This window comes from Syntrophorhabdaceae bacterium (assembly GCA_028698615.1).
Taxonomy (GTDB): Bacteria; Desulfobacterota; Syntrophorhabdia; order Syntrophorhabdales; family Syntrophorhabdaceae; genus Delta-02.
The window spans coordinates 171,162-226,896 of the sequence record JAQVWF010000001.1 but is presented as its reverse complement, the minus strand read 5'-3'; the positions used below and the strand labels follow the sequence as shown (position 1 = coordinate 226,896).

At 54.7% G+C, this 55,735-nt stretch carries 59 protein-coding genes (1 of these 59 running past the window's edge); 29 read left to right on the top strand and 30 right to left on the bottom strand.

The features are described from left to right. The 5 genes from PHC90_01155 to PHC90_01135 form a co-directional block, all read left to right on the top strand. The coding region (locus PHC90_01155) for a 2-hydroxyacyl-CoA dehydratase family protein (GenBank protein MDD3844946.1) at nt 1-675 on the top strand (675 nt) is incomplete at its 5' end. Between the two features lie 18 nt (nt 676-693). Then, nucleotides 694-1,800 carry an ABC transporter substrate-binding protein gene (locus PHC90_01150; protein ID MDD3844945.1) on the top strand — a complete coding sequence of 369 codons (1,107 nt, stop codon included), beginning with the start codon at nt 694-696 and terminating at the stop codon, nt 1,798-1,800. Nucleotide 1,801: 1 nt separating this feature from the next. After that, complete coding sequence (locus tag PHC90_01145) at nt 1,802-2,644, top strand: ABC transporter permease (GenBank protein ID MDD3844944.1); 843 nt, start codon at nt 1,802-1,804, stop codon at nt 2,642-2,644. Next, entirely contained in the window at nt 2,623-3,447 is an 825-nt protein-coding gene (locus tag PHC90_01140; GenBank protein MDD3844943.1) for an ABC transporter ATP-binding protein, read from the top strand. The genes PHC90_01145 and PHC90_01140 overlap by 22 nt, the downstream gene beginning before the upstream one ends. A gap of 94 nt (nt 3,448-3,541) precedes the next feature. After that, nucleotides 3,542-3,793 carry a hypothetical protein gene (locus tag PHC90_01135; GenBank protein ID MDD3844942.1) on the top strand — a complete coding sequence of 84 codons (252 nt, stop codon included), beginning with the start codon at nt 3,542-3,544 and terminating at the stop codon, nt 3,791-3,793. A gap of 112 nt (nt 3,794-3,905) precedes the next feature. Here PHC90_01135 and PHC90_01130 read toward each other — a convergent pair whose 3' ends face one another. Then, nucleotides 3,906-4,148 carry a hypothetical protein gene (locus PHC90_01130; GenBank protein MDD3844941.1) on the bottom strand — a complete coding sequence of 81 codons (243 nt, stop codon included), beginning with the start codon at nt 4,146-4,148 and terminating at the stop codon, nt 3,906-3,908. A 347-nt stretch (nt 4,149-4,495) separates the two neighbouring features. Between PHC90_01130 and PHC90_01125 the strand changes: the two genes are divergently transcribed. The 7 genes from PHC90_01125 to PHC90_01095 all read left to right on the top strand — a co-directional run bounded on the left by PHC90_01125 (nt 4,496) and on the right by PHC90_01095 (nt 12,407). After that, nucleotides 4,496-5,905, top strand: coding sequence for an amidophosphoribosyltransferase (locus PHC90_01125; protein MDD3844940.1), 1,410 nt, complete (start codon nt 4,496-4,498; stop codon nt 5,903-5,905). A gap of 21 nt (nt 5,906-5,926) precedes the next feature. Next, on the top strand, nt 5,927-7,942 hold the full coding sequence (locus PHC90_01120) for a radical SAM protein (GenBank protein ID MDD3844939.1): 2,016 nt from the start codon (nt 5,927-5,929) through the stop codon (nt 7,940-7,942). Between the two features lie 39 nt (nt 7,943-7,981). Next, nucleotides 7,982-8,950, top strand: a complete 969-nt coding sequence (locus tag PHC90_01115) for a glucokinase (GenBank protein MDD3844938.1) — start codon at nt 7,982-7,984, stop codon at nt 8,948-8,950. A gap of 254 nt (nt 8,951-9,204) precedes the next feature. Beyond that, nucleotides 9,205-10,173 (top strand): ATP-binding protein, encoded by a 969-nt coding sequence (locus tag PHC90_01110; protein ID MDD3844937.1) that lies wholly within the window; start codon nt 9,205-9,207, stop codon nt 10,171-10,173. Nucleotides 10,174-10,236: 63 nt separating this feature from the next. Then, the gene (locus tag PHC90_01105; protein MDD3844936.1) at nt 10,237-11,082 is read left to right on the top strand and encodes a GNAT family N-acetyltransferase; all 846 of its coding nucleotides are present in this window, start codon (nt 10,237-10,239) and stop codon (nt 11,080-11,082) included. Between the two features lie 72 nt (nt 11,083-11,154). Further along, nucleotides 11,155-11,664: a hypothetical protein gene (locus PHC90_01100; protein ID MDD3844935.1), complete on the top strand. Its 510-nt coding sequence runs from the start codon at nt 11,155-11,157 to the stop codon at nt 11,662-11,664. 116 nt (nt 11,665-11,780) lie between these two features. Beyond that, nucleotides 11,781-12,407, top strand: coding sequence for an HAD family phosphatase (locus PHC90_01095; protein ID MDD3844934.1), 627 nt, complete (start codon nt 11,781-11,783; stop codon nt 12,405-12,407). Between the two features lie 62 nt (nt 12,408-12,469). On the opposite strand, the gene PHC90_01090 is transcribed toward PHC90_01095, so the two are convergent. The 3 genes from PHC90_01090 to PHC90_01080 all read right to left on the bottom strand — a co-directional run bounded on the left by PHC90_01090 (nt 12,470) and on the right by PHC90_01080 (nt 14,913). Further along, a complete protein-coding gene (locus PHC90_01090) occupies nt 12,470-13,468 on the bottom strand; it encodes a GGGtGRT protein (protein ID MDD3844933.1) in 999 nt (332 codons plus the stop codon). A gap of 14 nt (nt 13,469-13,482) precedes the next feature. After that, a complete protein-coding gene (locus PHC90_01085; protein ID MDD3844932.1) occupies nt 13,483-14,175 on the bottom strand; it encodes a hypothetical protein in 693 nt (230 codons plus the stop codon). A gap of 237 nt (nt 14,176-14,412) precedes the next feature. Continuing rightward, nucleotides 14,413-14,913 carry a putative metallopeptidase gene (locus PHC90_01080; GenBank protein MDD3844931.1) on the bottom strand — a complete coding sequence of 167 codons (501 nt, stop codon included), beginning with the start codon at nt 14,911-14,913 and terminating at the stop codon, nt 14,413-14,415. Between the two features lie 167 nt (nt 14,914-15,080). Here PHC90_01080 and PHC90_01075 point away from each other — a divergent pair, with 167 nt between their 5' ends. Beyond that, nucleotides 15,081-16,055, top strand: coding sequence for a proline iminopeptidase-family hydrolase (locus tag PHC90_01075; GenBank protein ID MDD3844930.1), 975 nt, complete (start codon nt 15,081-15,083; stop codon nt 16,053-16,055). A gap of 370 nt (nt 16,056-16,425) precedes the next feature. Here PHC90_01075 and PHC90_01070 read toward each other — a convergent pair whose 3' ends face one another. The 3 genes from PHC90_01070 to PHC90_01060 form a co-directional block, all read right to left on the bottom strand. Then, the gene (locus tag PHC90_01070) at nt 16,426-16,647 is read right to left on the bottom strand and encodes a hypothetical protein (protein ID MDD3844929.1); all 222 of its coding nucleotides are present in this window, start codon (nt 16,645-16,647) and stop codon (nt 16,426-16,428) included. Between the two features lie 178 nt (nt 16,648-16,825). Further along, complete coding sequence (locus tag PHC90_01065) at nt 16,826-17,179, bottom strand: hypothetical protein (protein MDD3844928.1); 354 nt, start codon at nt 17,177-17,179, stop codon at nt 16,826-16,828. Beyond that, nucleotides 17,160-17,840: a hypothetical protein gene (locus tag PHC90_01060; protein MDD3844927.1), complete on the bottom strand. Its 681-nt coding sequence runs from the start codon at nt 17,838-17,840 to the stop codon at nt 17,160-17,162. Before PHC90_01060 ends, PHC90_01065 begins: the two co-directional genes overlap by 20 nt. Before the next feature lie 234 nt (nt 17,841-18,074). Between PHC90_01060 and PHC90_01055 the strand changes: the two genes are divergently transcribed. Next, nucleotides 18,075-18,254: a DUF6485 family protein gene (locus PHC90_01055; GenBank protein MDD3844926.1), complete on the top strand. Its 180-nt coding sequence runs from the start codon at nt 18,075-18,077 to the stop codon at nt 18,252-18,254. Nucleotides 18,255-18,373: 119 nt separating this feature from the next. On the opposite strand, the gene PHC90_01050 is transcribed toward PHC90_01055, so the two are convergent. Further along, nucleotides 18,374-18,865 carry a hypothetical protein gene (locus PHC90_01050; GenBank protein ID MDD3844925.1) on the bottom strand — a complete coding sequence of 164 codons (492 nt, stop codon included), beginning with the start codon at nt 18,863-18,865 and terminating at the stop codon, nt 18,374-18,376. Nucleotides 18,866-19,093: 228 nt separating this feature from the next. Between PHC90_01050 and PHC90_01045 the strand changes: the two genes are divergently transcribed. Next, nucleotides 19,094-20,974, top strand: coding sequence for a hypothetical protein (locus PHC90_01045; protein MDD3844924.1), 1,881 nt, complete (start codon nt 19,094-19,096; stop codon nt 20,972-20,974). An 8-nt stretch (nt 20,975-20,982) separates the two neighbouring features. On the opposite strand, the gene recO is transcribed toward PHC90_01045, so the two are convergent. From recO to PHC90_01015, 6 genes are all read right to left on the bottom strand, one after another. Continuing rightward, complete coding sequence (recO, locus tag PHC90_01040; GenBank protein ID MDD3844923.1) at nt 20,983-21,720, bottom strand: DNA repair protein RecO; 738 nt, start codon at nt 21,718-21,720, stop codon at nt 20,983-20,985. Nucleotides 21,721-21,738: 18 nt separating this feature from the next. Then, nucleotides 21,739-22,266: a molybdopterin-guanine dinucleotide biosynthesis protein B gene (gene mobB / locus PHC90_01035; GenBank protein ID MDD3844922.1), complete on the bottom strand. Its 528-nt coding sequence runs from the start codon at nt 22,264-22,266 to the stop codon at nt 21,739-21,741. Continuing rightward, nucleotides 22,263-22,808, bottom strand: coding sequence for an NUDIX hydrolase (locus PHC90_01030; GenBank protein ID MDD3844921.1), 546 nt, complete (start codon nt 22,806-22,808; stop codon nt 22,263-22,265). The genes mobB and PHC90_01030 overlap by 4 nt, the downstream gene beginning before the upstream one ends. Nucleotides 22,809-22,905: 97 nt before the next feature. Continuing rightward, nucleotides 22,906-25,248 (bottom strand): VIT domain-containing protein, encoded by a 2,343-nt coding sequence (locus PHC90_01025; GenBank protein ID MDD3844920.1) that lies wholly within the window; start codon nt 25,246-25,248, stop codon nt 22,906-22,908. Between the two features lie 154 nt (nt 25,249-25,402). Further along, nucleotides 25,403-25,942 carry a tetratricopeptide repeat protein gene (locus PHC90_01020; GenBank protein MDD3844919.1) on the bottom strand — a complete coding sequence of 180 codons (540 nt, stop codon included), beginning with the start codon at nt 25,940-25,942 and terminating at the stop codon, nt 25,403-25,405. A gap of 172 nt (nt 25,943-26,114) precedes the next feature. Beyond that, complete coding sequence (locus PHC90_01015; protein MDD3844918.1) at nt 26,115-26,996, bottom strand: HDOD domain-containing protein; 882 nt, start codon at nt 26,994-26,996, stop codon at nt 26,115-26,117. Between the two features lie 181 nt (nt 26,997-27,177). Between PHC90_01015 and PHC90_01010 the strand changes: the two genes are divergently transcribed. The 4 genes from PHC90_01010 to PHC90_00995 all read left to right on the top strand — a co-directional run bounded on the left by PHC90_01010 (nt 27,178) and on the right by PHC90_00995 (nt 30,495). Then, on the top strand, nt 27,178-27,873 hold the full coding sequence (locus PHC90_01010) for a sigma-70 family RNA polymerase sigma factor (protein ID MDD3844917.1): 696 nt from the start codon (nt 27,178-27,180) through the stop codon (nt 27,871-27,873). Further along, on the top strand, nt 27,870-28,889 hold the full coding sequence (locus tag PHC90_01005; protein MDD3844916.1) for a zf-HC2 domain-containing protein: 1,020 nt from the start codon (nt 27,870-27,872) through the stop codon (nt 28,887-28,889). Before PHC90_01010 ends, PHC90_01005 begins: the two co-directional genes overlap by 4 nt. Before the next feature lie 284 nt (nt 28,890-29,173). Beyond that, nucleotides 29,174-29,869 (top strand): sigma factor, encoded by a 696-nt coding sequence (locus PHC90_01000; GenBank protein MDD3844915.1) that lies wholly within the window; start codon nt 29,174-29,176, stop codon nt 29,867-29,869. Next, on the top strand, nt 29,869-30,495 hold the full coding sequence (locus PHC90_00995; GenBank protein ID MDD3844914.1) for a hypothetical protein: 627 nt from the start codon (nt 29,869-29,871) through the stop codon (nt 30,493-30,495). Before PHC90_01000 ends, PHC90_00995 begins: the two co-directional genes overlap by 1 nt. A gap of 18 nt (nt 30,496-30,513) precedes the next feature. On the opposite strand, the gene PHC90_00990 is transcribed toward PHC90_00995, so the two are convergent. The 5 genes from PHC90_00990 to PHC90_00970 all read right to left on the bottom strand — a co-directional run bounded on the left by PHC90_00990 (nt 30,514) and on the right by PHC90_00970 (nt 36,061). After that, nucleotides 30,514-30,933 carry a hypothetical protein gene (locus PHC90_00990; GenBank protein ID MDD3844913.1) on the bottom strand — a complete coding sequence of 140 codons (420 nt, stop codon included), beginning with the start codon at nt 30,931-30,933 and terminating at the stop codon, nt 30,514-30,516. A 108-nt stretch (nt 30,934-31,041) separates the two neighbouring features. Further along, nucleotides 31,042-31,794: a TVP38/TMEM64 family protein gene (locus PHC90_00985; protein ID MDD3844912.1), complete on the bottom strand. Its 753-nt coding sequence runs from the start codon at nt 31,792-31,794 to the stop codon at nt 31,042-31,044. After that, complete coding sequence (locus tag PHC90_00980; protein MDD3844911.1) at nt 31,791-33,806, bottom strand: ATPase, T2SS/T4P/T4SS family; 2,016 nt, start codon at nt 33,804-33,806, stop codon at nt 31,791-31,793. The genes PHC90_00985 and PHC90_00980 overlap by 4 nt, the downstream gene beginning before the upstream one ends. A gap of 182 nt (nt 33,807-33,988) precedes the next feature. Beyond that, entirely contained in the window at nt 33,989-35,206 is a 1,218-nt protein-coding gene (locus PHC90_00975; protein ID MDD3844910.1) for a VWA domain-containing protein, read from the bottom strand. A 3-nt stretch (nt 35,207-35,209) separates the two neighbouring features. Beyond that, entirely contained in the window at nt 35,210-36,061 is an 852-nt protein-coding gene (locus PHC90_00970) for a MoxR family ATPase (GenBank protein MDD3844909.1), read from the bottom strand. A gap of 331 nt (nt 36,062-36,392) precedes the next feature. Between PHC90_00970 and PHC90_00965 the strand changes: the two genes are divergently transcribed. Continuing rightward, nucleotides 36,393-37,583, top strand: coding sequence for a pyridoxal phosphate-dependent aminotransferase (locus PHC90_00965; GenBank protein MDD3844908.1), 1,191 nt, complete (start codon nt 36,393-36,395; stop codon nt 37,581-37,583). 5 nt (nt 37,584-37,588) lie between these two features. Next, nucleotides 37,589-38,764: a pyridoxal phosphate-dependent aminotransferase gene (locus PHC90_00960; protein MDD3844907.1), complete on the top strand. Its 1,176-nt coding sequence runs from the start codon at nt 37,589-37,591 to the stop codon at nt 38,762-38,764. 89 nt (nt 38,765-38,853) lie between these two features. On the opposite strand, the gene bioD is transcribed toward PHC90_00960, so the two are convergent. From bioD to PHC90_00905, 11 genes are all read right to left on the bottom strand, one after another. After that, nucleotides 38,854-39,561, bottom strand: a complete 708-nt coding sequence (bioD, locus tag PHC90_00955; GenBank protein ID MDD3844906.1) for a dethiobiotin synthase — start codon at nt 39,559-39,561, stop codon at nt 38,854-38,856. Then, a complete protein-coding gene (locus tag PHC90_00950) occupies nt 39,561-39,770 on the bottom strand; it encodes a DUF350 domain-containing protein (protein MDD3844905.1) in 210 nt (69 codons plus the stop codon). Before PHC90_00950 ends, bioD begins: the two co-directional genes overlap by 1 nt. 12 nt (nt 39,771-39,782) lie before the next feature. Further along, a complete protein-coding gene (locus PHC90_00945; protein ID MDD3844904.1) occupies nt 39,783-40,424 on the bottom strand; it encodes a redox-sensing transcriptional repressor Rex in 642 nt (213 codons plus the stop codon). Nucleotides 40,425-40,704: 280 nt separating this feature from the next. Then, nucleotides 40,705-41,490 carry a 4-hydroxy-tetrahydrodipicolinate reductase gene (dapB, locus tag PHC90_00940; GenBank protein MDD3844903.1) on the bottom strand — a complete coding sequence of 262 codons (786 nt, stop codon included), beginning with the start codon at nt 41,488-41,490 and terminating at the stop codon, nt 40,705-40,707. Between the two features lie 25 nt (nt 41,491-41,515). Next, nucleotides 41,516-42,415 (bottom strand): 4-hydroxy-tetrahydrodipicolinate synthase, encoded by a 900-nt coding sequence (gene dapA / locus PHC90_00935; protein ID MDD3844902.1) that lies wholly within the window; start codon nt 42,413-42,415, stop codon nt 41,516-41,518. An 11-nt stretch (nt 42,416-42,426) separates the two neighbouring features. Next, complete coding sequence (gene dapF, locus PHC90_00930; protein ID MDD3844901.1) at nt 42,427-43,230, bottom strand: diaminopimelate epimerase; 804 nt, start codon at nt 43,228-43,230, stop codon at nt 42,427-42,429. A 14-nt stretch (nt 43,231-43,244) separates the two neighbouring features. Beyond that, complete coding sequence (lysA, locus tag PHC90_00925; protein ID MDD3844900.1) at nt 43,245-44,504, bottom strand: diaminopimelate decarboxylase; 1,260 nt, start codon at nt 44,502-44,504, stop codon at nt 43,245-43,247. 3 nt (nt 44,505-44,507) lie between these two features. Further along, on the bottom strand, nt 44,508-45,530 hold the full coding sequence (locus PHC90_00920) for a hypothetical protein (GenBank protein MDD3844899.1): 1,023 nt from the start codon (nt 45,528-45,530) through the stop codon (nt 44,508-44,510). Then, nucleotides 45,502-46,875, bottom strand: a complete 1,374-nt coding sequence (gene argH, locus PHC90_00915; protein ID MDD3844898.1) for an argininosuccinate lyase — start codon at nt 46,873-46,875, stop codon at nt 45,502-45,504. The genes PHC90_00920 and argH overlap by 29 nt, the downstream gene beginning before the upstream one ends. Next, a complete protein-coding gene (locus PHC90_00910) occupies nt 46,872-47,546 on the bottom strand; it encodes a YggS family pyridoxal phosphate-dependent enzyme (GenBank protein ID MDD3844897.1) in 675 nt (224 codons plus the stop codon). The genes argH and PHC90_00910 overlap by 4 nt, the downstream gene beginning before the upstream one ends. Further along, nucleotides 47,543-48,133: a Maf family protein gene (locus tag PHC90_00905; protein MDD3844896.1), complete on the bottom strand. Its 591-nt coding sequence runs from the start codon at nt 48,131-48,133 to the stop codon at nt 47,543-47,545. Before PHC90_00905 ends, PHC90_00910 begins: the two co-directional genes overlap by 4 nt. A 142-nt stretch (nt 48,134-48,275) precedes the next feature. Between PHC90_00905 and PHC90_00900 the strand changes: the two genes are divergently transcribed. The 8 genes from PHC90_00900 to PHC90_00865 form a co-directional block, all read left to right on the top strand. Then, nucleotides 48,276-48,593, top strand: coding sequence for a divalent-cation tolerance protein CutA (locus tag PHC90_00900; protein MDD3844895.1), 318 nt, complete (start codon nt 48,276-48,278; stop codon nt 48,591-48,593). Nucleotides 48,594-48,745: 152 nt separating this feature from the next. After that, entirely contained in the window at nt 48,746-49,879 is a 1,134-nt protein-coding gene (locus PHC90_00895; protein MDD3844894.1) for a 2-hydroxyacyl-CoA dehydratase family protein, read from the top strand. After that, nucleotides 49,876-51,114: a 2-hydroxyacyl-CoA dehydratase family protein gene (locus tag PHC90_00890; GenBank protein MDD3844893.1), complete on the top strand. Its 1,239-nt coding sequence runs from the start codon at nt 49,876-49,878 to the stop codon at nt 51,112-51,114. Before PHC90_00895 ends, PHC90_00890 begins: the two co-directional genes overlap by 4 nt. Before the next feature lie 142 nt (nt 51,115-51,256). Next, on the top strand, nt 51,257-51,799 hold the full coding sequence (locus tag PHC90_00885) for a cupin domain-containing protein (GenBank protein ID MDD3844892.1): 543 nt from the start codon (nt 51,257-51,259) through the stop codon (nt 51,797-51,799). 25 nt (nt 51,800-51,824) lie between these two features. Continuing rightward, a complete protein-coding gene (locus PHC90_00880) occupies nt 51,825-53,315 on the top strand; it encodes an aldehyde dehydrogenase family protein (GenBank protein MDD3844891.1) in 1,491 nt (496 codons plus the stop codon). Nucleotides 53,316-53,423: 108 nt separating this feature from the next. After that, nucleotides 53,424-54,506: a TRAP transporter substrate-binding protein gene (locus tag PHC90_00875; protein MDD3844890.1), complete on the top strand. Its 1,083-nt coding sequence runs from the start codon at nt 53,424-53,426 to the stop codon at nt 54,504-54,506. Nucleotides 54,507-54,526: 20 nt separating this feature from the next. Next, entirely contained in the window at nt 54,527-55,018 is a 492-nt protein-coding gene (locus PHC90_00870) for a TRAP transporter small permease (GenBank protein ID MDD3844889.1), read from the top strand. Continuing rightward, nucleotides 55,018-55,735 carry the 5' portion of a TRAP transporter large permease gene (locus tag PHC90_00865; protein MDD3844888.1) on the top strand. Its footprint extends 593 nt past the window's final position, so only the first 718 of its 1,311 coding nucleotides appear in the window; it begins with the start codon at nt 55,018-55,020; its stop codon lies beyond the right edge, outside the window. The genes PHC90_00870 and PHC90_00865 overlap by 1 nt, the downstream gene beginning before the upstream one ends.

Below are 55,735 nucleotides of genomic sequence, written 5' to 3'. Positions count from 1 at the left end.
GCCATCAGGGACATCAACCTCAGGAACGCAATGATGCGGGAGGTCTTCGAGTTTGCCGCGCTTCGGCCTTCCGTTGTGAGCTGGCGGGAGATGTACGACCTCACCTTCCTGGCCCAGGGATCATCGGGGAAAGAGATGGAGCCCGTCCTCGCCGAGGCTTTGAAGAAGCTCGAGGAACGCCGTGACAGTGGATATGCTTACAGACCAGCCGGCACGCCCCGCGTAATGGTGACGGGCTGTCCTGTCGGAGGGGATGCCGAGAAGGTCTTCAGGATCATCGAAGAGGCTGGCGGCGTGATCGTCGTACTCGATGCCTGTTCGGGGTTCAAGCCTTACATGACGGACACCGTGCAGGGGACAGGCGACCCGGTGCGGGCGCTGGCCCAGCGGTATCTGGCCATACCTTGCTCCTGCATGACCCCGAATACGCGGCGCCTTACCGAGATAACCCGCCTGATCGACACATTCAAGCCCGACGCCGTCATTGACGTCGTGCTGCAGGCGTGCCACTCCTTTAACATCGAATCCCACAAGGTGGGGGAATACGTCCAGAAGAACCACGGTCTGCCGTTCCTCAAGATCGTGACCGATTTTTCGCTCAGCGATGAGGAACAGGTACGCACCCGCATCGAAGCTCTTTTGGAATCCTGTTTTGTACAGAACATATCACACTAAGAGGAGGTACGGACATCCATGTTTAAGAATCTGAAGCCGATGTTTTTCGTTGTTATCTTTGTGGCCTTTTTCCTTGTTTCCGGCGCCTTTGCGGCCGACGTCCCCAATCTGAAGATGGGCTATATCTTCACGACCCACCACACCTCGTTCATCGTGGCGGCACAGAAGGGAGAAGCCTTCAAGGACATGGGCGTCTACCTGCGGCCGGTTGTCGCCAAAGACAAGTATGAACTGGTGGTTAACGGTAAACCCATAGCCGTTTTCCAACTCATCGTCGCAAAAAGCGGATCGGAGACGGCGGCGCTCTTCGCGCGCAATCAGCTCGATCTGGCCATGGCCTCGGTGACCGCCATCATGTCGGGGATCGACAAAGGCACTCCCATCAAGATCTTAAGTCCCCTCCAGACCGAGGGGATGGGGCTCGTGGTCCCCAAGGATTCTCCCCTCACCGATTGGAGCTCTTTCATGAACCACGTAAGGAAGGCTGACAAACCCGTCAAGGTCGGGTACCACTCACCGACGAGCGCGCCGAAGATCGTCCTGGAAGGCGCGTTGAAGAAGGCCGGGATCACGGTGACCGAAGACCCCAACGACCAGTCGGCAAAGGTCCTCCTTGCCGACCTTAAGGGCACGACAAATATGATCCCCGCCCTGGCGAGCAAGCAGGTTGACGCGATCGTGGGGCCATCGCCCTTCCCCGAGGTCGCCGTAAGCCGCGGCGTGGGAAAGATCCTCGTTAACCTGCGGGACCTGCCGCCGACGGGTTACTGGCATGACTTCCCCTGCTGTGTCACGGCGGCGAGCGATCAGACCATTGCCAAACATCCTGAAGTGGTGCAAAAGTTCGTGGAACTCATTGCAAGGAGCAACGCCTGGTGCAACAAAAACAGGCTGGAGGCCGCAACCCTTACCGCGCAGTGGATTGGTCTTCCCGCCGATGCCGCAAGGGCGTCGACGCTCGTCTTTCTGCCAAAATTCAACAGGAGCTGGATGAGGGGTGCCGACAAGCTGATGGCCGTCCTCAACGAGATGGGAAATTTCAAGGGCTCGCTGAAGGGCAAGAAGATCGATGAGGTAAAACCGGTCCTTTTCGACATGCGCTTCATCGACAAAGTAAAGATGTAGAATGCGCTTGAAGGATACACTCGTCAGGGCGGGCGCTTACCTGCTTGTGCCCTGTCTTTTTCTTATCCTCTGGGACGTCATGGCCCGGCAATTGAACAACGAGGTCATCCTGCCCGGTGTCGGGCAGGTGACCGAGTTGTTCGTGAAGCCGACGGAGAGCCTCATCGCAATGGGGTCCCTCGCCATCAACGTGGCCATCAGTCTCGTCAGGGTGCTCGCCGGCTACCTGCTTGCCGCCTGCATAGCCGTACCGTTGGGTATCTTTATGGGATACTATGGAACGGTATTCAGGCTTCTGAATGGCTTTCTGGCGCTTTTCAGGCCAATCCCGCCCCTGGCCTGGGTGCCGCTGGTGCTTGCCTGGTTTGGAGTGACAAGCCTCGCGACGCTCTTTGATGTACAAAATGGGCTGGCCTATCTCTATCTCAACAATCTGAAGTTCTCGATGGTCTTTATCATCTTCATAGGGGCCTTCTACCCGATACTGACCAGCACCATTCACGGCGTCATGGGCGTTCGGAGCACCCTTCTGGATTCGGCGCGGGTGCTGGGGGCCAGCGAGCGGGACATATTCCGGAAGATCCTGTTGCCTGCCGCGTCCCCCTCCATAGTCAACGGCATGCGGATCGGGCTTGGGGTGGCCTGGATGTGCCTCGTGTCGGCCGAAATGCTGCCGGGGAGTCTTTCCGGTGTCGGCTACCTCATCACCCACGCCTATACGCTCGCAAGAACGGACATCGTCATTGCCGGCATGATCAGTATCGGCGCCATCGGCGCTTTTCTGGACCTCTTCTTTCGGTTTATCGAGGACCGCAAGTTCGCATGGACAAGGTTGACACGATGAAGGCCAGCCCCATTCTCCGTATCCATGCGCTGCAGAAGGAGTTCCGGAGCAACAACGGCGCAGCCGTGGAGGCAGTGGCCCAGGTCAGTTTCGACGTCCCCGAGAACGATTTCGTGTGCATAGTGGGACCGTCGGGGTGTGGAAAATCCACCCTCCTGCGCATGATAGCAGGCCTCGAGACAACCACCTCCGGCAGAATAGACTACAGGGGTGAGGCAATCTCGCGGCCGCGAAAGGAAATCGGTATGGTATTTCAGGAATACTCCCTCCTGCCGTGGAGGCACGTGCTTGACAACGTCGCTCTGGGCCCCGAGTTCCTCGGCGCGCCGCGGTTACTGCGCGAGGCAAAAGCGATGGAGTACCTGCGCCTTGTGGGCATGGAAGATTTCTGGCGGGCCTTCCCCCATGAGCTCTCGGGCGGCATGAGACAACGCGTTGCCATCGTCAGAGCTCTTGCCAACAACCCCGACGTCCTCCTCATGGACGAACCCTTCGGCGCCCTCGATGCACACACCAGGATCCTCCTGCAAAAGGAGCTTCTCCGGATCTGGGAAAACCACCGCAAGACGATCCTCTTCGTGACCCACGGTGTGGACGAGGCCATATATCTCGCCGACCGCATCATGGTCATGTCCGCGAGACCGGGCCGGATACTTGAGGTCATCGATGTGGAAATGGAGCGCCCCAGAGCGCGGGCGCATCCCTCCTACGGACCCCTGGCGGAAAGGATCCTGGCGATCCTCGAACAGGAGTCTGCCCTTTCTTTCTGTGACTCAGGCACACTTCAGCATAACGACGGATGACGATAACACATATTTGATTGCCGAACGATTCTGGATTAAACTACCTTCCAGAGCGCCCGATGGTCGGGCAAAATACAGGAAAGCGGGTGCGATCATGGCAAACCACTCCCATCTGTTCGTAGAGACCTTTGACGGATTTCTCGGTTACGGCATGGACAGGCAAACCGATGAGGATACGGTGCGGGTGTTCCTGCAGAAATTCTCCGATGACGATCTCATGGAAACAGTCCTGAAACGGATGTCTGATGACGATCTGGCAGAGGTATTTGAGGTCATAGGAAAGATGCTTAAAAAACACCTCACCGAACCCGAATACCATCGATTATTCCTCAAGGATGAAGATTGACCAAAGGGTTGAAAGTTCCCGGGGAACCCTTCATGGCAAGGAAATGTTTACATCGATCTTGCTTGGCTGTGGACAAAGAGCCTCTCGTCACAGACGTGGTTCCGGGCGGGGGCTAGTTAAGGATATTGAAGCTTGCCGGGATCTTGCGTTTGCATATGGGGCACACGGGTTCGATAAGCGTAAAGGTCTTGCCGAAGACATCAACGCTCTTGAAGAACACGCCCGGGGCCTCGCGAAGGTTTTTTTCGCTGAAGATCTTGCCGCATTCACATGCAGGATATTCCTGGCGGATAGTCGTTCCCCTGAATGCCTGATCGGCGTATCTGGTGACCATTTTTTCCTCTTCCGTTGTCATGGCTCTAATATAATCTCCTCGTTCGTATTTGGCAACCCCATTCCTGATGTTCCTGCGTTTCCGGCTTCGTCTTTCTCAACATCGTCCTGCAACTGTATTCGGTATCTGCGGGGAGAAACTTAATCCGGTAAGATCGCACAGACATGGCCGGAACCGGCAGGCACAAGACGCAGGGCGTCAGGAGCGGATGCCTCATGTTTCCGCAGGGGTGCAAGGCTCCTGCCGGGTGGCCGCAGGGGGCTGTTCATTCCTGTGGAATTTTCCGGGGAATGTATATATCATATCCTTGCCAGCAAAAAAGCTTTCACGACATCAGAGCGCAACTGGACAATCAAGGAGGGCGCAGTATGAGCGGAGTTTTCGGCATAACATCGAAGAAGAACTGCGCGAGCAACCTGCTCTATGGTACCGATTATCATTCGCATATGGGCACGGAATATGGAGGAATGGCCGTACTGGGAGACCAGTTCCACCGCAGCATACACGACATCCGCAAGTCGCAGTTCAAATCAAAGTTTTTTGAAGAATACAAGGAAATGGAAGGTAACTCGGGTATCGGCGTCATTAGCGACCGCGACGCTCAGCCGCTCATCATAGGCTCCAAATTCGGCACCTTTGCCATCGTTTCCACGGGCATTGTGGAGAATACCAACGAACTCGCCAAGGAGCTTCTTGACGCCGGTGAGACATTCAGCGAAATGTCCGGCGGCGGCATTAACTCCGTCGAACTTATTGCCAAGTTGATCACCCAGGGGGATACGCTGATTGACGGTATTCGGGGCGTCTACGACCGTATCGAAGGATCCGCGTCTATTCTGCTTCTCAGGGAGGACGGCATCTATGCGGCCAGGGACCGTCTGGGACGGACTCCACTCGTCGTCGGCGAGAAGGACGGAGACTGGGCCGTGGCTACCGAGGACTGCTCCTTTCTGAATCTCGGGTTCCATGTCACCAAATACCTCGAACCGGGCGAGATCGTCAGCATCGGGCCTTCAGGCCTTCAGGTGCGGCAACCCGGCGGGAACCACAACCAGATATGTGCCTTTCTCTGGATATACACGGGATATCCCGCCTCCAGTTACGAAGGGATAAATGTGGAGGTGGTCCGCGAACGGTCGGGGAGGTTTCTCGCCAAGAATGATAAGGTGGAGGCCGATCTCGTCGCTGGTGTTCCCGATTCGGGGGTCGGCCATGCCATCGGCTACTCCATGGAGTCGGGCCTCCCCTATCGCAGGCCTCTTGTCAAATACACGCCCGGATACGGCAGGAGCTATACCCCACCCTCTCAGGAGATACGGGATCTCGTGGCCACCATGAAGCTCATACCCGTTCGGGACGTCATCGCCGGCAACCGCATCGTCCTGTGCGAGGATTCCATCGTGCGGGGCACACAACTCAAAAATTTCACCGTCGTAAAACTCTGGGACTCGGGCGCAAAGGAGATACATGTCCGCCCGGCCTGTCCGCCTCTCATGTTCCACTGCAAGTTCGCCCTTTCCACGAGGTCCATCGACGAACTCGTCGCCCGCCGGGCCATCAATGATATCGAGGGAGCACCTACGGAGGATATTGCGGAATATCTCGATGACACCTCGGAAAAGTACCGCAAAATGGTCGAGTGGATCGCCAGGGAGATCAACGTTACCACCCTAAAGTTTCAAAAGATCGGTGATATGATAGAGGCCATCGGCCTGCCCCGGGAGAAGCTATGCCTTCACTGCTGGACCGGGGAAGGCGGCCCCTGCTGTACGCAGTGACGTGACGAATGACGAGGTGATATGAGGGGAGACGAATTCTTTCGTCAGCTTGCCGCACGGGAGCCTTTTGCCGGTTTGCATCCATCCGTGGGAGCCTTTTTCAGGGAATACCTCTCCCGTGAGAAGGCTGTCAGTTTCGACGGCCGTTTCGTCGTCAACGCCCATTTTCCTCCCTTTCCCGGCGGCGCATTCGATAATCTCGCGGAGCATTTCGGCGCCCTCGGAGAACGGGGCAACCGCAGGCTCTATTCCGTCACATTGGGAGTCACCAACCGCTGCCGGTACCGGTGCTGGCATTGCTACAATGCCGGGCGGAAACAGCGCGACCTCAGCCTTCGCAACGTGGAAAAGATCGCGCGTCAGCTTTCCGGGCTCGGCAGCGTTATGGTCACCCTCTCCGGAGGTGAACCGCTCCTGCGGAGGGACCTCGAAGACATAGTGGGCTTTTTCGACAGCAGGTCCTGCCTCATGCTCAACACCACCGGCTCGGGCCTGACGGAAGATCGTGCCAGAAGGCTGAAAGAAAAGGGCCTCTTTGCCATTGGCGTCAGCCTCGATTCAATGAACTCAGAAGAACATGATAGGAAACGCGGGAGACGGGGGGCATTCCGGACCGCCCTGAGAGCCTTGCACACGGCGTCCGAGAGCGGCCTTTACCCTTACGTCGTCACGGTGGCCAGCCGGGAGATCCTGAAGCCGGACAACTTCATGAGATTCATCGAGTTCGCCGGCAGATCACGTGCCCGCGAGGTCCACCTTCTTGAGCCGTGCCCCACGGGGAGGCTCTCGGGCAGAGGCGACGTGGTTCTCGACCCTGCCGGGCGAAAGCTCATTCTCGACTATCAGCACGAGGTGGCGGCGAGAGAAGACCTGCCCATACTCTCCACTTTTCTCTATCTCGAATCTCAAAATGCCTTCGGCTGCGGAGCGGGGCTCACCTATCTTTATATCGATGGCAGCGGCGAGGTCTGCCCCTGCAATCTCATCCCCCTAAGCTTCGGCAATGCGGTAAGGGAGCCCCTGACGGCTATCCTCGAACGGATGGGGAGACATTTCGCGAAACCCCGGGCATCCTGCGTGGGCCATATCCTGGCAGGACACATCCCCGAGGGACCCATACCGGCTCCGCCAGAGATATCCGAAAAGGTTTGTGGGGAGCACCTTCCTCGCAGACACAGGCTTCCTCGCTTTTTTACCGTTAAAAGAGGCGCAACGGCAAGTGTCGGCAGCGCCGAACTGCGCCACGCCTACGACAGGATCTGCTGCGATTACGATCGGCACTGGCTCAGCGAGGCAGGCAAACCCGTTCGGAAGCTCGTGGAAAAACTGACGCCCGGGGGGGCCATGAGGATATTCGAGGCAGGATGCGGCAGCGGTTATGCTACAGCGCTTCTGGCGGAGGGTTTTGGCCCCTCCTGCGGGATAACGGCCGCTGACATATCGCGGGAGATGATAGGTGTTGCCCGGAAGCGCATCCGCGCTGCAGGCCACGGCAACGTCCGGTTCTTTCAGGGAGACGCCCTGAGGGCATTGCGGCGGCGTGGCCCCTTCGACCTTGTCTTTACAAGCTGGGTCCTGGGATATATCCCCCTTCAGCCTTTCTTTGAGACCACTGCGGCATCCCTTGATGAAGGCGGCCGTCTCGCCTTTATCGTTCACCGGCAGAATTCGCCCGCCCGGGAGCTGGGAATATTTCGTGAACTTGTTGCCGAGGACCCTTCGGTGCTCAAGAAACGTATCCATTTCGACTTTCCCGAGGGCAGGTCCCAGGTGGAGCGGCTTCTTGAAAGAACGGGCCTCCTTCCCGAAGAGATCTCCGAGAGCCGGATCGTGTTCCGGTGCGCCTCGCCGGAGGGCGTCCTGGAGCATCTCATCGGGTCCGGCGCAGGAACAGCCTTCTACGATGCCCTCGACCCTGTCAGGAGACAGGATATGGAGGCCAGATTCAAAAAAGTCCTGTCCGGCGGCGGCTCGGGGCAGGGGGTCTACGATGTCGTGCATGAATTCGTTCTGTGCGTTGCACGAAAGGCCGCTTGAGGCCGCAAGACGCACAGCGCGGAGATGGGAGGTGGAACCATGAAGAATATTATGGCCGTGGACATAGGGGGAACGAACAGCCGTTTCGCGCACTTTGCCATCGATGACAAAGAAACCCTGTCATACATCGGCGGGCTGAGACTGAAGACAGCCAGCGCGTCGTCCCTTGACGATCTCATCGAGAAGGCACACAGAGAAGGTCCGATACCGGCGGGCGCACGGTGGGATGCCGTGGTCCTCGCCGTGCCCGGGGCAGTTAAGGAAGAGACCTATGCGAAGCTGGCGAACGTCCCCTGGGCAGTGGATGTATCCGGCCTTCGGGAACGCACCGTCGGCACGAAGATACTCCTCATCAATGATTTCGTTGCGCAGGCCTTTGCCTGCCCCCTGGGGGACCGGCTCACGAAGGAGATCGTGCAGGCCGGCGAGGCGCAGCCAGGCGCCAGCATAGGTGTGATAGGCGCAGGTACGGGTCTCGGGCACTGTGCTCTCGCATCGACGCAAGGGGACACTCTCCTGCCCTTGCCTTCAGAGGCCGGGCACGCCGCTTTCCCCTTCTATGGAAACGCCGAAACGGCCTACCGGGATTTTCTCCTCGACAGGACACAGGCCGAGTATCCCTATGGTGATATCGTCGTGAGCGGACCGGGCCTCACCCATCTTCATGCCTTCCTGACGGGTCGCGAGCTCCCGCCGGAAAAGATCGTCACCGAGATTACCCCGGAGGCGGAGACGACCGTCCTTTTCGCCCGCTTCTACGCCCGTGCCTGCCGCAACTATGCGCTCACCGTCCTCACCCTGGGTGGTCTCTTTATCGCAGGCGGCGTCGCAATGAAAAACCCCTTCCTCGTCGTGAACAACCATTTCAGGGAGGAATTCACTCATTCGGTCCACTATGGCGCGATGCTCGAAAAGATCCCCGTATCCCTCATGCTGAGCGAGGACAGCGGCCTGTGGGGGGCCGCCAATTTTGGTGCCATCAACCTGGGAAGGGAGAAACGATCGTGAGAAAAGCAGGCAGAGCCCAATGACGGATGACGGAAAGGTAAGGTCCAACAGCCTCGTCTGCGTTGTATCGGCGATTGCCGCGACGGGAGGGCTGCCCGCTGGAATCAATTGAAGCGGGTATGAGAGCCCTGCGGCCCTCGCGGAAGTGGGGAAATATAGAAGATAAGGCAGGTAATGGGAAATGGGAAAGATGGACGGTTTCCCTGTTACCCATAATCGATCACCCGTTTCAATAAAACCTAAAAGGAGGCGGTATGGCAGGTTCCAGGGAGATCAAGGCAAAGGGGATGAACGTGAAGAAGTTTGTCGACGAGAAGGTGGAGGAAATACGCGCCGCCGTCGGCAAGGGGGTGGCGATCAACGCCCTGTCGGGCGGGGTCGATTCCTCGGTGGTCACCATGCTGGGCCACAAGGCGTTGGGTGACAGGCTGAAGACCTATTTCATCGACACGGGCCTCATGCGCAAGGACGAACCCGAGCGCATAGCGTCAATCTTCAAGGGTCTTGGCGTCAACATCGAGATCCTCGATGCCAAAGCGAAGTTCTTCAAGGCGCTCAAGGGAATAACCGACCCGGAGCAGAAACGCGAGGCCATCACCCAAACATTTTACAAGGATGTTTTTGGCAGGCTCGTCACGAAAAGCAAGGCAAAGTACCTTCTCCAGGGGACGATCCTCACCGATATCGACGAGACGGTGGCAGGCATCAAGAGGCAGCATAACGTTTTCGAACAGCTCGGCATAGATCCGAAGAAGGCCTTCGGCTATCATATCCTCGAACCTCTTGTTCAACTCCGCAAGGACGGCGTCCGCAAGGTTGGAGCAGTGCTCGGCCTGCCCGCTTTCATGTACAAACGCATACCCTTCCCGGGTCCCGCTCTGGCCGCCCGCGTCGTCGGCGAGATAACACCCGAAAAGGTGGAGATCGTGAGACTCGCGACGGTCGTCGTTGAGGAAGAGCTCGCAAAAGTGAAGGCCTTTCAGTACCTGGCCATCCTTCACGAGGACAGGATGACGGGGATGCGCGACGGCAAGAGGGACTTCGGCCGCCAGATAGAGGTGCGCTGCTGGGATTCCGTGGATGCCCGCAAGGCGACTCCGACAAACCTGCCCTTCTCGAAGCTGACAAGGATAGCCTCCAGGATATGCCGGGAAGTGCCCGGCGTAGTAAGCGTAACTTACAATATCGCCGCAAAGCCGCCTTCAACGATCGAAGCGATCTAGGGGCGGGGCCGCAAGGCTTCAGAGCCCGGCGACGAAAAACCATTATCGACGGGAAAGACACGAATGGTTGAGAGTGGATTCATTATAAGACGGATGGAGAGGAAGGATGTTGAGCTTGCCGTGAAGTGGGCAGCCGAGGAAGGCTGGAACCCCGGCTTGAATGATGCGGTTTGCTTCCACCACGCGGATCCCCATGGTTTTTTCACGGGAGAACTGAACGGTGAACCGATAGGCTGCATTTCAGCGGTATCCTATGGGGACTCCTTCGGGTTCATAGGTTTCTATATCATCAGAAAAGAACAGCGCGGAAAATGGTATGGCGTCGAGCTTGGGAGACATGCGATGAGCCATCTCGGCACCCGCAACATTGGTATCGACGGAGTGGTAAAGAAGATAGGGAATTATGAAAAGTTCGGTTTTACACTTGCCCACAGGAACACCCGATATGAAGGCAAAGGCGGGGGGTCAAGCTCTGCTGGCATCGTTGAGCTGACAACCCTCGCCTTTGAAGCACTCGTTTCCTATGACGCCTCCATTTTTCCGGCGCGGCGGGCACGCTTTCTCGAACAATGGATCACGCAGCCCGGCGGCACATCCCTCGGTTTCCTCAAGGACACAGAACTGAAAGGCTACGGTGTGATCCGCCCCTGCAAGACAGGATTTAAAATGGGCCCCCTTTTTGCTGATTCCTTCGACATCGCCCGGAGATTGTTTGATGCCCTGGCAGGAACGGTATCGCCGCGAACACCTGTTTTTCTGGATGTTCCCGCAACAAATCCTGCCGGCCTTGCGCTCGTACAGTATGGGAACCTGGCGCCCGTATTTGAAACAGGCAGAATGTACAACAGGGAAATACCTGCCGTCCCGATGGAGAAGGTATTCGGGATCACAAGCTTTGAGCTTGGCTGATCGACTCTTTTTTTATTGCACAACCTTTACAATTCAGATAAAAAGAGGAAACAAACAATGAGGAGGAAGAATATGTCGTGCAGAAATGGTGTTCTTTTTTTGGCTGCGATCCTGATGATAGTTGTCGTTCTGCCCGGGTGCGGAAAAAGTCCTGAAGAAAAGGCAATGGAAAAACTTATCGAACAGGGTACCGGCGGCAAGGTCACGGTCGATTCTGCCCGGGGAAAGATACAGATAACGGATAAGGAAGGGAAGGCGACGATAACGGCGGGTGCGGCGACAGAGGTTCCCGCAGGCTTTCCGACGGACATCCCCATCTATCCAAATACAAAGGTGATCAATACAATGACGGCGGGCGATATATTACACGTTACCCTCATCAGTGAGGAAGGCGTTGGAAAGATTGCCAGCTCCTACAAGCAAAAGATGAAGGCGCAAGGGTGGAAAGAGACGACCTCCCTCGCCGTGGAAAATACGGTAACCATGGCCTACGCGAAGGGCAATAGGAACGCAACCGTCGTTGTAAGCGAGGCCGAAAAGGGAAAGACGGGAATTCAGCTTCAGGTATCGGCAAAGAAATAAGGAAGGCAGCGTGCCGCGGCTGCCGGGAAGGGGATGCGGTCGAATGGAAGGTTTCCGCAGGGATTAAGGGATACCGGTAAAGGAGATCGTCTATCAACCGGAGAGGATGGGAAACTATGACCTCTGGCACATGTGACCTGGATGTAGTGCTTTTTGATTTCGGGGGTGTTCTGGCCGACGAAGGATTTGCAAAGGGGCTTGGCGCCATCGCGGCAAGGAACGGACTCAACGAAATGGATTTCATCGGCCTGGCCCGCGAACTCATACACACCACAGGATACATCACGGGCCAGGCCGATGAACACACTTACTGGCAGGCAATACGGGACAGAACGGGGATAACGGGCAGCGACTATGAATTCCGAAACGAGATCCTCTCCCGGTTCACCCCGAGGCCCTGGATGCTCGACATCGCAAAAAGACTCAAAGCATCGGGAATCCCCGCCGTCATCCTCAGCGACCAGACCAACTGGCTTGACGAACTCAACGAAATCCACGCTTTCTTCAAACACTTCGACATCGTCTTCAACAGCTACCATCTCGGTAAATGCAAGATGGATCCCACGCACTTCACCGACACCATCTCCCGTCTTCAGGCAGCGCCGGAGCGCATGCTCTTCATCGACGACAGCGAAGACCACTGCGAAAGGGCCCGCCTGTCAGGCATGAAAGCCATCCGCTTCGCAAGCCGCGAACAATTCCTGAAGGACCTGTCACATTATTGTCACGGCATCGCCCCTTAACCCCAGAACCTTCCAAAGCTAAGGGGCTCTCCCCCATCACCCGTTACCCATGGCCTGTCCCATTACTTCCCCGCCTGTTCTACCGCCACCGCCACCGCGACGGTTGCGCCTACCATGGGGTTGTTGCCCATGCCGAGAAAACCCATCATCTCCACATGCGCCGGCACCGACGATGAACCTGCGAACTGCGCGTCGGAGTGCATCCGGCCCATCGTGTCCGTCATGCCGTATGAAGCCGGGCCCGCGGCCATGTTGTCGGGATGGAGGGTCCTGCCCGTGCCGCCTCCCGAAGCGACTGAGAAATATTTCCGGTTCGCCCCGTTGCACTCTTTTTTGTATGTGCCTGCGACGGGGTGCTGGAAGCGCGTCGGATTCGTTGAATTCCCGGTGATGGAAACATCCACTTTTTCATGGTGCATAATGGCGACACCCTCACGGACGTCATCGGCGCCGTAGCATCTCACCGCCGCCTTGTCACCTTTTGAATAGGGCCGGCTTTCCACGATCTCGAGCTTTCCCGAATGGTAATCGAATTTCGTTCTCACGTAGGTGAACCCGTTTATCCGGGAGATGATCTGTGCCGCGTCCTTCCCGAGCCCGTTCAGGACAACCTGCAGGGGCTGGTGCCTCACCTTGTTTGCCGACTTGGCAATGCCGATAGCGCCTTCGGCGGCGGCAAACGACTCGTGTCCCGCGAGAAATGCGAAACATCTGGTGTCTTCCCTCAAAAGCATGGCAGCCAGGTTCCCGTGTCCCAGGCCAACTTTTCTGTCATCTGCAACGGAGCCGGGAATGCAGAATGCCTGCAGCCCTTCACCGATGGCCTCGGCGGCATCCGCCGCTTTCGTGCAGCCCCTCTTAATGGCTATGGATGCGCCGACGATGTAAGCCCAGCCAACATTCTCAAAGCATATCGGCTGGGTTTCCTTTGCGATCTTGTATGGATCCACGCCCTTGCTGTCACAGATCTTCTTCGCTTCCTCGATAGATGTGATGCCGTATTTATTCAGCGTGGCGTTGATCAGCCCGATCCTTCTGTCGTAGTTCTCGAAAAGTGCCATATCGTCATCCCTCCTTATTCATGTCTCGGGTCGATCAACTTCACGGCTTCGTCAACCCTTCCGTATTTTCCGGAAGCCTTCTGAAGGGCCTCGTTGGCATCCATGCCCTTGGCTATCATCTCCATCATTCTTCCCAGGCTCACGAATTCGTAGCCGATTATTTCGCTGTTCTCATCGAGGGCGATCTTCCTCACGTAGCCCTCGGCCATTTCCAGGTACCTGGGCCCCTTGGCCACTGTGCCGTACATCGTGGCCACCTGGCTCCGCAGTCCCTTCCCGAGGTCCTCAAGCCCGGCGCCTATCGCCAGTCCGCCTTCGGAAAAGGCGGACTGGCTTCTCCCGTAGACTATCTGGAGGAAAAGTTCCCTCATTGCCGTATTGATAGCATCGCACACAAGGTCCGTATTCAACGCCTCAAGTATCGTTTTCCCGGGCAAGATCTCGGCACACATGGCGGCAGAGTGGGTCATGCCCGAGCAACCAATCGCCTCCACCAATGCCTCTTCGATGATCCCGTCCTTGACATTGAGGGTCAACTTGCAGGCCCCCTGCTGCGGCGCGCACCACCCTATCCCGTGCGTAAAAGCGCATATATCCTTAACTTCCTTTACCTGTGTCCACTTGCCTTCCTGCGGTATCGCCGCGGGGCCATGGTTCGCTCCCTTGGTCACGGAGCACATCTTCTCCACTTCCTGCGAGTACATCATAAGAGTATATCCTCCTGTGTTGGTTTATTGCGGTTCAATCAGTGCGATTCGTGAGGCACGGCTATATTATACAACCTTAGCGGTACCGATGTCATGGGATGATTACAACTCGAAGTTACGAAGGATAACATTGTGCAAAAATGCGGCCTGACCCTGGCTGGTCCCGGGGTCAGGCCGCTAGCTTTCTCTTTCAGTCCCCTCAACGACGGGGCGGTGTGAGACGGTTTTTTAAATCCCTTATTCTCTCGTCTTTTTCCTTTTCTTCTCCGTGCGGGCCTCTTTTTCCTGTTCGTAGATGTCCTCTGTGAGAGTGGCCACGCGCTCGCGCCAGCGGGGGTCGTTCTTGTTGAGTTCAACCTCCTCGTAGAAGTCGGAGATGCTGTGATTGAGAAGTTTGTACGGGTTGTCGTCGACCTCTATGTCGAAGAAGGTGTGCCTCAGTTCATGGCGCAGTATCTTTACTCTGTCGAGATCGGTGATGTTGTCCCAGCATTTCTTGTCGAGGGTGATGATATAATCATATCCTTCGATGATATCGACACCGTTCCTGGTGAGATGGCGAACAAGGTCGTTCGTCTTGATGATCCGTGCGAGGACAACCATGCCGCCGGATTTTCTTTTTTTCAGGTCAAAGAGGACCTTTATCTTTGCATTCACCAATTCGGGAAAGTCCTGTGATCTCACCTCTTTGAGCAGATCCATGACATGATCGTTCACCTCGTCGTAGCGTAATCCCATAGTGCCTCCTGAAGAAAATACGAATTTTAAGCGGACGGGCAAGATTACCATGAGGGGTGGTCAAAAAGCAAGGAACCGGTGCCGACGGTTTGCGTTCTTGACACGAAACTGACAGAACCGGTATAAGAAGCATAACGGGCACGAGTGGCCGACAAAAGGAGGAGACGATGGGTCGCTTGAGGACACGGGGCAGACCATATATGAGAAAGGCCTTTGCGGTATGGCTCATCCTTCTCGCCGTCTTGTGCCTTGCCGCATGCCCTGCCGCCGATGTCCTCACCGAGCGTGAAGGGTTCGTCGAGGTCACCGGCGGCAGGGTATGGTACCGCATCGTCGGCTCCGGCAACGAAACCCCCGTCATTCTTCTTCACGGGGGGCCGGGCAGCGCCAGTGATTATCTCAAGCCCCTCGAGAAACTTGCCGTGGACCGGCCCGTCATCTTCTATGACCAGCTAGGCTCCGGCAGGTCGGACCGCCCCGCCGACAGGACGCTGTGGCGCATCGAAAGGTTCGTCGAGGAACTCTCCCGCGTCAGGGCGGCCCTGAAACTGAAAGATATTCACCTCTACGGACACTCCTGGGGGACCATGATCGCCGTAGATTACATGCTGACGAAACCTGCCGGGGTAAAGAGCCTTATCCTCGCGAGCCCTTGCCTCAGTGTAAAGCGATGGGTGGAAGATGCGGATGCCCTCATCCTCCAGATGCCTTTACAGATACGACGGGTGATCAGGCACCACGAACGGGAAGGCACAACCGGTTCAAAGGAATATGAACAGGCCGTGGGGGAATATCTCAAGCGCCACCTGTGCCGCCTTGACCCATGGCCGCCCGGGCTTTTGCAGGCATTCAACATGTCAAACCAGGAGATCTACGGGATCATGTGGGGACCAAGCGAATTCCACCCGACGGGAAACCTTAAGACTTACGAGCGCGTCTCCCGGCTTCGTGAGATCAGGGTGCCCACCTTTTTTACGGCTGGCCGGTACGATGAAGCAACGCCGGGGGCAACGGAATGGTATCGTTCCCATGTACCCGACTCTTCCCTGCAGATATTCGAGAAAAGTGCACACCTCCCCATGTTCGAGGAACCCGAGACCTACCTGGAGAGCATCAGGGGGTTTCTGAAGAAAGAGAAGTAATGGGTAATGGGTCATACCTGTCCAAAATAGATTTATGGCACCGGACAGGCAGACCCGAGATGTTCCTTCCGAAAGTCCACGGAGAGCGGAATGACCAATAACCAATGCACCAATGACTGAAAGAAAAGAATACCAACCAGAGGAGAAGCGGCACCTGTATTTATTTTTTTGGTTATTGGAATTTGGTCAATTGGTCATTCTCCTTGCTTCCTGAATACCGGGCAGTATGAGATCCAGCTCCAACTGCGGAAGAGGCCAACCTCGTTTTGGAACAGGGGTTTTGACTGTCCCGGACCGTTGGTGCGGCTGATCAGGCGTTGGAGAAAGGGATTATTTTGGACAGCAGTGAGGTCTTTCCCATCACCTGCCTTTATTTCACATACCAGTTCCTGCCCGTTTTCTTCACATAGATCCGGGCGACGGTGCCGCAGTCGTCACAGACATCGGCGAAGAACTGCTCGGTGCCCATGATCACAAATTTGGTTTTGTAAGCAAGCCCTATTCTGCCCGCATCCGCTGTCTGGTCAACCGTTACACCGCGTACGATATTGCTCCCCCCGCAATGGGGGCATTTCCCGGTCTTCTCGTCCATCGCGCCTCCGTCCGTTCCATAGAGCCGCCCTCAGGCGGGCTGCCGCGGCACACCTCATGACCGTCGCGGCGCAATAGCGTAAAGTGTTCGCCGGAACATGTCAAGTTCCGGAATGTCCTGTCCTGAACGGTCCTTTCTGGTGACAAGACGTGGGTAACCCGCCGCGCCCCACTTGCTGTTACCTGTCACGGTCATGTTCTTCATCTCTCGTACCCGTGGACCCGAGGTCGTGGTGTTTCACGTCTCCGGCAACGGCCTCTTCGAGGACAAGAATCTCATTTCTTTTTTTCTTCTCCAGCTGCCCGACAAGGCTTTCAATCTTGTCGACGAGCTCACCCGCGGTGATCTTTCCCGCAACGTAGTCCTCCTTGTGGCGGGTGATGGAGGAGACGAGGTCGACGGCGACTATCTTCTGCGCGAAGAAAAAGTCATAGACGGCAACGGTGACAGCACAACAGGCGATAGACGTGATGATGATGATAACAAACCCCTTCGCGCCCAAACCGGTCCTGTCAGTAACGTGCACCGGCATAAACGTCCTCCTTTCCTGCCGGTTCCTCCTCGGCGCTCTTTATCACGATCCTGACGTTGAGAAGCTTGGCGGCGGTGGCAACATTGGCGCCTCCTTTCCCGACGAAGAAACCGCAATACCTGGGATCCACCCTCACTACGGCTTCCCGAAGACCCTGCGAATAGAGCACCTGAACCACCTTATCCGCCGGTGCCGGGACGAGGGAATTGACTATGTATTCTTTCATGTTCGTGCTATAGCGGACAATGGTGATGGTGTCGGTGGTGTATGACTTCACCTTATCGAGATAAGGAAGCGAAGCTGATAATGGATCGTAATTTCTGAGGCCCTCGATGGAGACCTTGGCAAAGGCGCCGTTTACCACGCTGGCCGCCCTTCGTACCCGAACCCTTCCATCGCGTATGATGGGCGAAAGGGCCTCTTCCGTGATGCGGCGGAAATACTGCGGCGATCTCTGGCTCAGGAAGACCCTGCCGTTTCCCATCAAGAACACCGCGGCCACCGTTTCTTCCCCATGTCTGTATTCCCTGCTGGCATACCTCTTGGGCAGATAGGCCAACAGATCAGTTCCCATGACGAGGACGAGGTAGGCATCCCTGCCGGGCAGGTCCTTGACGATGACACATTGTATGAGACGACCTATCTTGATTGTTGTCATCATGTTTCCCCCTGACATGTTTTCACTGCACAGGAGTATTACTTCTGGAAGAGAAAAAAAGGGCCAAGAATAATGACGGGTGGCGGGCTGCAGCGAACGGGAAGGGAAGGCTCCTGCGACCTATTGCCCGTTACCCGTCTCTTTTTCGGTATCTATCCCCGAATCCTTGAAACTCTGGAACCTTCTTTATATACTGTTGGTCAAATACACACTGAGGTGAGTAAGATGGAATGCACCATGGAGAAAAACAGGGCCGCCTGCACGTGCACCTATGATTCCTGTTCGCGTAAAGGAAAATGCTGCGAATGCGTGGCGTATCACAGAAGCAAGAAACAGCTTCCCGGCTGCTTCTTTTCAAAGGAGGGCGAGGCCTCCTACGATCGTTCCTACCAAAGGTTTGTCATGGAGAACGCATAAGAACGGTTTCAGGGAAAAGACAAAAGAACAACAAATCATAGTGATGGCAAAACGATCGCTGACCAGTGCAGATGGTGCCCGGGGCTTTTGCTTGAAACGTGAAACTTGAGACGGTTTTTCTACTCTTCCAGTTCCTCGAGTGTTTCCTGGGCTTTTATGCGGACCTCTTTGACCTTGTGAGCCATGGCGGCGATGGAGATCTTCCGCTTGGCATCCTCCTGCTGGCGCGGCGGCAATGAAGCATAGAGCTCCAGGAGCTTATCCAGGGTTGCACCGCAGACATCGCTGTCCTTGAGATCGAGGAAAAGGATGAGCGTCGGCGTGTCGTCGGGCAGACCGTATTTTGCCATGTATTTCTCGGCCTGCTTCGCAAAAGCCTCCGATCCGTAAGCGTTATGAAGCCTCGCAAAAAGCTTGTCGTGCTCGGGGGTCCCCTTGTCTCCCTTGAAGAGCCTGTCCAGGGCGTCCTTCACCCTTCCCTGCTGCCAGCGGTCCTTGGGCGCCTCCCTCTTTTTCCCTTCTCCTTTTTCCTGCCTGCCGTAAAAAGTGCTTCTATCCCTGCGGCGATCAAGCTCGCGCCAATCAGGTCTTTCGTCGTCGTAATCTCCCATGACTACCCCGTTTTCTATTTTGTCTTAATTATAATAGATAGCAGCCAAAATTTCACACTTTTCTCGTCCATGGACCGGGAGCTTCAAGCCCCGGAACATTGAAGCTTCGAAACACTTTGTCCGAAGGTCCTCGAAAGGACGCTTAAAGGGCTCAAAAGACGCTCCTTCCCTTGACTAAGCAGCTCCAAACCTTTATTATTTACTCTCAATCCTATGCAGACAACCATTGTGCGTAACTCGCTCATATCCCGTCGAGGGCTGCAACAGTTCCTCAGTCTTCCCGGGGAAGACCTTGTTTATGTCTCTCTCCTCGAGATACTCTCAAAATTTCAGGACATCAAGCAGTTCGCCAGCGAGATCCACACCGAGATCCACCTCATAAAACCCATCCTTAAGATACTTGGCTACGCCTATGAATCGAAGCCGAAGTACTTCGATGATTCCATAAAGGGGCCCGATGTCGCCCTTTTCGCGACGGAGGCGCAACGGGACAGGACATCTCCTCTGTGGGGCACGCCGGAATACTATGAGAACACGCTGGCCGTCCTTCTTCTCAAGCGCTTCGGGCGAAACCTCGAGGAGGGCGTCAGCGGTTTCTACCTGGAGTTCGAAAATCGCATTCCCCTCTACCAGCTTTTCTATTTCCTGAAGAATACAAAGACGCCCTGGGGCATCCTCACCAACGGCAAGCAATGGATGCTCATGAAGAAACCCGTCGCCTATGAAACGAGGATATTTTCCATCGACCTGGAGGAGGCCATCGACGCGAACGACAGGGACGCTCTTAATCTTTTCTGCAAGGTCTTTTCGCTCGGCGGGCTTTCAACGATGCTCCCCGACCTCCATGAAGGTGAGCGTCAGGCCCTCATCAGCCGGCTTCAGGAGAAGAAGGTATCCATACACAACGCCACGGCGGGCTTCAAGAAAAAAACGGAGGTATTCCCCAGGATCGTAGGAGGGCTTTCGGACCTTTTCGAAGAGGATGTTTTCACCACTACGAGAACCTACCTCACAGAAAATAACGTGTACGTGGCAAACAGAAGCGCCTCCCCCGACAGCGTCGACGAATTCAACCTTGCGGACATAGCATCTTATCTTCTCAACAAGAAAGGTGCGGCTCCTCCCGTCGATCTCGAAAGGATACTCTTGCGGACAAAACCGGGGCAGGTGACGAAAGAGGAGCTTCTCACGTTGAAGATACTCGATATGACGCCCGGCTTCGGGAACATCACGTCGCAACTCGTGGACGCCATAGCTTATTTCTCGTTCGTCCTTCCTTATCGTGACAGGAACACCTTCGTGGCGCAATGGGAGGATGAAAAAACCCTCAAGCTATACATCCTTCAAAAGATCCTCTACGGTATTGAGAAATCGCATGTGGCCTACGACATCCTGCAGTGTGCAATGAAGGGCCGCTATGGAACCGAGGCCGTCAACTACAGGTTCGGCAACCCATTGATCGGGATGTCTCTGGCCGACATTGCACCTCATGTGGACATCAAGAACCAGGCGGGGCTTTTTTCGAAAAACCCCCTCGACATCCTCGCGGATGTCAGGCAGATGTACCGCCACTATTTTTCTCTTTCGGAGAAGATAAAGGAAGACATGGTGGTAAAGGAAGAGATAGCCTTAAAACTCAACCTCTACTGCGAACGGATACGCGACGTGATGGACCTCATAACGTCCACCTACTTCAGCAGGGCCGTCGATGAAAGAAGGATCCACGAAGCACTGGCCATGCTCGATTCAGAAAATGCCTCATGGAACTCACTGACATCGCAGGACTGGTTTGCCGAAGCAAGGCGCATCGCGAGGCGCAATGGTTTCTTTCACCTCGAGATCGAGTTCCCCTTCCTCGTCGACGGCGCTTTTGACTATATCTTCGTCCAGCCCTCCCTCACCCACATATGGGAAGACCCCTTCCCGCTCCCCGAGGTGACAAAGGCACACATCAAGCGGGGAATGACGTTCCTGAAGCCTGAAGGCACAATGGTCTTGCTCCTCGAGCATCCCGACGAAGACCTCCTCGCCCAACTGGCCCACTCCAAACGATACGAAACACAGGCCGCAGAGAACATGATACTGCTCACGAAGAAGAAAATGACCTGAAACTGTCTTTAGAACATCAGACTCTTCAGGAGCCGGTAGGACCTGAAGTCTACGTCTATGTGGTATGTTATGAAGCCTTCCATTATTTCTTGAGCTTCGTGTTCGAGGGCAGGTGTCGCAAAACCGTTTTGCATGGCCTTCGCTGCAAGAAAGCCCGGTATGAGGCCCTGCGCGCATCGTCTGTGGGGAAGGGATCGTGCGCACGTGCCGCAGAGGATACCGCCCCGTTCACGTGAAAAATAGAGTTTTTCGCCCTCCGCCATGTCGGCGCCGCAATAGACACAGGTATCGAAATTAGGGTGGTAGCCCAGGATATCGAGCATGAGAAGCTGATAGTGGAGGATGTCGGTATAGACGGGGTCCCTGGCCCTCACAAGGTCAATGAACTTCTTCAACGCGGCGAAAAGTGCGCCATGGGGCTCTCTTTCCCTGGTGAGCCTGTCCACGAATTCAGCAAAGAAGGATGCGCCGCAGATCCTTCTTATATTTATCTCGATGCCGTTGTTGGACACAAGGAGATCGGCGTTGTCTATACGCACCATACCGCGGCCGTGCTTGTCGAAGTACTCGACGCGGATATGATTGAAGGGTTCGAGGGTATTCATGAATCGCTTCTGGCTCTTGCCCGCCCCCTTTGCGATGGCGGACACCTTTCCGGCCTGAAGGGTTAAGAGGTGGATGATCCTGTCCGATTCACCGTAGGCACGCTTAGAAAGGACTATTGCCTCATCCTTATGAAGAGACATCGAAACCCCGGGAAAAGGTCATGGAATGCCCCTGCTCAGGATGTGCGAAGTTATGAATTGGGCTATGGCGGGGATGTCGTTGCGGGAAAAGCGCGGCAGGGGAACGTCGATGTCCTCGTCGGTGACGATGGCTATGAATCCATCGTCACCGGAAAGACAAAGCGGCGGCTCACCCCGGTCCGCGGTGAAGACCTCGATCTTCGGTGACCTTTCATGCTTGAATCCTTCCACCACCACCATGTCCATATCCATGGCATAGAGCGCGATGATATCATCAAGGGATGGTTCATCCTCAAAGTCCTTCACGACCCCCAGCCCCGTTCGGGACACGAGAATGGAAGTGGCCGCGCCGGCGTGTTTGAACCGGTATGAATCCTTCCCGGGGACATCGAACTCAAGTTCGTGGTGGGTATGTTTGATGACGGCAACGCGCAGGCCCTGTCCCCTGAATAGAGGAAGGAGCCTTTCTATGAGGGTCGTCTTGCCGCTTCCTGACCTGCCTGCAATGCCGATGACAGGACTTTTTTTCGACCCTGCCTTCGTCATTGCGAGCACAGCTTCTTCATGAAATAGAAGTGAAAGGCAACGATCACAAGGGAATGATTTATGCCTCCGCCCGCTATGATGGGCGGGATCTCGTCCGAAGACATAAGCACCACTTCGATGTCCTCGTCGGGGTCAAGCGCCTTTTCCGATATCTCCCGGGCATTCTCTATCAGGTAGGTATAGCAGCGGTTGTTGAATATGGCAGGGTTGGGGTTTACAAAGCCAAGAAGCTGGACACTGTCGCCTGCGTATCCCGTCTCCTCGAGCAATTCCCGCTGCGCCGCCTCGCCGGCGTCTTCCTCATCCACGAGCCCGCCGGGTATCTCGAGTGTCACCTCTTTGGAACCGTGCCTGTACTGCTTGATCATCACGATCTTGCCCTCGGGAGTCACGGGTATGACATTGACCCAGTCGCGGGTGTCGATCGTGTAGAACGTGCCGACCTTTTTCGTCCTCGGAGACACGGCAAGTTCCGATTGTATCCGGAACACGCGATAATCCCTGTCCACCTTCGATTCGAGAAGTTCCCATTCCTTGATCATAATGGATAAGAAAATACCATGCGGCGGGAGGTAAATGCAACAGGGAGCATTAACAAGGCCGGGCCTGACGACCCGGCCTTGCATCTAACACACAGTCTCAGGGTTTGACCACAAGATTGATGTTAATCACTGCTTCCTTGCCGTCCTGGGTCCGTGCAAATTTGAGCCGCTTCATGACTGCCATTATGCATTTTTCCAGGGAACCGCTCTTCGGGGTCTTGAACTTTACGTCCTTCACGGTCCCGTCGGAATTTACGGTCAACGTTACAACATAACTGACGGGGCCCATGATGCCGGCGCAACATGCCGCGATATCACGCTCGCTCTTCCTTATGGTTTCCAGCGCTGCCTGTTTCCCGATACCGCCCGATACCGAAACCTCACCAATTGAGACCGTCGGGCTGGCGGGCGCTTTCCTCTTCTCACCGTCTTTCGCCGGGACGTCTGCCTTGAGACCCGTTTCCATACGCCCCGGACGAGAATACTGGGATGGATACGCCGGCGGCGCCATTGCCATAGTTTTCATCTGGCCGCCCCCGACCGCATAACCCGAGACACCCTCGGGCAAAGGCAGCGGCTGGTTCACTGTCGCCGGTTTCTCGCCCGTGTTCCTCACCTGGTTGTCGACAGCAACGAAAGAGGTGTAGGCCGTCAGGAGGTTATAGCTAAGGCCGAGTTCGGTCACTTCCCCGACACGTTTGTCATTGGAGCGAAGCTTGTTGTAGTCCGACAGGAGCGTTATGCGATGACGTGCCCAGAGATACCGCAATGCAACATTCTCCTTCATCGGTCTCGCTGCCGCGACATCGGTGGACTGTGTGAACTTCCCGCTTCCCGAGGTACCGGTCACTGTTATGGTGCCTTTCGCACTCCCTTTCCATTTACCGAAGATTACGACCGGGCGATCGGCAAGAACGTCGGGGACCGAGGGAGGCTCCACGTCATAGGCGGAAAATCCGTTGAAATTCACCTTGATTTTCGTCAGGACCGGCGACTCTATCATCGCGCGGAAACGGTCTGCCTGGGCCGGCGCGTCTGCGGGCTTCGTGATGACAAGAGGTTCACCCATCCCAACGCGGGCCATGCCTTCGATGATGTGACGGTTTACGGAACTGCCGATACCGAAGGCGAACATGTTCGCATCGTTCAAATGGGTGCGGATAAGATCGAAAACCTCTTCCTCGACCCTGACGTATCCGTCGGTGACGACTATGACACTTCGGGAATAGTTTTCGAGTTTGGGGAGCTTGAGGACGCGGTCCAGCGCCGGCAGAAGTTCCGTGCCTCCCCCGCCGTGCTGACGGTCGATGATGTTGATGGCATTGTCCACATTCTCCTTTGTCGCCGCCACAGACCTTTCGGACATGAGCCTCGAGCCGCCGGAGAACAGGAGCACGTTAAACGTATCGGTGGGACGGAGGTTGCCGATGAGATTCCTGAGCAGTCTTTTCGATATGTCGAGAGGAAAGCCGTGCATGGAACCGGAAACGTCCACGACAAAGATATACTCCCTGCCCGGTATCTCGGCGGTCTTAACCCTTTTGGGAGGCTGCAGCATGTAGAGGAAGAAATTTTCCTTTTCACCCTCGTAGAGGAGAAGGCCCGATTGTATCTTGTCTCCGGCGAGGCGCCAGCGAAGTATATAGTCCTTGTTGCCCCCGCTCCTGTCTGATCTGTCAAGGGTCACTTTTGCATTTGCGGGACCCTTGAAGGCCGTATTCACCTTGTGGGAGGTGGAGGCGAGTTCCTTGATGGGCATACCGGCGGCGATGTTGACTGTCATATCAAAGGTGTACGTGGGCTTTTCACCTTCGCGCAGATAAGGGTTCTGCACCCATTTTTCGGAAGGCAATGACCCGTTGTCCGGCTTGTTCGAGTAACGCGGGCCGACAACGGTGGGATAGGCAAACTCATAGATCCTGTCCGCAGGGACGAGGAGCTCCGTATATTTCAGTTCCACGCGTATCTCATCGCCCGGCATGATGTTCGCAACGTTCATCTGAAAAACGTTCGGTCTTTGCTGTTCCAGAAGAGATGCGCTCTTGCCCTGTTTTTTTGCATCTTCGTAATCCTTGCGGGCCTCATCGCGCTTCTTGATCTTCGCTTCGATGACGCGCTTGCCGATCACCATCTTCATGCCGTACACGGCGGCTCGGGTGGAGGCCGGAAAGACATAGATCGCCTCCAGGGCCTTCTTGCCTTCGTTCTTGTACACCTGTGTCACCGTCACGTCGGCAATGACGCCTGAAATATTAACCACGGCGGATGTGGATTTGAGAGGCAGCTGGTCAAGCTTTGGGTCATCACTCTTGACGAAGAAATAGGGAGAGAGGGTCTTGTCCGCCCCCTCTTCCACCTTCTGCGTGTGGGACAGGCCGGGAAGGAAGAAAAGGGAACATAGTACAATGAAGAAGAGAAGAAAAACCGAAGCACCTTTCATGGACAACCTCCTTGTAATTGCTGTTTTCATTCTTTCCGGTGAGACAAGGGAGGGTGGAAAAAAGTTCCGGGAAAAGTTCAAACGACCGTTGCGGGCAGAGAGTTACAAGTCAGACCTTTTGGCTTCTTCTCCAACGCGGAACGCGCAACAACCCTTACCACGCTATCTTCCTCGCCATGAGCACCCCCTGCGCACGAGGGTTGCCCACGCGGGCGGCGCCCTGGTAATCTTTCACTGCCTGTTCGCCGTTTCCTTTGGCTTCGTAGGCCTGGGCCCGATTGAAGTACGCATCCCCGTTGCGTGGGTCTATCTCTATGGCTTTCGAGTAATCGACTATCGCCCGGTCCTGATCACCTTTGAGCGAATAGGCGATGCCCCGCACGAGATAGAGTTCATCATCCGTGGGATCGAGCTCAATCGCTTTGGCGTAATCGGCGATGGCCTCATCATGCCTGCCCATCTTTTGATATATATACCCCCGTGCCGCATAGGGCACGGGATCTCTCGGGGCATAGCGGATGGCCCTGGTGAAGTCTTTCAGGGCCTCTTCATAGTTTCCCTGAGCCGCGTCAAATTCCCCGAACTTCTCGAGATAGGACACGTTGCAGGCGCAAAGGAACAAAAGTGAGACCAGCACAAACAATGTGCCTGAGCGAATTATGACTCTCTGCATTCTTCCTGTCCGGATCATCATGTCATACCTCTCCTCGTCTGGTCAGTTAAACCCGATTATATCACGCGTTCCGCGGTTTTACACCAGCAAAAGGGATGTCTCGGGTTTCAGGGGAAGAGCCCGGACCGTAAAGGCAATGAACGATTGTTTGTTTTCGACCTGAAACGTGAAACCTGGGACCTGTAACGGTCTCCTAGGCTGTCAGGATCGTTTGCATCTCGAAGATCTCCTCGTCAACCGCCTCGAGATCACAAACGAACTTGAAGAAGTCAACGGTGGAGATGCCCGGCGAGATCTCGGACAGGGCCCGGAAAGCATCCGTTTCCTCAAGAACTATCCCGCCTCTGTCACCGCCGAAACCGAAGTATCTCACCCGTGCCAGTTCGTCGGCAAGGGCACAAACGGCAACGGTGGCGCGCGTCTCTTCAGAGCACCGGGAAATAGCATGGTGATATCGTGCCACGTCCGCGAGGGTGAAGGGGAATCTCCACCTGTCCATGATCATCCCGCCTATGGTATCGTGTGATTCTCCGATGATCCTCTTTTCCACCTCGATCATGGGGACGCATTCCTCGTGCGTAACCTGTATCACGATCCTGTACACTTCGTGGGCAAAACGGTCAAGCACCACCTTGCCGATATCGTGAAGGAGGCCGCCGAAATATATTGTGTTCCCATCACCGACAGCCAGTTCCCGGCATATCTTCTTCGCGATAACGCCCGTGGCGACGGAGTGCTTCCAGAATTCCTGCATGTCGAATGTCCCCGCATCCACCGGGGGTTTCAGCGCCTGATACGCCCCGCAGGAAACGCAGATCATTCCAATCTCCTTCACGCCGAGCATCCTTACGGCGCGGTCAACATTGGCAACTTTGTTGGTCAGGCGATAAAAGGCGGAATTGGCTACCTTGAGGACGTTCATGCTCATCGGCGGGTCCTTCGCAATTATCCTGGCTATGGCGTTCATGTTCGTGTTCTCGTCATCCAGTGCCTTGAGAAGTTCCACGATGACAAGAGGAATGGGTGGAATGAAATTAATGACCGTCTCGAGTTTCTTTGCAAAATCCGTTATCACAGGCGCCAAACCTATTGGGGATTCCCGCAGGATCACCTCTGCCGGTAAGAATATCATCGGCCAAAGCGTGTAATCCCTTAAGAATACTTCGCCCTCTGCCGCAGTGAACTTTTTTTTCCTTTGCAATCAGCTCCATAGTGCTGTAAAACATCAAAAAATCTCCTGATCTCACTCCGGCCGGATGGAAACTATCACACTCACATGGCACAGCATAGCGCACCTGATCATCAGGCATGGAACAAAACCGCCCGGCGGGCTGTCTCAAACCGAAGAAGGGCGGCCCCGGGAAAACAGGGACGAAGATTCTCAATACGTCGCCTTATGCCGGGAAGGCGAACCGGCGGCCTTCGAGGTCCTGGTGAGGAGACATCAGAAGAGGATGTTCAACATCGCATATCGCATGACGGGTAACTATGAGGACGCGGGCGACGTGGTGCAGGAGGCTTTCCTCTCCGCATACAGGACGATCAAGCAATTTCGCGGCGAGGCCAAATTCTCGACATGGCTTTATGGCATCGTCGTTAACCATGCCCGGAACAGAATGCGCCAGACAAACAGCAGATCATACCATGAGCCGGTTCGTTTCGATGATCCGCCTTCGCGCGAAGAAGGAGGTCCCGCCATCGATCCTCCATCGCGCGATATTTCCGCCGTTGACTTGCTTGTGCAAAAAGAGACCCAGCAAAAGGTGCAGAGTTGCATCAATGGCCTCGACAAAGAACATCGGGAGGTCCTTGTCCTCAGGGACATCCAGGGATTCTCCTACGAAGAGATCACGGGTATGCTGGGCATTCCCGACGGCACTGTGAAATCCCGGCTTTCCAGGGCCCGCAACGCCCTTAAGGACAGCCTTAAAAAGGTGTTTGGTGACATATGAGACAATGTCGCGACATCGAGGAGCAACTCACAGCCTACCTTGACGGCGTTCTCGAAGCCGGAGAGAAGGAGAGCGTCGAGGAGCATCTTTCGACCTGCTCTCATTGCCTCACCGCCTTTAAGGACCTGCAAAGGACCCGGGAGATCCTCGCCCGGTTGGATGAGGTCGATCCGCCGTCAGGTCTGGCGGAACAGATAATGTCCCGGATCCACGAAAGGGAAGAGCGAAGGAAGGGCCTCTTCGCAAAGTTGTTCTTTCCGCTCCACATAAAGATTCCCGTGCAGGCGCTGGCGACTATTCTCGTCGTAGTCCTATCCGTATATATCTATAAGACCACTCTGCCGGAAATGGGAAACTTTGAACGTGTCCCAGAGCCGCAGGTTACAGGGACAGGGTCCCCGGCCGCAAAAAAAGATATCTCTCCGAAAATACCGGCGGCCGCACCCGCACCGCAACGTTCGTCGCGCAAAGCACAGGCGGAGAAAAAAGAACCGGCGCCGCCGCCGCAGACGGCGGCCGCACCCGACATAGCCCCGCATGACGAAAAGACCTTTGTCCCTGAAACGCACGCCGATGACAATAATGCTTTGTCGTTTTCAAAAGCCGCCCCTCCACCCAGGGAGGAGCGCCTCAAAACCCGAGGTACGGCCGTGAGGGAAGAAAAAAGCAAGGCTCCCGAAGCACAGCACATACCGCCTCTTCCCACCGGGCCGCGGGATGTTCGAAGCCACATCGCGATGACGGCAGGTAACCACGGTGAGGCCGCGGGTCAAGCGAAGATGATAATGCGTTCCCTCGGAGGCACCGGGATCGTGGAGAGGGCTGAAGGTAATACTGCTATAGTTTCGGGGTGGATCGACACCGCGGTTCTTGGTGATTTGACGGACCGGTTAAAAGAGATTGCCGCCGTGGACGAATCGAAGAGCTCTTTCGTGTCCGGCATGAGGACCGCATTCATCGAGATCCACATATCGGGGACCGACAGCGGTCGTGAGGAGAAACCTGCCGACAGGTAGCGACCCCTCTCCTCCCGGGATGTCATCTCGGGAACCGCTCACTTGCCCTTGCCGCACACACCTGAGCATCTGACATTCACCGAGCAACGAGCACACGCGAACGGCGATGCAAACGGGAGCCCACGTGTAATTCCTGTTGACAAATTTCGTGGCGGACATGTATGTTATTGTCGAGTCGGGGGCGGCTCGTAGGTTTAAACATCAAGACCATAGGGTTTCGAAAAAGGGAGACGTATCGGGAGAGTTGACCCTTGTGCGCCACCATGACATTAAACACATCGAGTATGACAGACAGCCAGTCAATTCTCAGAAATAAGTGTCTTCACCCGGCGATCGATCGCACGCACGCACCGGTCCGGCTTGCCGTGACCGCTCTTTCCATAACGCAAACGGTACGGTCAAGGATTCCGTCAAGCAAAAGCAAATATGACAGGAATGAAAAGGTTGATGAACTATACCGCACGTGGTCGCAGTCGTCCGGAGATGATCCCGAAAGCCGGTATGAGAATGTCATTCTCCTTTTCTACGAACTCTACAGGCCGAAGATCGTGGCGATAGCAAGAAAGTACAGGGCTTTGAGCCCGGTCTTCGATGATGACGATCTTCAGCAAACCGGGCTTCTTGGGATCTTCCAGGCCTTAACGAAGTACGATCATGGCGAGCACATAAATATGAGATTTTCCACCTATCTCGAATGGTCCATACGGAATGTCTTTCAACGCACCATAGGTTACACCGATAAATTCGTCGAGATCTGTGACAAAAATGACGACTTCCTGTATGTTATGAGTTACCGGGAATTCCTGGTAAAAAAGAGGGCCATCATATCCGAGGGGCATAGATACGTCATCAGATCGAGGCAATGCTATCTCTCGGATGTATATCCTCTTTCGGACCATAACCTGCATAATGTGCCCGCTCTTCACCAGGTCGCCGCGGAACACACCGACGACTGCCATGATCAAGGGGACAAGAGATAATGGATAGCGGAAAAGGGGGAGTGTCCCCGGAATCCATTCACAACAATCGTGACGTTCCGCCCGACAACGCGGCGGCCAGGCAACTTGAAGACATAAAAGAAAGGGCCCTGAAGGTCCTTGCGAATTACGAGAAAACAAAGGCCGCGATCAGAAAAGAGGTACGGAAGGAATATGCAACCGAGATCCGTCATCTTGAGAACGAACGTTTGCAGAGGGAACGTGTTGTGAAAGAAAAGATGATCGAGATCGACCGACTGGAGAGCAGGATAGAATCCCTGAACAGCGAGGTCTTTGGGCTTCGATCAAAGAGCAAATTATGGGAACACGAATGCGCGAGGATATCAGATGTGTATCACAGGACGGTGACGTATTATTCGAATCCCGGGCTTGTAGAGGTACAGCTTCAGGTCATCCTGGAATATGCAGATGCTCTTATCAGGTTTGTCGGGGCGCAAAAATGGGGACGCGATACCGTCCTCATGGCAGAGAGATACCGCGACTCCATCCACGCAAAACTACACGAAATCGTCCGGGAGATCGACATGAACCCCAAGGAGGATACGTCTCTCGTCTCGGCACGAAACAACATTAATGCGGCGCCGGTGGATAATGACACGAAAGTTTAACTGATGACTTCTAACTCTTTATTTCTTTACAACCTTCATCGGTTTTGAACAACATACAACATCGCAGACACCGACACAGTTGCAGGCGGTATCCACAGAAACGATCAACCCGCAAACACTGCACGAATACTTTGTCCCCTTCTTGCTGACGGCTTTTGCCGCCGCAGGTTTTGCTTTCGCGGGAGCTGCCTTCTTCACTGCAGGTTTTGCTTTCGCGGGAGCTGCCTTCTTCACTGCAGGTTTTGCCTTCGCGGGAGCCGCCTTCTTCACTGCAGGTTTTGCTTTCGCGGGAGCTGCCTTCTTCACTGCAGGTTTTGCCGCTGCAGGTTTTGCCTTCGCGGGAGCTGCCTTCTTTGCCGGCGCCTTCACCGTCTTCTTGGTTTCCACTTTTGTAGCTGTTGCCGCTTTACTTTTCGTCGTCGAGCATTTTGTCCCCATGATTCCCCCTCGCTTAGTTTTTCGTAACGCAAAACTATTTAATTTTTATTGTATATCAATAAAACATTCTGTCAAGAAAGAATGTGAAAAAAAGGCGTTTATTTCAAATTACTTCCGGCGGAGGAGATGGCGGATCTTGCGGACGGTTTCGATGATCGCTCTCATCAGCGAGCTTCTCACCAGGTAAAGAACAAAGGTCAGGACAATGCTTACGGAAAGAAGAACGAAGAACAGGCGGTATTGCTGCGAGTATACTGCGGTGCCCTGCATGGTAAGCATTAAGGTTCCCGGCAATCTTCCAAATACATTCATTATGATGAAATCGATCAATCTGATGCGGGTCAATCCCAGAAGATAGCACAACGAATCCTTCGGAAAGCCGGGGATGAGAAAGAGAATGAAAGAGACGTTGAGTCCTTTGTGGGTGACAAAAAAATTGAACTTGTCTATGTAATCCTTTTTTACGATCTTCTCCACGAATCGCAATCCGAGCATCCTCGATATCGTGAAGGCAGCAAGAGAGCCGATGGTGAGACCGACGGTGGAAAGGATCGCGCCCCATGTGTTCCCGAAAATAAGCCCGCCGACAAACCCCGTTATCTCTCCGGGCACCGGGGCAAAAACAACCTGGAGAGATTGGATCACGACAAACATAAGCCCGGCGAAAGGTCCGAAGGAGAGGATGAAGAGGCGTAATTGTTTGTAGTCGAGGAAGAAACGGTAATAGGCAAAGATCTCTTTCCACGCACCCTCCTGATAGGAATAGAAAATGAGAAAAATGAGAAGAAGGGTCAGGAGAGCAAGGATGGAACGCAATACGTGGGAGAGGGCCTTTGATTTTACGAGAGACGTTCGGATCAATTCTGAACCGCGACAGTCCGCAGGACTTCGTCGACCGTGGTAAGTCCTTCACCAAGAAGGATCAGGCAGTACTCTTTGAGGGATTTCATACCGCTTCTGAGCGCCGCGTCCCTGATCGCCAGAGTATCAGCGCCTTCCGCAACAAGGTGCCTGAGTTCCTCGTTGACGATAAGCACTTCATACACCCCGATCCTTCCCTTGTATCCCGTCCCCCCGCACACGTCGCACCCTTTTCCCTTGTGCAATATTGTGTCTTCGCTGAGGTCCAGGTATTTCAGGATTATGGGGTCAGGCTGGTAGGATTCCTTGCACTTGCCGCAGATCCGACGGACGAGGCGCTGAGCTACGATGCCGATGACGGAAGTGGAAATGAGAAAGGGCTCGATGCCCATTTCAGAAAGCCGCATGAACGTGCTGGGGGCATCGTTCGCATGGAGGGTCGTGAAGACGAGGTGACCTGTGAGTGCCGCCTCGACAGCGATCTTCGCGGTTTCCGTGTCACGCGTTTCACCGACGAGGATGATGTCCGGATCCTGTCTGAGGAAAGCCCTGAGCACCCGCGCAAAGTCGAGTCCGATATCGGAGTTCACCTGCACCTGGTTCACGCCCTCGAGATCATATTCGACGGGGTCTTCCACCGTGGAAATGTTGACGCCTATGTCATTGATCTCGGCCAGCGAACTATAGAGTGTCGTACTTTTCCCCGATCCTGTCGGACCGGTGACGTAGATGATGCCATAGGGCTTCTTGATCATGCCGCGGACAAGATCAAGGACGGGCACGTGCGAGATGAGTTTGTCGAGACCCATCGTTGTGTTCGACTTGTCGAGAATCCTTGTGCAGATCTTTTCCCCGAACTTCGTCGGCACAGTAGACACACGAAAGTCGACGGACTTGCTGCCGAGCTTGATGGTGATCCTGCCATCCTGAGGAAGCCGGCGCTCGGTAATGTCCAGTTTCGAAATGATCTTCACCCTGCTGATGAGCGGCAGCTGCACCTTCTTGGGAAGCATCATCTCTTCGTGCAGAACACCGTCGACACGGTATCGAACACGCAGTCCGCGCTCCATTGGTTCGATGTGGATGTCGCTTGCGCCCTTTTTAAGGGCCATGGCGATGATGTTGTTCGTCAGCCGGATTATGGGAGCGCCTTCAGCTTCGCGGGCAAGATCGGTGATGCCCGAATCGTCATCCTGACCATCGTCGAACTCGACGTCTTTCATGATGTCCGACTGAATGTGATCCATGGAGTCGAGAAAATCATCAAGGTTGACCTCGGGCTTTTCTTCAACGAGAGGCTTGGTAATGATCTTGTATTCGCCTTCCATGAATTGTTTGAAATCCTCATCGGTAACGATGACCTGATCGAGGGCAATGCTTTTCGTGAACTTCGCCTTGATCAGCTTGCGCGCTTCATCGAGGGCGATGATGTCCTGCGGGTTCACCATGGCGATCGTCAGGCTTCCGTTGCCGTAAGAGGTGGCCAGCATCCTGTACTTCAAGGCCACAGGCTCGGGTATGACGGTTATGAAATCGGGATCGATCCTCAGCGTCTGCATAAGGACGACGCCCATGCTTTTTTGCGTGTTCATCTCCTCGATACGCTCTGCCACTATCTTGTTGATGGAGATGGAAATGCTCGGATGTTCGAGGAGAAGCGCATCGAAGTCCTTCTTTTCAAGGACAAAGAGTTCCGTGGCGGCGATCGCCATGACCGTGGCGGAGCGAGGCTTGCCGGTAAGGAGCGCCATCTCTCCAAAACAAGCACCCATACCCAGCGTCGCTATGGTGAGGTCGACGCCGAGGTTCTGCTCCCTCTTCTTCACTTCGACCTGTCCATTCTTGATGATAAACATGGCGTCCCCGGAGGCGCCTTCACGAACGATGGCCGTGTTCGGAGGATAGACCCTTTCTCGCAGTTTCGTTGAAAGCTTTTCCAGATCGCCGTCTTCAAGAGCACGGAATAGTTCCGTGTTCTTGAGAGACGAAACCCTGTCCATTACAGCGCTCACTGTGACACCTTCCAGGGTCTTGAACCGCAGTCGTTCATCTGTCCCTGAGCTCCACCCTGATATTGAGTTCACGAAGCCGGCTTGGAGCCAGCCTGCTGAAAATTATAAAGGATATTCTTAAAAATAGTAATAGTTATTTTTCTCTGCCGACGACACATGACCGGCCTTTACCGCGAGGATCTTTACTGATGAAGAAGGTTCTTCGTCTTCGATGTCAATGCCTTTATCGCATCCTTGAGACCGTCGATGGTAAGCTCATACATGGGAAAGATCTTGCCGATAGTGTCGACGGTGTAGTGTCCCCAGAAGTTCCTGTGCGTCGGGTTGAGCCATACCGACTGGGGAAAATGGTCGCGTATCCGTGAAAGCCAGTCGAGGCCGGGTCTATCGTTGGTCGAGAAATAATCGATGCAGCCGTTGATCTCGAAAAGCTCGGAATAGGCCATCCGGGCGTCGCCGACAAGTATCAGCTTATAGTTCTTGTTGAAAAGCGAGAAGAGCTTTTCCGTCGGCACGTTCTTGTAGTTGGCCATATCCTCATAGAGATCCTGGTAGATGCAATTGTGGAAGAAGTAGTAGCGGAATTCCTTGAAGTGGTTCGCCTGGGTTGCGGCGGAGAAGAGCTTCTCGCACAGCTCCGTATAGGGCAGCATCGACCCGCCGGTATCCATGAGGAGGACGATCCGTACCGAATTCTCCCGCGACCGGTTGAAGACGAGTTCGATCTCGCCGCCTTCTTTCGCTGTTTTATCGATAGTCGCCTCGATGTCGAGCTCTTCTTCGGAGCCCTCGCGCTTGAGCTCCCGCAGTTTCTTGAGGGCCATCTTCGTCTGTCTCACGTCGAGAATGATGTCGTTGCGATAATTGCGGAACCTGCGCTCCGTAGCGACCTTGGAGGCCGACTGCATCCACGACTCTCCTCCGACCCTGATCCCTCCGGGATGATATCCGTATGCACCGAAAGGAGATTTGCCTCCCGTGCCCACCCATTTATGCCCGCCGTCATGACGCTCTTTCTGCTCTTTCAGCCGCTCCCTGAACTGACGCATCAGTTCTTCCAGATCGTGGGTACGCTTGAATTCCTCGAGCTGTCTCTGAAATTCCATTACCTCTTCGGGGCTCATCTTCGGCAACCGGTTAAGCGGGTTCTCGAGCCATCCGAGCACCTTGTCCAGATCCACGTCTTCGGTGACTATACCGCCAAAGAACTCCTGAAAGGCAAGGTCGTAGGCATCATAATACGCCTCGCTCTTGACGAGAAAAGCCCTGCCTATATGGTAAAGGTGGTTGAGGCTCGATTGAAAATGGCCTTCGTACAGCGCCTCCATGAAGGACATCCATTCCTTGATGGATACGGGTACGCCCTTCCTTCGCAGAACGTAGAAAAAATCTATGAACATGAGTTACCTTCTCTTAAAACCAAATCCGCCCTGATTCGTCGAGACACGTACAAACCTGTCCGTATCCTGTTCGTTCTTCAGGAGTGTTCCCAGAAAGGGGATCTCGTTGTTGATCTTGTCGATCTTGATGCCGCCCAAAGCAAGGGCCTTTATCCAGTCGAGGAGTTCACTGGTGGATGGTCTCTTTTTCAGTCCGTCCATCTCCCGAATCCAGTAGAATTTCTTCAATGCCTCCTTGACGAGCTTATCTTCGATGTCGGGATAGTGGACCCTGATGATCCTCTCCATCATTTCGCCGTCGGGAAATTCGATGTAGTAGAAAAGACACCTTCTAAGAAAGGCATCGGGAAGCTCTTTTTCGGAGTTGCTCGTGATTATGACGATGGGCCTGTGCTTTGCCGAAACCTCTTCGTCAAGCTCATTGACATGAAACGTCATCTCGTCGAGTTCGTTGAGAAGATCGTTGGGGAATTCGATGTCGGCCTTGTCGATCTCGTCAATCAGCAGGATGACCTGCTCATCGCTGTTAAATGCCTGGCCGAGTCTTCCCATCTTGATATACTGCCTGATATCGCTGATGTCCTTATCCTTGAACCGTGCGTCGTTAAGTCTCTGCACCGTGTCGTAGACGTAGAGACCATCACGAGCCTTGGTGGTTGATTTTATGTTCCAGATCAAAAGCTTTTTGTTCAGTGCCCGGGCAATACTGTGGGCCAGAAGGGTTTTTCCCGTGCCTGGCTCCCCTTTTACAACGAGGGGTTTTTTCAGGATCACCGATACATTGACAATCTCCATAAGTGGTTTCGACGCTATATAGTCTTCGCTGCCGTTATATCCCTGTGAACCGCCTGCCATAATGTGGCCTCCTTACGAAAGTGAAAAATTCCGCCATATTATAAGGTCTGCGGGCGCCAATGTCAATCTGTATGCCATCCGCTTCCTCCCGGCGCATGGAGACATCATGCTAATCTTTTCCTTGACAAACATTTAACAGTAATCTTTAATGTTCCTATGGTCAGACTGTTTGCATCTTTCTTTTACTTTTACTTTTTTAGAAGCCTGCACCCAGGCATAGCTTTGCGATAAAAAGCAAAGGGCCATGGGTGCAAGGACCCATGGCCCTTTTTTGTTTCAGGAGCCATGGGGCCCGATAGACCCATGGCTTTTTTTATGGAAAGGAGAACCGATGATCGTTTCCCAACAGATTCAAAAACTGATAGCCGACCAGGAAGGGTGGACACGGAGGATGTTCGAGGAAGGCCTCAAGATAAAGAAGCTATACGGCGAAGAGAACGTCTATGACTTCTCTCTGGGGAATCCCGACACAGAGCCTCCCCGGGAGTTGCAGAAGATGATCGCCGAGACGCTTCTCGATCCCCCGAAGGGCATGCACCGCTACATGACCAACAGCGGTTACGAGGAAGTGCGGCAGGAGATCGCCGGGTACCTCGAGGAAACCTACGGCCTTCCCTTCGCCGCCTCCCACGTTTTCATGACCAACGGAAGCGCGGGCGGTCTCAACATCCTTCTCAAGAGCATGCTCAACAGAGGTGATGAGGTCATCGTCCCGACGCCTTTTTTCTGGGAGTTCAGAAACTATGTCCGTAATCACGGGGGCACCTTGAAAACCGTGAGATCGAAGGACGACTTCCAGCTTGACGTCGACAGGATTGCCGCGGCCATAACCCGGAAAACAAGGGCTGTTCTCCTCAACAGCCCAAACAATCCGACGGGCGCCGTATATTCCCAGCGAAGCGTCACAGACCTGGTGGCGCTCCTCAATGCGAAGCGCTCCGAGGGACAAGACATCTATCTCATAGCCGATGACGCATACCGGAAGCTTGTTTACGACGGCATCACCCTGCCAAACCTTTTCAAGGCCTACGAACTGACCTTCTCCATAAACTCCCATTCAAAGGACCTGGCCCTACCCGGGGAGCGGATCGGTTACATAGCTATTTCTCCTCTCATGCCCGATTCCGGCCTGCTCATATCCGGCCTTATGATCACCCAAAGAACCCTTGGTTTCGTCAATGCCCCCGCTTTGTTTCAGCGGATCGTCTCGAAGTTTCAGCGCACTTCCGTCGATATCGGCGAATATCAGAGCAAGAGGGACACCCTTTACAATGCGCTGATGGAGGGCGGTTTTGAATGTGTGAAACCGGAAGGCGCCTTCTACATGTTCCCCCGCTCGCCCATTGCCGACGAACTCAACTTCGTCAGGATGCTGCAGCAGGATGAGAGGATCATGGTCGTACCGGGAAGGGGTTTCGGCAAGAAAGGTTATTTCAGGATCGCATACTGTGTCCCGATGGAGACGATCCTCAAAAGCGCGGAAGGATTCGTCAGGATAGGAAAACGTTTTATAAAGAGGTGATTCAAATGGGTATTTCAAAAGCCATCAGCAAGTCGATGAGAGATTCTTCATGGATAAGGGCCATGTTTGAGGAAGGCGAAAAGATGAAAAGGATACACGGGCCCGAAAACATACTCGACTTCACCCTCGGCAACCCCGACGTGGAGCCTCCCGCTCAGTTGAAGGAAGAGCTTGTCCGAATCGTCACCTCGGAGACTCCCGGCATGCATCGCTACATGACGAACAGCGGCTACGAGGATGTGCGCGCCGAGATAGCGGACTTCCATGGCCAGAGGACAGGATTGCCCTTTACCAAGGACCACATCGTGATGACCGTCGGGTCCGCCGGCGGGATGAACGTTGTACTGAAATCCCTCCTTGATCCCGGAAACGAGGTCATCGTGCTCGCTCCTTTCTTCGTGGAATTCAAGTTCTATATCGAAAACCACGGCGGAGTGATGAAGCTTGTAGAAACAACAGAGGATTTCCACCTCGATGTCGGCAAGATCGAGGAGGCCATAACGAGAAGGACCAAGGCCATCATCATCAACTCCCCGAACAATCCCACGGGCGCCGTCTACAGCGAGAAAGAGATCCTCGACCTCGCCGCCGTTCTTCACAGGCGCAGGGAGAAGGGACAGCGCATATTTCTCCTGTCTGACGAAGCATACAGGAAGATCCTCTACGACGGGGTCGTTCTTCCCGATGTATTCAACATCTATGAGGACACCCTATCGGTGACCTCTCATTCCAAGGACCTGGCATTGCCGGGAGAACGCATCGGCTACATCTGCGCCTCGCCGCGCATCACGAATCTCAAGCCCCTGATGGACGCCATGATCTTTTCGAACAGGATCCTCGGATTCATCAACGCCCCGGCCCTCATGCAACGTCTTGTGGGCAGGTTCCAGAAGAACAGCGTGGACGTTCTTGACTATCAGCGGAAAAGGGACGTCCTCCATGACATCCTCGTGGAGGCGGGCCTGAGTGTCGTCAAGCCCATGGGCGCCTTCTACATGTTCCCCAGGTCACCTATCCCCGACGACATCACCTTCGTCAGGGAACTCCAGAAACACCGCATCCTCGCAGTCCCCGGTGTCGGCTTCGGCACTCCCGGCTACTTCCGCCTCGCCTACTGCATCCCCATGGACGTGATAGAGCGGTCGAGGAAGTCTTTCCTGGAACTGGGGTTGAAGAAATAGAGAGATAATTTGCCAATGATCAATCACCAGACGAAAAGCCAGACAATGGATGAGCTGTCGTTGGTCATTGAGATTTGGTTATTCGTTATTCACGCCAGCAGCGCTTCGCAGTTGATGTGCTTCTCGAACAGTCCTGCCAGCCTTTCCCTGTCCACGCCTTTTTCGAAAAGGTTCGGCGTGTAGGGGAAGACCCCCAGAAGGGGCACGTCGAGGTATTTTTCCAGCATGCCGGGGTTCGTTTGGGAGGCCACGTCGTTCTCACCCTGCTGGTCGTTGAGAATGACACCGAGAACCTTCACGCCGATGGACTTGAGATGGGCGCAGGTGAGGAGGGTGTGGTTGATGGTTCCCAGGGTGAGCCTCGATACGACGATGACGGGAGTATTCCAGGATCGGATGAGGTCGGCATAGAAGAATCCTTCGGTGATGGGTACGAGAAGACCGCCTGCTCCTTCGACGATGACCACGTCATGATGGGCTGCAAGTGCGTTGTACGCTGACGTGACAAAATTCATGTCGATCACTGCTTTTTCCAGGGAAGCTGCCGCTTCAGGTGCAAGGGGCGCTTTAAAAAGATACGGGTTTATCTCGCTTATGGCGTCCTGCGAGCCCGAGGCCTTCTTCAGGGTCCAGGTGTCGCCGCAGTCCCTTTCGCCCGTTGTTTCGATGCCGCTTTCGAAAGGCTTCATGACTCCCACATCAAGGCCCTTCCTCGTCGAGAGATAGGCCGCAATGCCTGAGGAGATAACGGTCTTCCCCACACCGGTGTCGGTACCCGTTACAAAAATACTCTTCATTATTTCACTATGGAGGCGAGAAGGATCGCGAGACCCGTGAACACAGACGCGCATACGAGCGCCAATGCGAAATTGTTCTCGTCAGAGATCTTCTTTTCGAAATCGGTGGTGAAGGTAGCCCCGATGACCTTCACGGCGACAAGGGCGAGTATAATATACACCGCCGCATAAATAAGCATCTCCACCGCGTTTGCAAGTACCTTCCACATGGTTGCCTCTGACTAATTCGACAAATAATATACCAGATTGTCAAGCGCTGATGTGAAGAAAAGATTTCTCAATTTCACGTCCCCTGATGTCCGCACAGGCGCCGGCGAGAAGTTGAGGATGCCCTTGATCTTCGCCTCGATAAGCTGATCGGCGACCTTCTGGGCCTCCTGGGGAGGCGTTGTTATAATGCCGATCTCTATGTTGCGGGCATTTACGACCTCTTTCAGCCGGTCGATATGGAGAATCTCCACCGGTTTGCCCACGCGCTCGGAAATGCGCCCGATCACCTGTTCAGGATAAAGGTCGAAGGCGGCGACGATCTTGTAGTTCTGCTTGAGGAAATCCTTGTAGACGAGGAGGGCGCTTCCCATGTTGCCGACACCGACAACGGCTATGCGCCATTCCCGGTTGATCCCCAGTATCTCTTTTATGTGTCTCTTGAGGTCTTTTACATTGTACCCCATGCCGCGGATGCCGAACTCTCCGAAATAGGCGAAATCTTTTCGTACCTGCGCTGCGTTGACATTGCAGATATTGGCGATCACGGCACTCGAGGCGACCTTTTCGCTCTTGCCCTCGAGATCGACCATACATTTCAGGTAGCTTGAGAGTCTTCGTATCGTCGCTTCGGGAATCTTGGAAAATTTTGCCATCTCTCTACCCTTCTCTGCCTTAGTTTTCCCTTTTGTTTCATATGTGTAACAGTTCCAGAGGTGTTTTGCAAGAGAAAAATTTAACAAGCTGGGGGTAACCGCGCACAGCCGCGTCATGCCTCATTCGACAGAGGAAAAGATGGCCAGGTTTCAAGTTTCAGGCTAAAAGACCGGGGGGGTAACCGGCACATTTCCGCTTTTCACGTAAACCGTGCTATACAATGTTGTTTTGAAACTTGGAACCGAAAACCTGAAACTATCTTTCACCTAAGACTATTCTTCACAGTCCCAGCACGTCTTTCATCGAGTAGATACCCGGCGGCTGCTCCACGAGCCATTTTGCAGCCATGAGCGCTCCCCGGGCAAAGTTGTCCCGCGACCAGGCCTTGTGCGTCAACTCGAGGCGCTCGCCGATACCTGCAAAATAGAGGGTATGTTCACCGACGATATCCCCGCCGCGGATACTCATGACGCCGATCTCATTTTTCTTTCGTTCACCCGTCATACCCTCACGCCCGAAGACCTCGATCCAACTGCGGGCCTTCTGCCCCGTCTCGACGGCATCCTTGATCCTGAGGGCTGATCCGCTGGGGGCATCCTTTTTCCAGCGGTGGTGAAGCTCGACGATCTCAGCGTCGTAGGCGTCTCCCAGGATTGAGGAGACCCTCTGCGCCAGATCGAAGAGAACGTTCATCCCGATGCTCATATTGGGTGAAATCACTGCCCGGGCGCCCTTCGTTTCCCTGATAAGCCGCAGGGTGTCGTCCTTAAGGCCGGTCGTGCCGATGACATGGGCCACGCCTTTTTCGGCGGCCGTTCTGAAATGATTCATTGAGGCCCCCGCCTCGGTGAAATCGACGACCACGTCCGCTCCAGTCATTGCCTGTGACGGCTCGTCCGTGACAAGAGGGGGTTTCCCGGCCATGAGGTCGTGTGCCTGTCCTATCATGGGATGGCCTTCCAACTCGACGAACCCGGCTATCTCGATATCTGCATCCTCGAGGGCGAGCCTTGTTATGGCACGGCCCATCTTTCCGCATGCACCCGTTATGACCACTTTTACCATATCCCGTACCTCTTTTGTTCGGGAACTAGCCCTTTCGCCTGCCTTTTCCCACGAGTCCGTATTCACCGAGAAGGCCGCCAATGAAAGCGGCATTCTTGTCGCTCATGGCGCAAAGGGGCAGACGATACTCGCGCGCGACCATTCCCATCCTGTAAGCCGCCTCTTTGACGGGTATAGGGTTTGTTTCAATGAACATCGCCTGGAAAAGGGGCATCAATTTCGTGTGGATCTTGATGGATTTCGCTATGTTCTTTTCGATCATGAAGGCCCTGTAAAGGGATTTAAGCTCTTTCGGCAGGATATTCGAAATGACGGATATGACACCGACTGCTCCGACGCTCATCATCGGGAGAAAGAGATTGTCATCCCCCGAGAGAATGGTGAACCTGCCCTTCGTAAGGCGATAGATCTCCGACACCTGCGTCAGTGAACCGGCGGCCTCCTTGATCCCTATGATATTGCGCACCTTTGCCAGTTCCGCTATCGTTTCCGGCACCATGTTGATACCCGTGCGCCCCGGTATGTTGTAAAGAATGATGGGCATCCGGGTCTCTTCGGCGATCGCCTTGAAGTGCGACAGGAGCCCTTCCTGCGTCGGCTTGTTATAATAGGGGGTGGTGAGAAGACAGGCGTCCGCACCGAGTTTCTTTGCCGATGCGGTCAGCTCGATTGCTTCCGCGGTGCTGTTGGAGCCGGTACCCGCGATGACAGGCACCTTTCCCCCGACGTGCTTAACGGTAAGCTCTATGACCTTCTCATGCTCCTCGTAGGAGAGCGTGGGGGCTTCACCCGTCGTTCCGCAGGGCACGATGCCATCGACACCGCCTGCCAGCTGGAACTGGATGAGCTTTTTCAGTGCCTTCTCATCGAGGGAACCCCCGCGAAAAGGCGTGACAAGCGCCGTATAAATACCTTTCAATTCCATGGCTTCTCCTTTCACAAAAGTGCTTCCTCATGCAGCTCGCCCTTGTAGATGAACCTGGCGTCGCCCTCGAGATAAACCTCATCATTGATGTATATCTTCAGTATCTCGCCGCCCCTGGTATGGATATTGACGGGACTCCTGGCAAGGGATTTCTCCCTGAGAATGACCCCCGACGCCACTGCTCCCGTCCCGCAGGCCAAGGTCTCCCCTTCCACGCCCCGCTCGTAGGTCCGCACCCTGGCGTTGTCCTTATCGATGACCTCCACGAAATCCACGTTCGTGCCTTTTGTGCCGAACACCTTGTGGTACCGTATCATTCTACCGAGCTCGTCGACGGGCACATGATCGATGTCGCTGACCAGAAGGACCGCGTGGGGAACCCCCGTGTTGACGCTGCTGACGAAAAGCTCTTTGTCTTCAAGAGCGACCGCATAGTCGAGCTTCGTATCCACCGGGCGCGTGAGCTGCAGCTTCACCTTCTGCCCGTGAACCTCGGCCTTGATGATGCCTGCGACAGTCTCAAAAGACATTTTTTTTCCCGCTATGCCGTTCATGAAGGCGAATCGAGCTGCACAGCGGCCGCCGTTGCCGCACATCTCCGCCTCGGAGCCGTCGGCGTTGAAGAACCGCCAGCAAAAATCGTGGCCCCTGGAATTCTCGATAAGTATTACGCCGTCGGCGCCGACGGAATGGTGGAACCTGCATATCTTTGCAACAAAGTCGAAAATATCGGGAAACCTTTCGTAGACCTTCCCGTCACGGTTGTCTATTATCACGAAGTCGTTTCCGCTGGCGCTCATCTTTGAAAAGCCCATTTGTATCACGTTCTCTATACCTCCAGGAAATGCGGGATAGACTCCCCGCGGGTCAGGTCTTTGAGGCTCTCCCGTCTCCTGACCACGAAAAACTCGCCGCCCCTTACAAGGACCTCCGCGGTCCGGCGACGGGAATTATAGTTCGATGACATGGCAAAACCATACGCGCCGGCGCCCCTGACGGCAAGGAGATCGCCTTCCTTCAGGTCGGCAAGCTCCCGGTCTTTCGCAAAGAAATCACCGGATTCGCAAATGGGCCCCACGAGATCGACGACCACCGTCTTTCCCGTGTGCTCCTCAACAGGCAGGATCTTGTGGTACGCATTGTACAGCGAAGGCCGCACGAGATCGTTCATGGCGCCGTCGACGATATAGAAGGTCTTCCCGGCGGTCACTTTGACATAGAGCATCTTCGTGACGAAGATTCCGCTGTTGCCGACGATGACCCTGCCGGGCTCAAGGACCAGCGTTACATCCATGTCCCCCAGGTTCTCCCTGACCACCCTGGCGTATTCTGCGGGATCCGGCGGGACCTCATCCTTGTACGTGATGCCCAGGCCGCCTCCGATATCAAGCATCTCGACGGCTATGCCCTGTCCTTTAAGCTCAAGGATCATCGTTCTCAAGGACGTCACGGCCTCGATGAAGGGGCCTAGTTCAAGGATCTGGGAACCTATGTGTGACGAGATGCCGACAGGCGCGAGGTATTCTTCGGCGGCTATCTCGCGGTAGAGCCGCACCGCTTCGCCCCAGAGCACGCCGAATTTGTTCTTCTTGAGTCCCGTCGTGATGTAGGGATGGGTCTTCGGGTCGATCTCGGGATTGACGCGGATGGAAACGGGGACCCGTTTCTTCATTTTTCGTGAGAGCTTTTTCAGGGCCGTCAGCTCTCCTTCCGATTCAATGTTTATCATCCGGATCCCGGCGTCGATGGCATAGCGAAGGTCTTCAGCGCTCTTTCCCACGCCGGAGTAAACGATCCTCTTCGCCGGTATTCCGGCTTCGAGCGCCCTGTATAGCTCCCCGCCTGAAACGATGTCGGCGCCCCCATCAAGTTTCGCGACGGTCCTCAGGAGGGCACCGTTTGGATTAGCCTTCAGAGAATAACAGACCATATGGGGCGTTTCACCGAAGGCCCCGTCGAATATACGAAAATGCCTTTCGAAGGTTCCGTGGCTGTACAGGTAGAAAGGGGTCCCCACCCTCCTGGCAACGGCCTTTACGGGGACGTCCTCACAAAACAGTTCTCCATTGCGGTATTCAAAATAATCCATATCTCACTCTTTCTGGATGATCGATTCCTGTGACGGCTCGCTCTCGTTCCCCACAGCGTCGACAGCGGTGACATGGTAAGCGATGAAACGATAATCGGGAGCGCTCGTATCGAGGAACCTTCTCTCTTTCAGGGGCGCGCTGTTCAGCTTCACCGCCTGTGAGCCCACGATGCGATAGACGTTGTACCCGCCCAGGTCCTTCTCCGTATTCGCCTCCCAGGTAACGACCATCGTATTTTCCTTTTTCTCCGCCCTGACACCCATCGGGGCTCCGGGAGGCGTCTTGTCCTTCGGTACGGCACTTATCTTCAGGCCCTCTCCCTCCAGCCCGGCCGGGGTTTGCGAAACCTTTCTCACCTCGTAGACATAGGTCTGGCCGTTCGTCAGCCCCGCATCCATGTAAAGCGACGTCGAAACCGGCCGGGGGTTCAGCGGTACGACAGGGTACCTGCCGTTGTCGTGGCGGTAGACATTATAGAGATACCCTTCTTCCTTCGTCCAGGATATCTCTACCCTGCCATCTCCTTCAACAACAGCAAGCGGACCCTGGGGAGGACCGGGGGGTTCTGCCCATTTAATGACGAGAGCGTTCGAAGCCTCGCCGCGGGTACCCATTTCGGTGACGGGATAGACCCTGTAGGCATAGTCGGTGCCGGGCATGAGATCATCGTCATAGAAATAGAGCCTGTTTGCGGCCAGGGTATACCCCTTCTTCTCTCCGAGCACAATTGTCCGCAGGGGCTGGAGGTCGGCCAGACAGGTGCCGCATCCTTTGACCACCCTGAAGCTTGCTATCTTCGGGTCCTCATCACCGGCGTTCTTTTCCTTCTTCCCGAAGCTGGCAGGAGGTGTGAAGGAGAGAAAAAGCACGCTGTCCCTGACCTCACCCCTGAGGTCGTTTATTACCCCCGCCTTCACCACGGCGATGGGTACGGGGCTTCCTTTCTTCCCGCAGGAACCAAAGGCGAGGACAAGGCAGAGGGCTGCAAGAATTACGCTACAGACCGAGATATTTCTTTTCAGCATCGATTACCTTCATTACCTCTTCAAAGGAAGCGCTTCCGATCGATCTTCTCATGCGCAGGGCACTGCGCGGCTTGATGTAATCGAAAACATCCCTTTCGAACAAGGGTGATAGCTCTTTCAATTGTTTGAGCGGCATATCGCCAAGGAGCTTCCCTTCATCTTCGCACCGGCGGACCGCGGCCCCGGCGACGCCGTGGGCCTCCCTGAAGGGCATGCCTTTCAGAGTCAGGTATTCGGCCACTTCCACGGCGGGCATGAAGCTCTCCTCGGCCGCCCTTTCCATGTTCTCTTTTCTCGTCTTCAAACCTTCTACGCACAACCCCATGATCGCGAGGGCATCGCTTACCGTCCGGACGGCATGGAACAGGGGCTCCTTGTCCTCCTGGAGATCCCGGTTATAGGTGAAAGGCAGTCCTTTCAATATGGTGAGCACGCCAAAGAGGTCCGCGATCACCCTGCCGGACTTGCCGCGGATGAGCTCCAGCGCATCGGGGTTCTTCTTGTGGGGCATCAGGCTCGAACCGGTGCAGAGTTCGTCGGGCAGGGATATGAAAGAGAATTCCTGCGTTGCAAAAAGAATGAGGTCCTCGGAGAACCTGCTCAGGTGCACCATGATGACGGCTGCCGCGTAAAGGGCGTCGACGACGAAGTCCCTGTCCCCCACGGTATCCATGCTGTTCTCGGTGATCCGCGAAAAACCGAGCTTCTTTCTCACCCACTCCCGGTCAAGGGGTATCGTCGAACCGGCAAGGGCGCCGCTTCCCAGAGGCAGGACATCGACCGTCGTCAGTGCCCCTTGAAGCCGCACCCTGTCCCGTTTCAAGGCATAATAATGGCCGAGAAGATAATGGGAGAAAGGCACGACCTGGGCCCTCTGAAGGTGTGTATAGCCGGGCATGATGACCTTTTTTTCTTTTTCGGCCTTTGTGAGGAGCGCCGTGAGGACCCCAACGAGATTCCCGTCGATCCTGCCGAGTTCTTCCTTCAGGAAAAGACGCATGTCGAGGGAGACCTGGTCATTCCGGCTCCGTCCCGTGTGGAGTTTCTTGCCCGCCTCACCGGTCTTTTCGATGAGCCGCGCCTCAATGTGCATGTGGATGTCTTCGAGCGCATCGGTGAATTTGAACGAGCCTGAAGCTATCTCCTTTTCTATCTCATCGAGACCTTGCAGTATCTTCTTCTTCTCCGCAGCGGTGAGGATCCCGATCTTCTCAAGCATGCCGGCGTGCGCCTTGCTGCCTTCGATATCCTGACGATAGAGCTGACGGTCGACGTCTATTGATGCACTGAACCTCTCGAGAAGCGGGTCCGTGCCGCCCTTGAACCTTCCACCCCATGGTTTCATGGTCTCTCCCCGAACAGCGCCGTGCCGATCCTCACCATTGTGGCGCCTTCCTGCACGGCAACTTCGAAATCCGAAGACATGCCCATGGAGAGCTCCTTCATGGCAAGGCCGAACTCGGCGTTCATCATTTCAATGGTCCTTCTCAGTCCCCCGAATATGTCGCGGACCTTTTCAGGATCTTCGGCATAGGGCGGCATTGTCATGAGACCCACGGGCCTGAGGTAGCGCAACGACGAGGCCTTCTCCAGGATGCGCCGCAAGCCCTCCACATTGGTCCCGCTCTTCGTCGCCTCTCCCGCGAGGTTCACCTCGAAGAGGACATCCATTGGTTTTTCGCGCCTCTCGAGCCCATCCAGTATGGCGTCGCGATCGACGGTATGGACACAATCGAAGAGTGCCGGTATGTATTTGACCTTGTTGCTCTGGATGCTTCCTATCATGTGCCAGCGGGCCCGCGCGGAGCCGATCATCTCTATCTTTCCCTTCGCTTCCTGCACGTAATTCTCGCCGATGTCCCCTACGCCCGCCTCGATGGCCTCGATCACCCGGGAGGCATCGACGGTTTTCGTCACGGCAATTAGGGTCACCTCCGCCGGGTCTCTTCCCGCAACCTTGCACGCCCCGTCTATTCTTTCACGCACGGCCTCTACGGCATGCCGGATGGCGCTCATGAAAGGATGCCCAGCGAGAGAAGGACCTCCGTCACCTCGCATATCGGAAGCCCGACGACGTTCGAATAGGAACCCTTTATCTCCTTCACCATGTAGCCGCCCCTGCCCTGGACCGCGTAGGAGCCGGCCTTGTCGAGGGGTTCGGAGGTGCCGATATATTTCATTATTTCCTCATCGACAAGGTCCTTCATGAAAACCCTGGTCTCCACGGCATCGTGGCAGGTGATCTCCCTGTCAACGTTCAACACGCAAAACCCCGTTATGACCTTATGCCATCTCCCCTTGAGGAGCTGAAGCATCTTGAAGGCCTCCTCCTCGTTCACGGGCTTGCCGAGGATCCTGGTCTTGTAGACCACTATCGTATCGGCCCCTATTACCCATTTGTCGGGAAAATGTTTTCCCACCTTATGCGCTTTCTCATGGGAGATCCTCAGAACGTACTCGCGAGGTGTCTCTTCGAGCTTTCTGCTTTCGTCCACATCGGGCGGGATTATCGAAAAGGGGATGCCGAGCATCCGGAGGATATCCACCCTTCTCGTTGATTCACTCGCAAGTATGATCGCGTTTCCGTCATTTATCTGAAACATGGCAACCTCAAATTAATACACAACGTGTAAAACCTATTTGTAGTATAGAAAAATATATGAAATCTCCCATAATTTCAAGTTAAATTGTTCATGCAAGGCCGCTGAAGCGCCAATCGGCGGGACCAGTCAAGAGGAGGAAAACATGCCCGACATTATCCAGATAGTCACGACCATCGATAACAGGGAGGCCGCCGAGCGGCTGGGCAGGCACCTTATCGACGAAAGGCTCGTTGCCTGCTGCCAGATCCTCGGACCCATCAGGAGCATCTACCGGTGGAAAGGCAACGTGGAGGAAACGGATGAATGGTGCTGTGTCATGAAAACCAGACCATCCCTCTATCGACAGGCCGAAGAGGCCATAAGAAACCTCCACCCCTACGAAGTGCCGGAGATCATAGCCATGACCGTGAACAATGCGCTGCCCGATTATGCACGGTGGGTGGAAGCCGAAACTCGGTGATTGTTTTGGGTCCCAGGCGACAGGGCAACGCCCCTCAGAGAATGGCTATCTATCTTTGCTTAAAGGGGATTTCGCCATCCGAAACTTACCTTGACAATATATAGTGAACCTTCATATAATGTGTGAAATTTTTCATCATTTTTGGAGGGGTTATGTGGGAAAGTCTAAATCTGAAAGATGTTGTTGCACTCGCCAGGGATCCGTATCCTTCCATCCGACAATGGGCTAGAGATACAGGAAAAAAAGTTGTTGGGAGTACCATCGCTGATGTTCCTGAAGAGGTGATCTATGCATTCGATCTCCTTCCTGTGACAATTTTTGGTACTCATAAACCCTTAAAGAAAGCCCCCAGTCATCTTCCGGACAATGCCTGTTCACTGGCTCGGAGCAATCTCGAACTCGCGCTGAGTTACGAGGGCGATCTTTTCAGCGGTTTTGTTCTGCCTCAGGTCTGTGACACGACACAGCACCTTTCCGACATATGGCGGATCAATTTTCCGGATAAGTATGTGGAGAGTTACCTTGCGCCCCGTCAGGCCGACAGGCCCTCCGCCCGCTACTGGGTCAAGGAGGAGATCGAACGCCTCATTGCCTCGCTTAGCGCGTGGACGGGAAAAGCTCTGAGCAACGACGCTCTGAACGCATCCATCGCCATCCACAACGAAAACAAGAGGCTGCTCGCCGCGCTTTACGAGATCAAAAAAGCCAATCCGGGGACGATAACAAACAAACAGTTCTTCGCCATGATGAAGCTCTCCCTGCAGGTCGACAAGGCGGAATTCAACAAGAGCCTGAAAGCGATCAAGGATGGGCTGAAACCGGACAAGGGCAAAGGTTACACGGACGTGATCCTCGTGGGGATCACCTGCGATCCGCCCGAGATATTCGATATCTTCGACGAGCTTAAGCTCAACATCGTCGGTGATACCCTTGTCGATGGCACACGATACCTCCGGGGCGCCCCGTCAGTCAACGGCAACCCCATAGATGCCATGGCGGACAGGCATTTCAATCGGGGATTTTTCTCGCCCATCCACGACGACGTCTACAAGAACTTCGAAGAGGTCAGGAAGCTTTACAAAGAAACCAAGGCGCAGGCGATCATTTACGTCCATATTGAGTTCTGCGAATCCCAGGAATACGATCTGCCGGACCTGAAGAGCCTGATCAAGAAAGAGGGGATCCCGATGCACGTTCTCGATACGGAGTATCAGACCACTTCCCTGTCCCACGTCCTGACAAGAGCTCAGGCATTCTTCGAATCTCTCAAGGGGGGATCATTATGAACGACAAGCTTACATCGAAACAGCTATCAAAAAAGATAACCGACGAATACATGGAAGACGCTTTCCATGCTCACGATAACGGCAAGCTGATCGGCTATACAACGGCGATCTCTCCCGTGGAGATCTTCGTCGCCCACGACATCGTGCCGATCTACCCCGAGAACCACGCCGTCGCAAACCTGACGGCCAAGAAAGGGGTGGAGCTCTGCTCCGTCGTAGAGGGCATGGGTTACACGAACCACCTCTGTGCCTATGCCAGAAGTGACCTTGGCTATCGCAAGACCGGGGTGACTGTGACGAGAGGCATCCCGGACGCGGATCTCTTCCTCGCCTGCAACGCCCAGTGCTTTACCCTGACAAAATGGTTTCAGGTCCTGGCACGCCAGGGGGGTCAGCCCGTTTTTGTTTTCGACACGCCCGAGCACGTCATGAACAAGAAAGCCCGCGAGGAGATCGTCAAATACTGCGTCCTCCAACTCAAGGAACTGATCTCCTTCCTCGAAGAGAAGACGAAGAAAAAATTCGACTACGACCGGCTTAAAGAGGTCATGAAGTACTCCGCCGCATCAAGCATCCTCTACAAGGAATTCCTGGACATGGCCCAGTACAAGCCTTCCCCCATAAGCATCTTCGACGCCCTTATCGGCATGGCCATCGCCGTTTACCGCAGGGGGACACAGGAGTGCGTCGACTACTACCAGACACTCGTCAACGAGATACAGGCGAAGGTGGACCAGGGCATCGGTGTCCTGCCGAAAGATCAGGAGAAATACCGCCTCTACTGGGAAAACCTCCCCGTCTGGTTCAAGTTCAGCGACCACGCCAAGATGCTCGGCTCTTACGGCGGCGTTATCCTCACCTCCCTTTACGTTCACGCCTGGAGCTTCGACTTCGACCTTAACAAGGACCCGCTGGTCACCCTTGCCGAGAACTACGTGAACCGGTTCTCCAACTCCACCATTGAGGACAGGGCAGACATGGCAACGGACCTCTTCAAGAAATACTCCATGAACGGCATGATCATGTTCATGAACAGGAGCTGCAAGGCCGTATCCTTCGCAGTACCGACGCTGAAGGACATCCTCACGAAGAGAACCGGCATCCCCGCCCTCGTCTTCGAGAGCGACATGGGCGATCAGCGTTTCTATGCCGAGTCCCAGGTGCGCACCAGGATCGAGGCATATTTCGAAACCCTTGACCGTCTGGGCCTGGCACAGAAGACGGCTGCGGCTTAACCAACCCAATCTCGGCAACCTATCGACCCCGGGCAGGTTTCTGTCCGGGGTCTTCATTATTCCCCCAAAATAATACTTGACAAAAGTAAATCACATTTAATAAAATAAATTTTATTTAATTATCCCTTCCGCGAGTGTGCAGATGGATATCGGAAAAAAGATCAGAGAATTCAGAGACACAAAGAACCTCAACATCAAGCAGCTCGCCGAACTCGTGGAATGCACCCCTTCCCTGATATCACAACTGGAACGCGGCAAGGCGGACCCCTCCATATCCATGCTCAAGAGGATCGCCGAGGCGCTCAATGTGAACATCGTCGACTTTTTCATGAAGAGCACTAATAACGAAGACGTCGTGATGCGGAAGGACGCGCGCATCGTCATTCAATTGAACAGATGGGACGCAAGGATACAGTCCCTTGTAAAGAATACGGGCAACAAGAAAATGCAGCCTTTCTTTACCGTCATTAAACCCGGCGGTGGTTCCCACGGAATGTATTCCCATGAAGGAGAAGAGTTCGGCTATGTGGTCCAGGGAGAAATGGACCTCATGCTCAGCAACAAACTACACAAGATCCATAAGGGCGAAAGCTTTTATTTTTCATCCACCACCCCCCATGACTGGGGGAACAGCGGAAAAGAAGACGTGATCGTGATATGGGTCATAACACCGCCCACATTTTAGGCGTCAATCTTGTAAGGAGGAACCAATGGCAGTGCTTAAGGAAGTGAACAAACACTACGGCAAACTGGACCTGCACATAAATGGAAAATGGGTCAAACCGAAGACAGGCAAGTATTTCGACACCACCAATCCCGCGACGGGCAAGGTTATCGCGCAGGCCCCCGTGGCGGGGCCCGAAGACGTGGAAAAAGCCATTGCCGCGGCCCATACCGCATTTGGGAAATGGAAGAACGTCCCCTTCAGGGACAGGGCAAAGCTCATATTCAATTTGAGAGACACCTTCATGAGACACCACGAGGAACTGGCCAGGATCCTCGTCCAGGACCACGGGTGCACCATAGGCGACGGCAGGGGAACCATCTCGAGGTGCATCGAGAACATTGAGGCGGCGGGCAGTTCAATGTACGGGTTCTATAAGGGCGAACATGTCGAGCAGCTCGCCAACGGGATAGACTGCTACCTCATCCACGAACCTGTCGGCGTTTTCCTCATCATCACCCCCGGCAACATTCCCATGCACGCCTGGTCGTCATTCGTCCCCTATGCGCTCGCCTGCGGCTGCACGGTCATCGTCAAGCCGAGCCGCCAGTGCCCGGTGTCGGCGGACGCGATGTCGAAAATGATCGATGAGGCGGGATTCCCTCCCGGTGTCGTCAATCTTCTCCACATGGGACCGGAAAGGGAACTGAACAAGGTCATCCTTTCGGACCCCAGAGTCCGGGGGGTAGGCCTCATCGGTTCGACGAGGGTAAGCAAGGAACTCTTCGAGATATGCGGCAAATACGGCAAACGCTCGTCACTCAACGGCAACGGCAAGAACACCATCGTCATCATGCCAGACGGCGATCTCGACCAGTCGGTCAACTACATTCTCAGGGGTTGCTTCGGCATGAGCGGTCAGCGCTGCCTCGGCTCCGACAACGTGGTTGTTCTTGGCGACAACAAGATCTATAAGACCTTGAAAGACAAATTGATCGCGGCCTCGAAGGTCATGAAGATGGGCTACGGCCTCGATGAGAGCGTGGAACTCGGGCCCATGACAACATCAAACGGCAAAGAGCAGGTGATCAGTTTTATCGAGTCAGGCCTGAAATCCGGCGCGAAGCTTCTTCTCGACGGCCGCAAGACAAGGATAAAAGACTACGAGGAAGGGTACTTCCTCGGCCCCAACATCTTCGAAAATGTCAGCCCCGATATGCATATAGCCCGGGAAGAGGCCTTCGGACCTTTGTGCAATTTAATCAGGATGGATGACCTTGATGAGACTATCCGCTTCATAAACTCTACGAACTATGGCCACAGCGCATGCATAGTCACGGAGAGCGGGAAGGCGGCACGGAAGTTTATCAGGGAATGCGACGTGGGCAATGTGGGCATCAATGCCGGCATTCCCCAGCCCTATGCCTTCTTCGGCCTCGGGTCCAAGAAGGACTCCTTCTTCGGCAACTCCAAATCGAGGATGGATTCGGTAAAGATGTTCCTTGACGAGAAGACAGTAACCTTAAGATGGGTTTAATCTCCACGGGTCAGGCATCCGGGAGCAAGGCTATCGGTATGTTGCAGGAATTAAGGAAGGATTCATCACGAGCCATTAGGATAACAAAACCTAAAAGGAGGAGGTCCCATGTGCGAAGAGTGTAAGAAGATTACAAGGAGAACTTTTCTGAAGGGCGCGGCGGTGGTAGGGGCCGCGGCAGGGATGGGTGTGTTTGACAGTACGCTTCTGCATGCGCAGAACACCAACCTCAAGTTCAGCACCTGGCATCCCCCGGTAAGCCGGGAGGTCAGGACCGTATGGACACCGATGATGGAAGAGATTAAAAAGAGAAGCGGCGGGAAACTGCCCTACACCATGTACGCCGGCTCGGCCCTCGGCAAGGGACCCGAGCATTTCGACATCGTGGCGAAGGGGCTCTCGGACATGGGCTATTTCACGGCCACATGGACACCGGGGCGCTTTCCCCTGACGGACGTCCTCTCCCTCGCCGTATGGGTGGACGGCAAGGACACCGCCGCCGACATCGGCAACGCGGTCTACAAAAGGGCATTGAAGGACGAGTTCAAAAACGTAAAGGTCCTCGAGCTCAACGGCTGCATCCAGTCCTTCATCTGGACGAAGAAACCCATCTCCAAGCTGGCCGATCTCAAAGGCGTAAAACTGAGATCTCCCGGCGGACACCAGACAAACTACATCAAGTCCCTGGGCGCGGAACCGGTCTTCATGCCTCTCGGCGACGTCTACATGGCGATGGAGACGGGGACCGTCGACGGCATCGTCACCTGTGCACCTCTGGTCCTTGCGTTCAAGCTCGGTGAAGTTGCAAAGTACGGCACCGAGCTCACATTCGGGTGCGTCTCCGAAGGCACCGTCATGAACATGAAGTCATGGAACAAGCTGCCGGCCGACCAGAAGAAGATCGTCGAAGACGTCTGCACGAACCCCTTCAAGGTTACGGGCGGGCTCGGCAAAGAAGATTACAAGAAGATCATGGGCGACATCCAGAAGACCGGCGTCAAGATGATCGACCTCCCCAAGGCCGAAGCGGAACAGTGGTACAAGAGGTTCCAGGACGTGACGCGCAAATGGGTCTCGGACATGGAAGCGAAAAAGCTGAATGCCAGGAAGGTCGTCGCAATAATGAACGAAGAGTGCGAGAACAGGAACGTCAAGCTTGTTTCCTGTCCGCCTGAGTTTAAAAAGGTCTGAAAAAGAGGGCCAAAAAAGCCATGAAAGCGCTGGAAGGTTTTCAAAAAGGGGTGCACAAGGTAACGTACGCGGTTTGTGCCGCTGGCATGTTCCTTGCCATTCCCCTCATGCTGATCACCACTTTTGACGTGCTCGGGAGGGCCATCTTCAACAAGCCCCTCCCGGGCACCCTTGAACTCTCGGAATACATGCTGGCCATCATCATCCTGCTGGGTGCCGCGTACACCCAGCAGGTCAAGGGCCATGTTGCGGTTGATTTCCTTACGTCCAGATTTCCGCCGAAAGGCCAGACGATATGCAATATCATAACGAATATTGCCTCCCTCGCGATCATTACCATCATGACAATATATGGCTATATCGAGGGGATCAATGAAACAACCGTGACCGACCAGCTCAGGGTACCCATGTGGCCCTTCAAGACCCTTGTAGCCGTGGGCGGGCTCATGCTATGGATGGAGCTTCTCACCGACCTCATAACATCCGTCGCGAGCCTGGTAAGGAGGCAATAATGGACCCTGTTACTATTGGATTATTGGGCTGCCTGCTCCTGTTCGTCCTGCTCTTTCTCGGTATGCCCATCGCCTTCGTAATGATGTTCGTGGGTTTTGTCGGTTTATGGTCGCTCTCTTCCCTTGGTGCGGCCCTGCCCAAGGTGGCGGAGACTGTCTGGGGTGTTGCGGCAAATTATCCCTACACCATCATCCCGCTCTTTATCCTTATGGGAAGCTTCGCGGGTTCAGGGGGCATAACAAAAGAGCTCTACAATACATTTGACAAGTGGGCCCGCAGGCTGCCCGGCGGACTCGGGATCGCGACCATCGCCGCCTGTGCCGCCTTCGGTGCGGTGAGCGGGTCTTCCGTTGCCGCCGCCGCCGCCATGGGGAATGTGGCCCTGCCTGAAATGCGCAGGTTCGGGTATGACCCCAAGCTTGGCTGCGGGGTTATAGCGGCCGGTGGAACGCTGAGTTTTCTCATACCGCCGAGCCTCGGATTCGTCGTCTACGGCATGCTCACCGAACAGTCCATCGGGAAGCTCCTCATCTCGGGGATCCTGCCGGGGGTAGTCATGTCCGCTGCATTCGTCGCCTGCGTTATAGTTCTGGTGGGCATAAACCCCGCACTCGCTCCGCGCAGTACAGACAAAGTGACCTTCAGGGAAAAGCTTGTTGCCCTCAAGGGTGTGTGGGAAGTGCTGCTTGTCTTCTGTATCGTCATGGGCGGCATAT

What these genes read in the sequence shown, in the direction of transcription:
- dapF (MDD3844901.1), bottom strand. Translation starts at nt 43,230, where the DNA reads ATGGGCTTTTCAAAGATGAGCGCCAGCGGAAACGACTTCGTGATAATA.
- PHC90_00945 (MDD3844904.1), bottom strand. Translation starts at nt 40,424, where the DNA reads ATGGCAAAATTTTCCAAGATTCCCGAAGCGACGATACGAAGACTCTCA.
- PHC90_00895 (MDD3844894.1), top strand. Translation starts at nt 48,746, where the DNA reads ATGTGGGAAAGTCTAAATCTGAAAGATGTTGTTGCACTCGCCAGGGAT.
- bioD (MDD3844906.1), bottom strand. Translation starts at nt 39,561, where the DNA reads ATGAAGAGTATTTTTGTAACGGGTACCGACACCGGTGTGGGGAAGACC.
- PHC90_01140 (MDD3844943.1), top strand. Translation starts at nt 2,623, where the DNA reads ATGGACAAGGTTGACACGATGAAGGCCAGCCCCATTCTCCGTATCCAT.
- PHC90_00995 (MDD3844914.1), top strand. Translation starts at nt 29,869, where the DNA reads ATGGATAGCGGAAAAGGGGGAGTGTCCCCGGAATCCATTCACAACAAT.
- recO (MDD3844923.1), bottom strand. Translation starts at nt 21,720, where the DNA reads ATGTCTCTTCATAAGGATGAGGCAATAGTCCTTTCTAAGCGTGCCTAC.
- PHC90_01005 (MDD3844916.1), top strand. Translation starts at nt 27,870, where the DNA reads ATGAGACAATGTCGCGACATCGAGGAGCAACTCACAGCCTACCTTGAC.
- PHC90_00905 (MDD3844896.1), bottom strand. Translation starts at nt 48,133, where the DNA reads ATGTTTCAGATAAATGACGGAAACGCGATCATACTTGCGAGTGAATCA.
- PHC90_01105 (MDD3844936.1), top strand. Translation starts at nt 10,237, where the DNA reads ATGGTTGAGAGTGGATTCATTATAAGACGGATGGAGAGGAAGGATGTT.
- dapA (MDD3844902.1), bottom strand. Translation starts at nt 42,415, where the DNA reads ATGGAATTGAAAGGTATTTATACGGCGCTTGTCACGCCTTTTCGCGGG.
- PHC90_01085 (MDD3844932.1), bottom strand. Translation starts at nt 14,175, where the DNA reads ATGATGTACTCGCAGGAAGTGGAGAAGATGTGCTCCGTGACCAAGGGA.
- PHC90_01110 (MDD3844937.1), top strand. Translation starts at nt 9,205, where the DNA reads ATGGCAGGTTCCAGGGAGATCAAGGCAAAGGGGATGAACGTGAAGAAG.
- PHC90_01060 (MDD3844927.1), bottom strand. Translation starts at nt 17,840, where the DNA reads ATGATGACAACAATCAAGATAGGTCGTCTCATACAATGTGTCATCGTC.
- PHC90_00990 (MDD3844913.1), bottom strand. Translation starts at nt 30,933, where the DNA reads ATGGGGACAAAATGCTCGACGACGAAAAGTAAAGCGGCAACAGCTACA.
- PHC90_01065 (MDD3844928.1), bottom strand. Translation starts at nt 17,179, where the DNA reads ATGCCGGTGCACGTTACTGACAGGACCGGTTTGGGCGCGAAGGGGTTT.
- PHC90_01130 (MDD3844941.1), bottom strand. Translation starts at nt 4,148, where the DNA reads ATGACAACGGAAGAGGAAAAAATGGTCACCAGATACGCCGATCAGGCA.
- PHC90_01115 (MDD3844938.1), top strand. Translation starts at nt 7,982, where the DNA reads ATGAAGAATATTATGGCCGTGGACATAGGGGGAACGAACAGCCGTTTC.
- PHC90_01050 (MDD3844925.1), bottom strand. Translation starts at nt 18,865, where the DNA reads ATGGGAGATTACGACGACGAAAGACCTGATTGGCGCGAGCTTGATCGC.
- PHC90_00880 (MDD3844891.1), top strand. Translation starts at nt 51,825, where the DNA reads ATGGCAGTGCTTAAGGAAGTGAACAAACACTACGGCAAACTGGACCTG.
- PHC90_00970 (MDD3844909.1), bottom strand. Translation starts at nt 36,061, where the DNA reads ATGGCAGGCGGTTCACAGGGATATAACGGCAGCGAAGACTATATAGCG.
- PHC90_00975 (MDD3844910.1), bottom strand. Translation starts at nt 35,206, where the DNA reads ATGTTCATAGATTTTTTCTACGTTCTGCGAAGGAAGGGCGTACCCGTA.
- PHC90_01125 (MDD3844940.1), top strand. Translation starts at nt 4,496, where the DNA reads ATGAGCGGAGTTTTCGGCATAACATCGAAGAAGAACTGCGCGAGCAAC.
- PHC90_00960 (MDD3844907.1), top strand. Translation starts at nt 37,589, where the DNA reads ATGGGTATTTCAAAAGCCATCAGCAAGTCGATGAGAGATTCTTCATGG.
- PHC90_01075 (MDD3844930.1), top strand. Translation starts at nt 15,081, where the DNA reads ATGGGTCGCTTGAGGACACGGGGCAGACCATATATGAGAAAGGCCTTT.
- PHC90_01030 (MDD3844921.1), bottom strand. Translation starts at nt 22,808, where the DNA reads ATGATCAAGGAATGGGAACTTCTCGAATCGAAGGTGGACAGGGATTAT.
- PHC90_00885 (MDD3844892.1), top strand. Translation starts at nt 51,257, where the DNA reads ATGGATATCGGAAAAAAGATCAGAGAATTCAGAGACACAAAGAACCTC.
- PHC90_01100 (MDD3844935.1), top strand. Translation starts at nt 11,155, where the DNA reads ATGTCGTGCAGAAATGGTGTTCTTTTTTTGGCTGCGATCCTGATGATA.
- PHC90_01080 (MDD3844931.1), bottom strand. Translation starts at nt 14,913, where the DNA reads ATGGGATTACGCTACGACGAGGTGAACGATCATGTCATGGATCTGCTC.
- PHC90_00950 (MDD3844905.1), bottom strand. Translation starts at nt 39,770, where the DNA reads ATGTGGAAGGTACTTGCAAACGCGGTGGAGATGCTTATTTATGCGGCG.
- PHC90_00875 (MDD3844890.1), top strand. Translation starts at nt 53,424, where the DNA reads ATGTGCGAAGAGTGTAAGAAGATTACAAGGAGAACTTTTCTGAAGGGC.
- PHC90_00890 (MDD3844893.1), top strand. Translation starts at nt 49,876, where the DNA reads ATGAACGACAAGCTTACATCGAAACAGCTATCAAAAAAGATAACCGAC.
- PHC90_01095 (MDD3844934.1), top strand. Translation starts at nt 11,781, where the DNA reads ATGACCTCTGGCACATGTGACCTGGATGTAGTGCTTTTTGATTTCGGG.
- PHC90_01000 (MDD3844915.1), top strand. Translation starts at nt 29,174, where the DNA reads ATGACAGACAGCCAGTCAATTCTCAGAAATAAGTGTCTTCACCCGGCG.
- PHC90_00870 (MDD3844889.1), top strand. Translation starts at nt 54,527, where the DNA reads ATGAAAGCGCTGGAAGGTTTTCAAAAAGGGGTGCACAAGGTAACGTAC.
- PHC90_01070 (MDD3844929.1), bottom strand. Translation starts at nt 16,647, where the DNA reads ATGGACGAGAAGACCGGGAAATGCCCCCATTGCGGGGGGAGCAATATC.
- argH (MDD3844898.1), bottom strand. Translation starts at nt 46,875, where the DNA reads ATGAAACCATGGGGTGGAAGGTTCAAGGGCGGCACGGACCCGCTTCTC.
- PHC90_01025 (MDD3844920.1), bottom strand. Translation starts at nt 25,248, where the DNA reads ATGAAAGGTGCTTCGGTTTTTCTTCTCTTCTTCATTGTACTATGTTCC.
- PHC90_01090 (MDD3844933.1), bottom strand. Translation starts at nt 13,468, where the DNA reads ATGGCACTTTTCGAGAACTACGACAGAAGGATCGGGCTGATCAACGCC.
- PHC90_01120 (MDD3844939.1), top strand. Translation starts at nt 5,927, where the DNA reads ATGAGGGGAGACGAATTCTTTCGTCAGCTTGCCGCACGGGAGCCTTTT.
- PHC90_00900 (MDD3844895.1), top strand. Translation starts at nt 48,276, where the DNA reads ATGCCCGACATTATCCAGATAGTCACGACCATCGATAACAGGGAGGCC.
- PHC90_00910 (MDD3844897.1), bottom strand. Translation starts at nt 47,546, where the DNA reads ATGAGCGCCATCCGGCATGCCGTAGAGGCCGTGCGTGAAAGAATAGAC.
- PHC90_01010 (MDD3844917.1), top strand. Translation starts at nt 27,178, where the DNA reads ATGGAAACTATCACACTCACATGGCACAGCATAGCGCACCTGATCATC.
- PHC90_01055 (MDD3844926.1), top strand. Translation starts at nt 18,075, where the DNA reads ATGGAGAAAAACAGGGCCGCCTGCACGTGCACCTATGATTCCTGTTCG.
- PHC90_00965 (MDD3844908.1), top strand. Translation starts at nt 36,393, where the DNA reads ATGATCGTTTCCCAACAGATTCAAAAACTGATAGCCGACCAGGAAGGG.
- lysA (MDD3844900.1), bottom strand. Translation starts at nt 44,504, where the DNA reads ATGGATTATTTTGAATACCGCAATGGAGAACTGTTTTGTGAGGACGTC.
- PHC90_01135 (MDD3844942.1), top strand. Translation starts at nt 3,542, where the DNA reads ATGGCAAACCACTCCCATCTGTTCGTAGAGACCTTTGACGGATTTCTC.
- mobB (MDD3844922.1), bottom strand. Translation starts at nt 22,266, where the DNA reads ATGACGAAGGCAGGGTCGAAAAAAAGTCCTGTCATCGGCATTGCAGGC.
- PHC90_01020 (MDD3844919.1), bottom strand. Translation starts at nt 25,942, where the DNA reads ATGATGATCCGGACAGGAAGAATGCAGAGAGTCATAATTCGCTCAGGC.
- PHC90_00920 (MDD3844899.1), bottom strand. Translation starts at nt 45,530, where the DNA reads ATGCTGAAAAGAAATATCTCGGTCTGTAGCGTAATTCTTGCAGCCCTC.
- PHC90_01150 (MDD3844945.1), top strand. Translation starts at nt 694, where the DNA reads ATGTTTAAGAATCTGAAGCCGATGTTTTTCGTTGTTATCTTTGTGGCC.
- dapB (MDD3844903.1), bottom strand. Translation starts at nt 41,490, where the DNA reads ATGGTAAAAGTGGTCATAACGGGTGCATGCGGAAAGATGGGCCGTGCC.
- PHC90_01145 (MDD3844944.1), top strand. Translation starts at nt 1,802, where the DNA reads ATGCGCTTGAAGGATACACTCGTCAGGGCGGGCGCTTACCTGCTTGTG.